The sequence below is a fragment of the Acinetobacter sp. NBRC 110496 genome (assembly GCF_000876115.1).
Lineage (GTDB): Bacteria > Pseudomonadota > Gammaproteobacteria > Pseudomonadales > Moraxellaceae > Acinetobacter.
Window position 1 is genome coordinate 1 of the sequence record NZ_BBTF01000032.1, and the last position, 43,752, is coordinate 43,752.

Annotated in this window: 39 protein-coding genes and 2 pseudogenes; 23 read left to right on the forward strand and 18 right to left on the reverse strand. The window is 41.6% G+C overall.

The features are described from left to right. Positions 1-207: 207 nt before the first annotated feature. Both Aba26S_RS14360 and cysK read left to right on the forward strand, forming a co-directional pair. Positions 208-750: a GNAT family N-acetyltransferase gene (locus Aba26S_RS14360; RefSeq protein WP_005240353.1), complete on the forward strand. Its 543-nt coding sequence runs from the start codon at positions 208-210 to the stop codon at positions 748-750. A gap of 246 nt (positions 751-996) precedes the next feature. Continuing rightward, complete coding sequence (gene cysK, locus Aba26S_RS14365) at positions 997-1,998, forward strand: cysteine synthase A (RefSeq protein ID WP_005240351.1); 1,002 nt, start codon at positions 997-999, stop codon at positions 1,996-1,998. 63 nt (positions 1,999-2,061) lie between these two features. Here the strand turns inward: cysK and Aba26S_RS14370 are convergent, their stop codons facing one another. From Aba26S_RS14370 to Aba26S_RS14380, 3 genes are all read right to left on the reverse strand, one after another. After that, entirely contained in the window at positions 2,062-2,580 is a 519-nt protein-coding gene (locus Aba26S_RS14370) for a lytic transglycosylase domain-containing protein (protein ID WP_026040139.1), read from the reverse strand. Positions 2,581-2,942: 362 nt separating this feature from the next. Further along, positions 2,943-3,506 (reverse strand): lytic transglycosylase domain-containing protein, encoded by a 564-nt coding sequence (locus Aba26S_RS14375; protein WP_005240347.1) that lies wholly within the window; start codon positions 3,504-3,506, stop codon positions 2,943-2,945. Between the two features lie 199 nt (positions 3,507-3,705). Further along, the gene (locus Aba26S_RS14380) at positions 3,706-4,197 is read right to left on the reverse strand and encodes a DUF2938 domain-containing protein (protein WP_005240345.1); all 492 of its coding nucleotides are present in this window, start codon (positions 4,195-4,197) and stop codon (positions 3,706-3,708) included. Between the two features lie 81 nt (positions 4,198-4,278). Here Aba26S_RS14380 and Aba26S_RS14385 point away from each other — a divergent pair, with 81 nt between their 5' ends. From Aba26S_RS14385 to Aba26S_RS14405, 5 genes are all read left to right on the forward strand, one after another. Beyond that, a complete protein-coding gene (locus Aba26S_RS14385) occupies positions 4,279-4,683 on the forward strand; it encodes a helix-turn-helix domain-containing protein (RefSeq protein ID WP_005240343.1) in 405 nt (134 codons plus the stop codon). A gap of 148 nt (positions 4,684-4,831) precedes the next feature. Beyond that, positions 4,832-6,088, forward strand: coding sequence for an esterase-like activity of phytase family protein (locus Aba26S_RS14390; RefSeq protein WP_005240339.1), 1,257 nt, complete (start codon positions 4,832-4,834; stop codon positions 6,086-6,088). A gap of 78 nt (positions 6,089-6,166) precedes the next feature. Further along, the gene (locus tag Aba26S_RS14395) at positions 6,167-7,375 is read left to right on the forward strand and encodes an MFS transporter (protein WP_005240332.1); all 1,209 of its coding nucleotides are present in this window, start codon (positions 6,167-6,169) and stop codon (positions 7,373-7,375) included. Between the two features lie 157 nt (positions 7,376-7,532). Next, complete coding sequence (locus Aba26S_RS14400) at positions 7,533-9,914, forward strand: YgiQ family radical SAM protein (RefSeq protein WP_005240331.1); 2,382 nt, start codon at positions 7,533-7,535, stop codon at positions 9,912-9,914. A gap of 304 nt (positions 9,915-10,218) precedes the next feature. Then, on the forward strand, positions 10,219-10,761 hold the full coding sequence (locus Aba26S_RS14405) for a DUF2726 domain-containing protein (protein ID WP_005240330.1): 543 nt from the start codon (positions 10,219-10,221) through the stop codon (positions 10,759-10,761). Here Aba26S_RS14405 and Aba26S_RS14410 read toward each other — a convergent pair. The 9 genes and pseudogenes from Aba26S_RS14410 to mdtD form a co-directional block, all read right to left on the reverse strand. After that, the gene (locus tag Aba26S_RS14410; protein WP_005240329.1) at positions 10,758-11,114 is read right to left on the reverse strand and encodes a RidA family protein; all 357 of its coding nucleotides are present in this window, start codon (positions 11,112-11,114) and stop codon (positions 10,758-10,760) included. The two genes, Aba26S_RS14405 and Aba26S_RS14410, sit on opposite strands and share 4 nt — an antisense overlap. 76 nt (positions 11,115-11,190) lie before the next feature. Further along, the gene (locus Aba26S_RS21440) at positions 11,191-11,394 is read right to left on the reverse strand and encodes a hypothetical protein (RefSeq protein WP_005240328.1); all 204 of its coding nucleotides are present in this window, start codon (positions 11,392-11,394) and stop codon (positions 11,191-11,193) included. Positions 11,395-11,619: 225 nt separating this feature from the next. Then, positions 11,620-11,912: pseudogene (locus Aba26S_RS21445) on the reverse strand (hypothetical protein); the annotation flags it as partial. A gap of 69 nt (positions 11,913-11,981) precedes the next feature. Continuing rightward, entirely contained in the window at positions 11,982-13,448 is a 1,467-nt protein-coding gene (gene creC / locus Aba26S_RS14420; protein WP_005240327.1) for a two-component system sensor histidine kinase CreC, read from the reverse strand. Positions 13,449-13,451: 3 nt separating this feature from the next. Beyond that, a complete protein-coding gene (gene creB, locus Aba26S_RS14425; RefSeq protein ID WP_005240326.1) occupies positions 13,452-14,171 on the reverse strand; it encodes a two-component system response regulator CreB in 720 nt (239 codons plus the stop codon). 305 nt (positions 14,172-14,476) lie between these two features. Then, the gene (dinB, locus tag Aba26S_RS14430) at positions 14,477-15,544 is read right to left on the reverse strand and encodes a DNA polymerase IV (protein ID WP_043972928.1); all 1,068 of its coding nucleotides are present in this window, start codon (positions 15,542-15,544) and stop codon (positions 14,477-14,479) included. Then, positions 15,534-16,295, reverse strand: coding sequence for a GH25 family lysozyme (locus tag Aba26S_RS14435; RefSeq protein WP_005240322.1), 762 nt, complete (start codon positions 16,293-16,295; stop codon positions 15,534-15,536). Before Aba26S_RS14435 ends, dinB begins: the two co-directional genes overlap by 11 nt. 11 nt (positions 16,296-16,306) lie before the next feature. Beyond that, the gene (locus Aba26S_RS14440; RefSeq protein ID WP_005240321.1) at positions 16,307-17,275 is read right to left on the reverse strand and encodes a hypothetical protein; all 969 of its coding nucleotides are present in this window, start codon (positions 17,273-17,275) and stop codon (positions 16,307-16,309) included. Positions 17,276-17,322: 47 nt separating this feature from the next. Beyond that, positions 17,323-18,708: a multidrug transporter subunit MdtD gene (mdtD, locus tag Aba26S_RS14445; RefSeq protein WP_005240318.1), complete on the reverse strand. Its 1,386-nt coding sequence runs from the start codon at positions 18,706-18,708 to the stop codon at positions 17,323-17,325. A 164-nt stretch (positions 18,709-18,872) separates the two neighbouring features. Between mdtD and Aba26S_RS14450 the strand changes: the two genes are divergently transcribed. After that, a complete protein-coding gene (locus tag Aba26S_RS14450) occupies positions 18,873-20,654 on the forward strand; it encodes a choice-of-anchor I family protein (RefSeq protein ID WP_005240316.1) in 1,782 nt (593 codons plus the stop codon). A 60-nt stretch (positions 20,655-20,714) separates the two neighbouring features. Here Aba26S_RS14450 and Aba26S_RS14455 read toward each other — a convergent pair whose 3' ends face one another. Beyond that, positions 20,715-21,338 (reverse strand): TIGR00730 family Rossman fold protein, encoded by a 624-nt coding sequence (locus tag Aba26S_RS14455; RefSeq protein ID WP_005240314.1) that lies wholly within the window; start codon positions 21,336-21,338, stop codon positions 20,715-20,717. Between the two features lie 325 nt (positions 21,339-21,663). Here Aba26S_RS14455 and Aba26S_RS14460 point away from each other — a divergent pair, with 325 nt between their 5' ends. From Aba26S_RS14460 to Aba26S_RS14480, 5 genes are all read left to right on the forward strand, one after another. Continuing rightward, positions 21,664-23,247 (forward strand): TerC family protein, encoded by a 1,584-nt coding sequence (locus Aba26S_RS14460; protein ID WP_005240311.1) that lies wholly within the window; start codon positions 21,664-21,666, stop codon positions 23,245-23,247. Positions 23,248-23,329: 82 nt separating this feature from the next. Then, positions 23,330-23,800, forward strand: coding sequence for a YchJ family protein (locus Aba26S_RS14465; protein WP_005240309.1), 471 nt, complete (start codon positions 23,330-23,332; stop codon positions 23,798-23,800). 52 nt (positions 23,801-23,852) lie between these two features. Next, entirely contained in the window at positions 23,853-24,497 is a 645-nt protein-coding gene (locus tag Aba26S_RS14470) for a trimeric intracellular cation channel family protein (protein ID WP_004656399.1), read from the forward strand. A gap of 248 nt (positions 24,498-24,745) precedes the next feature. Beyond that, the gene (parC, locus tag Aba26S_RS14475) at positions 24,746-26,965 is read left to right on the forward strand and encodes a DNA topoisomerase IV subunit A (RefSeq protein ID WP_005240306.1); all 2,220 of its coding nucleotides are present in this window, start codon (positions 24,746-24,748) and stop codon (positions 26,963-26,965) included. Between the two features lie 156 nt (positions 26,966-27,121). Continuing rightward, positions 27,122-28,801: a long-chain-fatty-acid--CoA ligase gene (locus Aba26S_RS14480; RefSeq protein WP_005240304.1), complete on the forward strand. Its 1,680-nt coding sequence runs from the start codon at positions 27,122-27,124 to the stop codon at positions 28,799-28,801. Positions 28,802-28,849: 48 nt separating this feature from the next. On the opposite strand, the gene Aba26S_RS14485 is transcribed toward Aba26S_RS14480, so the two are convergent. Beyond that, positions 28,850-29,242 (reverse strand): hypothetical protein, encoded by a 393-nt coding sequence (locus Aba26S_RS14485; protein ID WP_005240303.1) that lies wholly within the window; start codon positions 29,240-29,242, stop codon positions 28,850-28,852. Between the two features lie 150 nt (positions 29,243-29,392). On the opposite strand from Aba26S_RS14485, the gene Aba26S_RS14490 reads away from it, so the two are divergent. Then, positions 29,393-29,791, forward strand: coding sequence for an MAPEG family protein (locus tag Aba26S_RS14490; RefSeq protein WP_005240301.1), 399 nt, complete (start codon positions 29,393-29,395; stop codon positions 29,789-29,791). Positions 29,792-29,906: 115 nt separating this feature from the next. After that, a complete protein-coding gene (gene ppa, locus Aba26S_RS14495; protein WP_004656389.1) occupies positions 29,907-30,434 on the forward strand; it encodes an inorganic diphosphatase in 528 nt (175 codons plus the stop codon). Positions 30,435-30,532: 98 nt separating this feature from the next. On the opposite strand, the gene Aba26S_RS14500 is transcribed toward ppa, so the two are convergent. Next, on the reverse strand, positions 30,533-31,807 hold the full coding sequence (locus tag Aba26S_RS14500; RefSeq protein WP_005240298.1) for an OprD family outer membrane porin: 1,275 nt from the start codon (positions 31,805-31,807) through the stop codon (positions 30,533-30,535). Between the two features lie 740 nt (positions 31,808-32,547). On the opposite strand from Aba26S_RS14500, the gene Aba26S_RS14505 reads away from it, so the two are divergent. Then, entirely contained in the window at positions 32,548-33,360 is an 813-nt protein-coding gene (locus Aba26S_RS14505; RefSeq protein WP_005240296.1) for a TorF family putative porin, read from the forward strand. A gap of 108 nt (positions 33,361-33,468) precedes the next feature. Here Aba26S_RS14505 and Aba26S_RS14510 read toward each other — a convergent pair whose 3' ends face one another. Further along, complete coding sequence (locus Aba26S_RS14510; RefSeq protein WP_005240293.1) at positions 33,469-34,233, reverse strand: TSUP family transporter; 765 nt, start codon at positions 34,231-34,233, stop codon at positions 33,469-33,471. Between the two features lie 382 nt (positions 34,234-34,615). On the opposite strand from Aba26S_RS14510, the gene Aba26S_RS14515 reads away from it, so the two are divergent. Next, positions 34,616-35,404 (forward strand): TorF family putative porin, encoded by a 789-nt coding sequence (locus Aba26S_RS14515; protein ID WP_005240292.1) that lies wholly within the window; start codon positions 34,616-34,618, stop codon positions 35,402-35,404. Between the two features lie 41 nt (positions 35,405-35,445). Here Aba26S_RS14515 and Aba26S_RS14520 read toward each other — a convergent pair. Beyond that, positions 35,446-36,096: pseudogene (locus tag Aba26S_RS14520) on the reverse strand (ATP-binding protein); the annotation flags it as partial. Between the two features lie 114 nt (positions 36,097-36,210). On the opposite strand from Aba26S_RS14520, the gene Aba26S_RS14525 reads away from it, so the two are divergent. From Aba26S_RS14525 to Aba26S_RS14550, 6 genes are all read left to right on the forward strand, one after another. Continuing rightward, positions 36,211-36,909: a heteromeric transposase endonuclease subunit TnsA gene (locus Aba26S_RS14525; RefSeq protein ID WP_023188010.1), complete on the forward strand. Its 699-nt coding sequence runs from the start codon at positions 36,211-36,213 to the stop codon at positions 36,907-36,909. After that, positions 36,902-38,791 (forward strand): Mu transposase C-terminal domain-containing protein, encoded by a 1,890-nt coding sequence (locus tag Aba26S_RS14530; protein WP_000999878.1) that lies wholly within the window; start codon positions 36,902-36,904, stop codon positions 38,789-38,791. The genes Aba26S_RS14525 and Aba26S_RS14530 overlap by 8 nt, the downstream gene beginning before the upstream one ends. After that, positions 38,788-39,639, forward strand: coding sequence for a TniB family NTP-binding protein (locus Aba26S_RS14535; protein ID WP_023188009.1), 852 nt, complete (start codon positions 38,788-38,790; stop codon positions 39,637-39,639). The genes Aba26S_RS14530 and Aba26S_RS14535 overlap by 4 nt, the downstream gene beginning before the upstream one ends. A gap of 19 nt (positions 39,640-39,658) precedes the next feature. Next, positions 39,659-40,750 (forward strand): TniQ family protein, encoded by a 1,092-nt coding sequence (locus Aba26S_RS14540; protein WP_023188008.1) that lies wholly within the window; start codon positions 39,659-39,661, stop codon positions 40,748-40,750. 18 nt (positions 40,751-40,768) lie between these two features. Continuing rightward, positions 40,769-42,184, forward strand: coding sequence for a hypothetical protein (locus tag Aba26S_RS14545; protein ID WP_023270956.1), 1,416 nt, complete (start codon positions 40,769-40,771; stop codon positions 42,182-42,184). A 68-nt stretch (positions 42,185-42,252) separates the two neighbouring features. Continuing rightward, positions 42,253-42,891, forward strand: coding sequence for a hypothetical protein (locus tag Aba26S_RS14550; protein WP_043972936.1), 639 nt, complete (start codon positions 42,253-42,255; stop codon positions 42,889-42,891). Here the strand turns inward: Aba26S_RS14550 and Aba26S_RS14555 are convergent. Continuing rightward, on the reverse strand, positions 42,880-43,752 hold an 873-nt coding region (locus tag Aba26S_RS14555), incomplete at its 5' end, for a hypothetical protein (protein WP_052500228.1). The genes Aba26S_RS14550 and Aba26S_RS14555 overlap by 12 nt on opposite strands.

Below are 43,752 nucleotides of genomic sequence, written 5' to 3' on the forward strand. Positions count from 1 at the left end.
AAAATATAATTTAATATCTAAAAAGACGTAAATAAGAAATGCTATTAGGCCTGATATGATTTTCCATACACTTTTATTTGCTATCGGAAGCGCCTATTTAGGGTTTTTAATGATATATCCATTTGTTTTAATTAGATTTGACTAAAAATACTTCATTTTATCCTAATCCTTGCCTAAAATACATTCAATTTGAATTGAGCCTTTGCTATGCAGTTTAAAATTATCGCAGCCCGAGACCTAGAGCCACAACAGCGACAACAGATTGCCAAGTTGTGTTTTGCTGCTTTTGATGAGGATCCTTGGAGCCAATATGCTTTCATGCAAACAGCTACTCATCTCGTCGGTATCTTGGACGAAAAAATTGTATCGCATGCCCTATGGACAGATAGAGTTTTCACTATTCATGGTAATCATCAGGTAAAAACTGCTTATGTTGAATACGTGACGACTGATGAAATGATGCGGGGTAAAGGATTAGCATCACAATTATTAAGATATTTGGTCGATGCCTTAACTCGCTTGGGTTATGAACTTGCCGCATTACAGCCTGAAAATGATGCATTCTATAAAAAATTAGGCTGGACTTCTTGGTTGGGGGATTTATATATTCAGCAAGATAGGTCTACTTATCTGACCGATGAGAATGAAATCATGCTGTATCCATTGAGTATTCAACTGAAAGAGTTGCCGTCACGTAGTACAGCTGATGATACGATTTGCGCTGATTGGCGAGAAGGTGAGCTCTGGTAATCCCTAGCTTAATCCACAACCCTGACTGAAATTATGCTAATAAGAGGCATATATAAAGATAGAATTAGATATAGTTTGATTTAAAAATAAAAAAAATTTGTTAGCAGAATGAGATTAATTGCTCATTTAATCTTTTATATCATTGAAGATTATAACTTTTCATAAATCTTAACGTTTTCTGCTTTTCTCCTTGGCTGACAAGCCTATAATGATTGAGAATCATTCCAAATCTAATAAGGAAATAACATGTCGACCGATCAACAATTTCCAGTACCTGCCAACCTAGGTATCGCAGTTTATTCCAATAATGCCGAAGCGATTGGTAATACACCTTTAGTTCGTATTAATCGTCTGATCAAAACAGGCGCAACTGTACTGGCAAAAGTTGAAAGCCGTAACCCCGCATTTTCAGTGAAATGCCGTATTGGCGCAGCGTTGATCGCAGATGCGGAGAAACGTGGTGTACTTAAAGCAGGTATGCATATTGTGGAGCCAACCAGTGGTAATACAGGGATTGCATTGGCGTTTGTTGCGGCAGCCAAAGGTTATCCGATTACCTTAACAATGCCAGCCAGTATGAGCTTAGAGCGTAGAAAGGTGTTAAAGGCATTAGGTGCACATCTGGTGTTGACTGATCCTGCCAAAGGCATGAAAGGTGCAGTAGATGAGGCAGTTCGTCTAGCAACGGAAAATCCAGAACAATATTTCTTGCCACAGCAATTTGAAAATCCAGCCAATCCACAGATTCATGTTGATACCACCGGTCCTGAAATCTGGCAGGCTACCAATGGTCAAGTTGATATCTTGGTTGCGGGTGTAGGAACGGGTGGTACCATTACTGGGATTTCACGTTATTTTGAGCAAGTTCAGAATAAGCCGCTCTATTCAGTTGCTGTTGAACCCGCCGAATCACCCATTATCACTCAAACCAAACGTGGCGAAAGCATCACCCCTGCACCCCATAAAATCCAAGGCATTGGCGCGAACTTTATTCCTAAAAACTTAGACCTTGATTTGGTTGATGAAGTATTACCTGTGAATAGCGCAGATGCGATTGAGTGGGCAAGAAAGTGTGCAACACAAGAAGGCATCTTGGTCGGTATCTCGAGTGGCGCAGCATTAGCGGCGGCAGCGCAAATTGCTGAACGTCCTGAAAATGCAGGCAAAACCATTGTGGTGATCTTGCCTGATAGTGGCGAGCGTTATTTATCTTCAGTGTTATTTGAAGGTTTATTTGACGACGCTTAATTTCATTCTTCAGCTCATAAAAAAACCATGCCTAAGCGCATGGTTTTTTAGTCTTAATTGATTTTAAAGTGCTTTCTTTAGGGTTTTTTCGTGGCGTTTGACGGAGCGTGCATATTTTTTGGCTTTATGGCGGGTCCAGAAACTGCGTTCATAGCCGGTTGGTCCGACATTGTAATAGGCCACAGCTTTAGACCAGCTACCTGCTGATCTGTAGTAAGTCGAGAGTACATGTGCACCACAGTTAATATTGACATTCTCATCATAGAGATTGCCTGGGCAGGACTGACGCCAATGACTGGAAATGATTTGGGTTAAGCCTATTGCACCTGTGGGTGAACGGGCCGCACTATTGTAGTTGGATTCTTGGCGGATCAGAGCTGCGAGCAGTGTAGGTGAGACTTCATAACGTTCAGCACTTTGAATGATTATCGGCGATAAGCGATTGGCGGTCGTCGGGGAAACCGAATAGGCATTTTGTAAGCCTGATGAAAGCTGATTTGAGCGATTGGCAAAGGAGCCACTTAAACTACTACAGGCAGATAGACTGATTGCAAGCACAACAAGGCTGATCTTTAAAATGATGAAGGCGAACGGTTTAAAGGCCGTGTGTTGATCAGATGAAGTTGATGTGATGTGCAAAACCAAGACCCGATACCAAACAAAATTATAAGGATGGTATGCACTCGGTTTAGGGGAGTCAATAGCAGTTATTTTACCGTAATGATTGGACTCGACCTGAACATAAAAAAGCCCCGACATCCTGTCGAGGCTTTCTCATATTTGGTTTCTTGCCGCCAACTCCTGTCAACGACCACATCCAGTGTTTCTTGTTGTTCTGAATGAGACATCCTATCTCTGTATGATGAACAGATTAGGGCAATTGTGCCATCTTAGATATTCGCGAATCACCACAGTTTATGTAGGTTTTGACTGACAACAATACATTATAGCGCTGCTTTTAAGCTTTGTTCATGCCGTTTAACCGAGTTGGCATAGCGTTCAGCTTGCTGGCGCATATAGGGACTTCTTCGATAACCTGTAGGTCCAACATTGTAGTAGCCAAGTGCTTTTGACCAATCGCCTGTGGATTGATAATAGTTCGCTAAAATGTAGGCACCACAATTGATGTTGACGTGTTCATCATATAAATCACCAGGACAGAACTGTTGCCAGAATTTTGGTCGGACTTGGGTTAATCCGACCGCATCAGCTGAAGAACGTGCACGAGTTCTATAGCTGGATTCTTGACGAATCACGGCTGCAAGCAAATGGGGTGAAATATTATGGCGCTCGGCCGTTTGCAGAATGATCGGTGCAACGCGATTTGCCGTTGTTGGTGAAACTGAAAAAGCACTTTGAATGCCTGAAGCAAGCTTTTGAGAGTGATTAACTGTAGCAACTTTGGTGCTGGTACAAGCCACAGTGAGATAAGTACTAAAAACAATGAGAGTTAATTTGGCAAAAGAGATTTGAAAACAAGAAAAAGAAAATTTGTTGTAAATTATCATCGTGAAACAATTTGACCATCAAATATAAAAAACATGCGGATGGTAGGGAGCAAGTTGATGTGAGTCAATGTAATCTGTTTGGGTAAATCGTTTAATTTTAGCTATTCAGCTGAAGAAAAAAGCCCCGATCTCCTGTTGAGGCTTTCTCCGATAGGGTTGGTTGCCGTTCATTCCTATCAACGAGCAGGTTTTGTGTGTCTTAGTTGAACCGTTGCAATAGCTGAGCCATGAGGTATAAACCGCAACCGAAAATAGCGTGATTGAGCAGACTTCGAAGGCTGTTTTGCAAGGGGTGTGGGGTTTTGGATGAAGCAATCCCCGCACCCATGGCGGGTTGCATGATTAGAAAAGGCATGAGCACCGTGATCAGACCAAAACAAAAAGCGGAATAAAATTGGGGCTGTAACAGCCATTGTTTGCCTATCATTAAAATAAAGCCAAATGCAAACAGGATGCCGACACTGTAATGCGCCAGCCAACCCAATGCATATTCATGTCGAATGGCGGGGCTTTGGGCAATCGATTGATGCCGAAATTTGCCGCGAAGCATCCAGCCGACCCAACGACCCAGCAGGGTAAAATTTAAGATGGGCTGATTGAGTTTTTTTAAAACTAGAAGCCATAAATCCATGAGGATGGTCGTACCAATCCCGAGACAAAATATTTGAAAAAACAGTTCGACAGTTTGCATTTTTACACCTTGATTTTTTCTATACAAAAAGAGATAAAGACAGTGTGCAAGTTCAAGTCAACTTGAAGTCAAGGTGGATGTATGGATATTGGTGAAGTTGCAAAAAAAGCGAATGTTGCAACATCGACACTACGTTTTTATGAAGAAAAAGGTTTGATTAAATCGATTGGTCGTCATGGCTTACGCCGACAATATGGCAAACAAGTTTTGGATCAATTGGCATTGATTGCTTTGGGGCGGACAGCAGGTTTTTCCTTAACTGAAATTGCACAGATGTTTGATCAAGATGGTCAGCCTCAATTAGATCGAAACATGTTGAATAAAAAAGCGGAACAACTTGAACAGATGATGCGGCGGTTGCATTTTATCAGTGAAGGACTTCGACATGCAGCCATTTGTCCCGCAGCACATCATCTGCAATGTCCAACCTTTCAAAAGTTGCTTAAAGCTGCAATTGCCGGGGAATATCAGCCGACCAAACTTTAGAATAGGATATGGTGACAATTGGTTGCGCTTAGAGAGAAAAACCAAGCGTGATTGTCATCTTTTCGCCATAAAGACTTCATTTTATTGCAGTAAAAGCGTCATAAAAACTTGTTTAAATTTGTCTAATTTTTACCAAACGTATAAAACAATGAACAAGAAAACTTTATTGGCCTTATTTTGCTGCACAGCTTTGGGTTTAACCGGCTGTAATGATGACAATAATAATCAAGACCAGAATACCTCGACAGACCCAGTCACTGAACCGACATTGGTCGCTTTTGCTAAACTTCCTGTGGCTACTTATGCCGCTGGACCCGATTCAGGTCTAGCCGTCAGTGGCGCCAATGGCATTTATCCACCTTTCAAAGGGCAGCCTGTCCAAGGCTTTTCAGCCGCGTTGAAAAATGCTGATGGTAGTTATATGGCCATGGCCGATAACGGTTTTGGTACACAGGAGAATTCAGCCGATTTCTTATTAAGAATTTATAAACTCAAAGCTGACTTTAAAACCAAGAGCAAAGGGACAGGACAGGTACAAGTACAAAGTTTTATCCAATTACGAGACCCAAATAAATTGGTTCCTTTTGAGATTGTAAATGGCAATACGCCAGAGCGATTATTGACTGGGGCGGATTTCGACCCTGAATCCATGCAGCGTGCGCCTGATGGTAGTTATTGGATCGGTGAGGAATTTGGTCCTTATTTACTACACTTCTCTGCAGATGGAGTGTTACTTGATGCACCGATTGGATTGCCAAATCCAATGAATCCAGCGCAAGAATTACGTTCGCCGCAAAATCAATTGAATAAAGCCAAGATCAATTATGTTGAACCCTTGGTTGGACGCAGTAGTGGTTTTGAAGGCATGGCGATTTCACCAGATGGCAAGTATCTGTATCCATTGCTAGAAAAGCCTCTCGTCAATGACTCGACAGGCAGATTACTGATCTCCCAATTTGATCTACAGAAAAAGACCTATACAGGTGTTTATTATTGGTTTGTACTGGATAGTAAAGCCACCAATATTGGAGATTTCCAATTATTCAATGACAAAGAAGGTATCATTATTGAACGTGATGTCAGCCAGAATAATCTGGGCGGCTATAAAAAGCTGATCCGAATTAAATTCAATGAGCCGAAGCAAGCCGTCGCACGTGAAGATCTGGTGGATTTAATGAAAATTGCCAATCCAAATGGCTTGTATGGCACTGCACGGACTGGTGATATCGGAACAGGTAAGGTGTTTGCTTTCCCATTTGAAACCATTGAGGATGTGATCATTGAAAATGCTACGACTTTGACGGTACTGAATGACAATAACTTCCCTGGTTCTTCTGGACGGAATGCTAAACTCGCGGATGATAATGAAATCATTCAGATTCGCTTGCCCAAAGCATTATTTTAAACATTAGGTAAAAATAGCCGAAATGATCATTCCGCATTTTGGCTGAGGGCGTATACTGATCGGGCATAAGGAGTTCTCATGTCTGAATCAGTGTTGCGCCCAACCCATATTGAGTATGGTTCAAAATCGTTTACTGCGATTTTATGGTCATTGTTCTTTGCCGGTTTTGCATCATTTTCCTCTTTGTACTGTGTACAGCCGATGATGCCGATTTTCGCAAAATTCTTTCATGTCACCCCGACCCACAGTAGTTTTCCCTTATCCTTTTCGACCATTGCACTGGCGATTGGTTTGCTGTTTACCGGTTTTATTTCTGATCGCTTTGGGCGTAAACCGATCATGGTATTTGCTTTGGTTCTGGTCTCGATTTTATTGCTGATCAGTGCTTCTTTTCCTGTTTGGGAAATTTTCCTGACCACTCGTGTTTTGATTGGTTTGGCCGTGAGTGGTGTTGCCGCAGTGGCAATGACCTATATCGGAGAGGAGATTGCACAGCAGGATATCGGTTTTGCCATGGGCTTATATATTTCTGGTACAGCGATTGGGGGAATGGGGGGACGTCTGATCGCTGGTGTGTTGGTCGATTTTATTTCTTGGCAATCAGCGACTTATATTATTGGCTTTCTGAATCTGCTGATTGCCTGTTTATTCTATTTATTATTACCTAAATCACAGCATTTCAAGCCGTTCCCGTTTCGATTTTCACGTTTTAAAGCAGCGTTTGAGCAAAATTTAAAAGATCCCAAACTACGGATTTTATTTGCGCAAGGCTTTATTCTGATGGGCTGCCTGGTCACAGTATTTAACTATATCAGTTACCACTTATTAGAAGCGCCATTTCATTTATCGCAAACATGGATTGGTCTGATTTCAATTGCCTACTTGGCTGGAATTTATAGTTCACCTAAAGCTGCACAATGGGGCTTTAAATATGGGCGTGATAAAGTTCTGCCGGTTTTGTTAGTCATAATGATCATTGGTTTATTAATTACCTTGATTCCATCGCTTTGGACGATTTTATTGGGCCTTACCATTTTTACCTTTTCATTTTTTGCAGCGCATTCCACGGCCAGTAGCTGGGTGTCGGTGCAGGCAGTGCAATATCGTGCCGTGGCGTCTTCGCTGTATTTATTCTGCTATTACATCGGCTCGAGTTTACTGGGCAGTAGTGGTGGTTTAGTTTGGGAAAACTTTGGCTGGGGTGGAATTAATTTCATGGTTGCTGTGGTTTTAATGTTTGGGCTTTACTTGGCGGTGAAGTTAGCTCAATTTCCCCAAAATGGCTAAGCGATCTTGGCCTTGCTTAATCTTTGTACAAATAATTTGTTATCTCCTTGTTCCTGAATGTTTTATAAACAGGGAAAATGAATGAAATTCATGTTAAAATGATCGGCTTTCATCTTTAGATGTCTCTCCTCCATCTGCTAGCCGAGATTCGCAAGCCATGTCTACTGCCTACACCATGCAGACTGCGCCAAAAGCGCTGTTTGATTACGACAAATATTGGGCGTCGTGTTTTGAACCTGCACCATTTTTGCCGATGTCTCGAGAAGAAATGGATCTACTCGGCTGGGATGCATGTGACTTTATTCTGGTGTGTGGCGATGCCTATATTGACCATCCCTCTTTTGTATCGGGTGTGATTGGGCGTGTGCTTGAAGCTCAAGGCTTCCGTGTCGGGATTATTGCACAGCCAGACTGGACCAATGTGGAGAGTTTTCGTGTGCTCGGTAAGCCAACCATTGCATGGGGGGTGACTGCGGGCAACATGGATTCGATGATCAACCGTTATACGGCAGATCGTAAAATCCGTTCGGATGATGCCTATTCACCAAACAATGAGCCGAATAAACGTCCAGACCGTGCAGCAACAGTTTACTGTCAGCGTTGTCGTGAGGCTTTCCCAGATGTGCCAGTCTTGCTGGGTGGGATTGAAGGCAGCTTGCGTCGTATTGCACATTATGACTATTGGTCAGATAAAGTTCGCCGCTCTATTTTGATGGATTCTAAAGCTGATCTATTGATGTATGGCAATGGTGAACGTGCGATTATTGATGTCATGCATCGCTTAGCCAAGGGCGAGAAAATCCACGAGATTACCGATGTTCGTGGTACCGCATTTATTATTAATAAACACAATAAAGCCTCGAAAGCCAAATTCGTTGAAATCGCCAGCAATGATGTGGATACCATTGGACGTGTCGATCCAATTATCAATCCTTATGTCATGACTGAAGATATTGATGGCTGTGAAGTTGAAAAAGAAAAAGGCAACTCACTGGCACAATATCAAAACTTCCAAAAAGAAATTGTTGCCAATCCGATTGTTCGTGAAGGCGATCAGCTTGATCCAGATACCCAGATTGTGCAGTTAAAGCCTGCACCATCCAAAGCGATTAAACATAAATTGCCTCCACGTGAGTTGGCGGTGATTCGTTTACCTTCTTTTGAAGAGGTAGCTGATGATCATGTGCTATATGCACATGCCAACCGTATTTTGCATTTGGAAACCAATCCTGGTAATGCGCGTGCCTTGGTACAGCGTCATGGCGAACGTGATGTCTGGATCAATCCACCTCCAATTCCTCTGACGACGGAGGAAATGGATTATGTGTTTGACTTGCCTTACGCACGTCTCCCTCATCCGACCTATGAGAATGCGCGTTTCCCTGCTTTTGATATGATCAAATTCTCGGTCAATATCATGCGTGGTTGTTTTGGTGGTTGTACTTTCTGTTCGATCACTGAACATGAAGGCCGGATTATTCAAAACCGTTCGGAAGATTCAATTTTACGTGAAATTGAAAAGATCCGTGATACGGCACCCAACTTCACGGGCATTATCTCGGACTTAGGTGGTCCAACCGCCAACATGTACCGTTTACACTGTAACGATCCTGAGATCGAAAAGAATTGTCGTAAACCGTCTTGTGTCTATCCAGGAGTGTGTCAAAACCTACATACCGACCATGCACCTTTGGTTCAGCTGTATCGTAAAGCTCGTGAAATCAAAGGCGTGAAGAAGATTCTGATTGGTTCAGGGCTGCGTTATGACCTTGCAGTATTGAATCCTGAATATGTTAAAGAATTGGTGCAGCATCATGTCGGTGGTTATCTGAAAATTGCGCCTGAGCATACTGAAACTGGCCCGTTATCGAAGATGATGAAACCGGGGATTGGAACGTATGATCGTTTTAAACAAATGTTTGAGCGTTTCAGTAAGGAAGCTGGTAAGGAACAATATTTAATTCCATACTTCATTGCTGCGCATCCGGGTACCACGGATTATGACATGATGAATCTGGCAATTTGGTTGAAGAAGAATGGTTTCCGCGCCGATCAGGTTCAAACCTTCTATCCATCGCCAATGGCCACTGCGACCACCATGTATTATTCAGGTAAGAACCCGCTGTCTAAAGTGGCGCGCTATACTGAAAATGTCGATATCGTCAAAGGTGAAAAGCGTCGCCGTCTGCACAAGGCATTTTTACGTTATCATGATCCAAATAACTGGCCTTTATTGCGCGAAGCCTTGAAAGACATGGGGCGTGCCGATCTGATCGGTAACTCAAAACAGCATTTGATTCCAACCTATCAGCCGCAAGGTACAGCTGAGGGTGAATATAAATCAGCGCGCAAGAAGAACTCCTCTGTGGCGGGAGATTCGGCCAAACGTGGTCAGAGCCAATCTCGCCCACAATCAGGACAAAAGCGCCCACAGAAAGGACAGGTGTTAACTCAGCATAATGGCTTACCACCACGTGAAACAGGTGAGAAAAGACCATTCTCTGGTAAAACCAAGCCGAAAACCAAAGCAGCTCGTTAATTCGATATTACAGCAGGCATGATCCAGATCATGCCTGCTTTTTTTCGGCTCGGCATAAGCGCTCACAATTTGATCATAAAACTGTCGCCTAAGGAAACATAAACTGACAATAACGACTTGAATATTGAATAGCGAATGATTATAAATAAAGGGCAGAGGGCTTTTACGACTTAGGTCGTCTAGCAAAACACGATTAAAAAACTTAAGTTTGCACTGCAAAATGATTTTGCTATCGCTGTTCTTGATTAAAAAAATTGGCTTAAAGCCAAAATGATTATAAAAAATCTAAAGGGATTGGTTAGAAATGTATTATTTTATAACAATAGTTGGGCTGCTGTTAATCGCAGCGCTTGCGTTGCGCCGCCTACAACAAAACAGGCGTCAGGATAGTCCACTCAAACGTCGTGGTATTCTCAATATCGCTGAACAAATTACACTGATGCGTTTACAAGCGGTTTTGCCACGTCATACAGTCTTGGCACATGTTTCTTTTGATGCCTTACTTACCACTAAATTTGCCCACACACGGCGTAAATATCAAGGTTTGGTGGCCGACTTTGTGGTCTTAGACCAACAACACCAAGTGCTTGCAATTATTGAAATTGCCGACGAATCTTATGTCAATCGTCTACATCAAAAACATTATCAGGACAGCCTGTTGGAGTTAGCAGGCTATCGTGTGTTGCGCTATAGCAGTATTCCAACGGAACAAGAACTCAGACAAGATTTAGTGCCAGATCTGTTTGAACCTGCTTCAGTTGTAACTATCTCCACTTCTACTTCAATGTCGATGGCTAAAGCGGATCGAATGATGAAATATAATGAATTTGCGATGAAATCTTATTAATCTGGACGTACTGCAGTGACAGTCATCTCAACCAGTACATCTGGTGCGTAGAGTTTAGACTCGACGCAGGTACGTGCTGGCGGATGACCTGCTGCAATCCATGCATCCCAGACGCTATTCATGGCGGCATAATCTTTTTCGATGTCTTTTAAAAAGATAATCACTGATAAAATATGGGTCTTATCAGTTCCTGCTTCAGCAAGTAAGCGGTCAATATTGTCTAAGGTTTGCTGGGTCTGTGCAGTTACATCGACGCTGGTGTCATCTGCCAATTGACCTGCTAAATGAACTAGATTTCCTGAAATTGCGACTTCGCAATAACGTGAAGTGACATGAAGTCGTTGCACAGACATTGTTATTCCTGAATCAAAAAATATAGAGACTGGATTGTACTTGATGCGATTCAGGCACAGTGTAATTTTGTATAAATCAGGCTGAAAAAGTTTCTATTTCCATTAAATGGCGTTTTTTAAAAAATAAAATGCAGCTTTGTTGTGGGCAGATAACAATATTCCCCAGATTTAAAAACTGAATTTGAGCTTGTCGTAGCTGATTCAAGCAACTTGCAATAGAACTGTGTGCAGGACAAAGTTGTTTGAGTTGGCTTAATGCTGAATAAGTGGCTTGATACATCTTTTTATTCCTATGAAATTTTATCAAAAATGGGCGAAAGCATGGTTTCGCCCGACCCGAATAGTGTTAATACCTTGCTTGTTCAGATTGATACCAATTGACATGGACGAGTAAGAAACATGACAGAGGCAATCAAGCAAGGACAGGATTGAACGTAACAGCACAAACAACACAGCTTGTGACTATTGTAACCAGTGCAATATTTGTCCAGTCAGCTTGACGCTGCACCAGATCAACCCCCGTTGTTCTTGGCTTTGTTCTAAAAAAATCAAACGTATAGGTTTTTCCATCAATATTGAAGATTGGCTTGGCATTGAGCCCTCGCGCAGCTTAGAGCGAAAAAATAATTTCAGCTTGTTTCCAGAGATCATCACGTTGGGGTTCATGGGCAAGGTCATGAATCAGCTGTTGTTGATGGCTTTGATGTTTAGAGACCAAACTTGAAATAAAAAATAAACCGATATAAAAATCAGCAATAAAATCGCTCCGATTTTAAAACTAATGAAATTGTGGCGCATGTCACGGTTCATGGTAATATGACCAGTATCTCGATCGGAGATGCACTTCGGATGAGCTTAGTCTGAAGCTTAAGTGAAGTTTGTGTGAAGTGTGATCGTCAGAAGTACGCCTGCATGATGCGTGTGCAAGAAGTCGAGTGTATTGGCCTGAATATTCCGAATATTAATCTGACCTTGATGCTGTTGAATTATCTGCTTGACGATACTGAGGCCAATCCCAGTACTACGCTGCTGATTATGTGGGCGCGGCAGGGAAAAATAAGTTTCAAACACACGAGTCAAGGCGTATTCAGGAATGGACTCAGCTTCATTAAAAAACAATAGGGTAATACGGTCATGTACAGGATCTTGTTGAAGCTGAACAGCGATTTTTCCTTGTGCCGGACAAAAATCTCTGGCGTTGTCTAACAGATTATTCAATGCCTGTTTCAACCAAAATGGATCAGCATAGATTGAACAGTATTTAGGCAGGTCAAGCTGGATTTGGAGCTGTTTCCGTTGTAGCGCACTCAGTTGTTGCTGAACACACTGCTGAATCAGTTGATTCAGATCGACCGATTGAAACTCTAAGACATGCTGGTTTTTTTCGAGTCGTGTGAGTAGTAGCATCCGTTCAACCAAAGACTGCAAACGTTGGCTTTGCTCAACAATATGCAATGCAAATTGCTGTTGATCTGCCAAGGGTAAATCATCTTGAAGCAGTTCAGCGCTGGCTTGAATGGCAGTAAGCGGGCTTTTGAGTTCGTGGGTGAGTGTATTGACGTAGTTTTCCACATAGCCTCGATCTTCCAGCTTCTCTCGCATTTCACTCAGTGCCTGAGTCACTTGGTTGAGCTCTTTGGCGGAATAGAAGAATGGCGCCTGATTCACAGGTGCGAGTGCCTGCGCATAACGACGTACCCGATCAATACTATGTCTGAGCCAATAGGCCACCATACTGGCCAAGAGCAAACTGAGTGCTGCAATCCAGAGGGCCTGATAGATCAGTTGCTGTTCGGCACGCTCAATATAAGGCTGTACCGATTGATTGGGTTTGCCAATACTGACAACCCCCAATAATTGCTGATCATAAATAATAGGTGCTGCAATATGCATGACGCTGCTATTGTTGTCATAAGGATTGGTTGCAGTCGAACGTGCACCGTATTTGCCACGTAGGGTGAGGTAAACATCATTCCATTTAGAATAGTCTTGTCCGACGGCTTGCCCCTCTGAATCATAGGTTACAATACCTTTGGGATCAGTGATATACAGCTGTTGGTTAATTTGTTCTTTGCGATACTGCCAAATAGTGGCGTTTAGTTGACGGGATAACGCAGCCTGAATTTTTTGATCAAATGCTGGGGTGTCGACTTGGTGCTGATAGACATCTTCTGCAATTAACTGGGCAATGATATTGGCATTTTCAGCGAGAGTGTCTTCAACCACTTGCCGTACATTCGGTTTGACTTGTTGAGTCAGGGTATAGGCGATAAAGCCTAGACTTAGTACCACCACCAAGCTAAAGAAAAACCAGATACGGACAAAGATCGACATGCTTTAGCTCAACTTTGCCAAACTATAGCCAAAACCACGATGGGTACGAATTGGGTCATCCTGTGGGGTAATCTGTTTGAGTTTCTGCCTTAAACTTTTAATATGAGTATCAACCGTGCGCTCCAGACTATGCTCTGGATATTCCCAAATATGATCCATCAATTGTTGGCGACTAAATACTTGCTCTGGATGTTGAATCAGTAGCAATAACAAGCGATATTCATAACGCGTAAGCTGTAGCACTTGCCCATGATAATGAATTTGTAAAGTGTGTGGATTACATGACCATGTTGAAGATTGTACAATAATTTCAGTTTCCGTCATTGCTACAGACGCTATAACAGGCTCAGTTTGAATTTCCATTCTGCGCCAAACGGCCTTAATCCGCGCAACAATCTCACGTGCGCTAAAGGGTTTCGTGCAATAATCGTCGGCACCGATTTCGAGGCCGACGACCCGATCAATTTCATCATCACGCGCTGTTAAGAACAGTAAAGGGGTGTGGTCTTTCTGGCGCAGTTGTTTACAGACTTCAAAGCCATTTAGATCTGGTAGGCCTATATCTAGAATAATAAAATCAAAGGATTGCTGTGCCAGAAGTTGTAGTGCTTGTGTACCAGTATGAACCCAACTGACGGACCAGCCTTCGCGCTCAAGTGCATAACGCAGGGGCAGGACGATTGCAGCTTCATCTTCAACACAGAGAATTTGTTTTTGCTTCATAAGGCAGTTGTCATACAGAATTTTCTAGTTTTCTCTGCTGAGTTTAACTGAAGTCACGAAGTGCGTAATGGGAAATATTGATTTTTTTCTAGGAAAAAAGAGGGCAGAGAAAGAAGACCTGAAGCGCCCTGTAATCTTCGGATTTGATCGTCACGCCAACCACAGGAGCAGATGCTAAAAGTGAGGTTTTCTTTAGCAAAGCGAATAACAAGGATAATGTTATTGCGTTACTTAGAGTACTGAAAACTGGATAAAAAGCAAACATAATTTTCAGCATAGATGATATTTTTGTGTAAAAAACAGCACTACCATAAAGAAAGTTGTGATTCTTCTTGTACCGCTTGCAACTGATATACGCCGACGCCAACCAGACGAAATTGGGATTCTGGGTCAATATGCATTTCATCCAATAGTTGCAGTATCACTTGTCCCAAGTCCTGTTGCGATTGTAGTGCCTGTTTAAAACTTTTACTGTGTTGCAGCACCTGGAAATTTTTAAGTTTCAGTTTGATGGTTACGCCGCGAGCAGTCAGCTGTTTCTTATTCAAGCTGCGCCAGACTTGTTCGGTCAAAGGCTGCCACGCATGGCTGCATTGAGCAAGGGTATAATCTTCATCAAAGGTAATTTCTTTGGAAATCTGCTGACGCTCCCGTTCTGCTTTGACGGGACGATGATCAATACCCTGCGCATATAAATACAGTTGTTTGCCATATTTACCAAAATGATGAATCAGCACATTTTCTTCAATTTTTTGCAGATCACCCAAGGTATGTAAATTCAGTTGTTGCAGTCGTTCCTGAGTGACTTTACCCACTCCCGGAATTTTATTCAGTGCCAAATCCTGAATAAAACTGAGCACTTGATGGGGCTTAATCACAAATAAGCCATTAGGTTTGTTCCAGTCCGAGGCAATCTTGGCCAAGAACTTATTCGGTGCGACGCCTGCCGAAGCGGTAAGTCCAGTGACTGCAAAAATATCTGCACGAATTTGTGCCGCTACTTCGGTGGCACTGGGGATATTCTTCAGGTTTTCAGTGACATCCAGATAGGCTTCGTCTAAAGACAGGGGCTCGATTAACGTCGTATATTGCTGAAAAATCTGATGGATTTGTGCTGAAACTTCACGATATTTTTCAAAATTGGGCTCAATCACCACCACCTGTGGACACAGTTTTCTGGCTTGACCCATCGACATGGCAGAACGTAACCCAAAAACACGGGCTGGATAAGACGCTGCAGCAATGACCGCACGAGGATGATGGGACGACACCACCACAGGCAAATCTTTTAGCTCAGGGCGATTTTTGAGCTCAACCGAGGCATAGAAGGCATCCATATCGATATGGATAATTTTACGTAGCTCATTTGGCATCTTCGATGCCCTGTGCTTTTAGAAACATGCGCCATTGTTTCGGTGATTCTGCATAAACATTTAAATCGACGGCTTTGGGCACGCCTGAGATTTTGCCTTGGCTACTATGTTGCCAAAACAGCCATTGCCGGCCATCTTTAAGCTCAGGTTTACCCTCATAGTCTCTAACCCATAACGGGGTGTTGTTAAAATTTCCCATTAAGACAATATGATAAAAACTTTTGGAAATATAAAAAATCGGTTGTTTGCCATAATGCCGATGGAGTTGATCATGCATGACCTGAATTTCTTTTAACAGCTGCTCTTTGGTATAGGTATTGATGCAGTTACTGTCATATTCCAAATCGATCACCGGTGGCAAAGCATCTGCTTTGTTTGGAACGGTGGCAATAAAGTTTTCGGCCTGAATGGCGCCGTCACGGCATAGGCGGTAGAAATGATAAGCACCGACATGTAAGCCCTGTTCGCGTGCTTTAAGCCAGTTTTGCTGGAAGTTCTGATCTTTAAAATCACCGCCTTCGGTGGCTTTAAGATAGACAAAGTGATATTGCCTTGGAGAGATTTTTTTCCAGTTAATCTCACCTTGATGGTGGGAAACATCAAAACCACGGATGGAATAATCTTGGGCAACAGCCTTTTGCTGATAGAACAATCCAAAGTAGCTGACCGCTCCAAGCATCACGGCTAACCCGATACTGGCATAGGTCGGATAATGTTGTGCAAACTGAGATTTCGCGGATTTTTTTACCATATCGTTCAGGATTATGCGATATCTAAAGAGGAGTTAGATTTACAGTATTGATCATGTAGGGATTGTACTCGTTTTGCCTTGAGATTGATGGCCTGACTGCCCAATTGTGCCACAAATCGGCAAGAAGCATAATGTTCAGCCTGCCGTTGATAATCTTGAACCCACTTCGCCCGAATGGCTTGTCTTTCCGCACTGACTGGCCATACTCCTAAGCGTAAACGGTTGATACCGATCCGCCATGGCTTTGGGCTGATTCTGGCACGGAAACAGTTCTGATTTTTGCACATACGGACATAATTGGGATCGGCTTGGATCGCATCAAAAAGGAGCTGGGCCATCTCGCCATTCGGTTGGAAGATCTGGTGCATCACTAAGATTCGATAACCTTTGGGAGTGCGATAGACGCGTAAATGCCAGCTTGGGTGTTGTGTCGAGAACTGTTGAATACGTTTTAAAGTCCGCTGTTCTGGACGACCTGCAAATTGAGTTTGGATACGGGCCAGTCCTTTGGTGAGAAGCTCTGTAAATAGAAGGGTGATGACAGCACCTATACCGAAGATCAACCATGACATCAAGTAGGTTGCAGCTGCGATTGAGCTCAGCAACAGGATTAAAAATGCAATCAAACGAAGTTTAAAAGACGGTGTATCAATAAAATCAATATCTGCAAATAATACATCTGGAGTGTTTAAACATAAGGCACCATAGGCATTGCGTGTGATAATCACATCATCATGCTGAGCAATGATTTCTTCTCGAATGGGTAAGCCTTCTGCACCGTTATAAGCAACTTTATGATCAATACGATGAATATTTTCTCCGGCTTTGATCTTTGCAATTGCTTCGGCAAGGCGTTGCTCAGCATGTGCTTGGGCTGCATCAGGGTCTTGATTTGACCAGCCAAAACGTTTGAGTGAGTATTGGCGACCTGCAATCTTGGTTTTGATTTTGGCTTCAGCCCAATGCTGAGGAATAATCATGTCATTTTCCTTATTCTTTTCATTTGTTTGAGGCGTGATCTCTTGACTTATTCGGTCGTTTCTTTGGGAATCTGCCAAAACACCATTGCTGTAATAATATTGATACAGCCCAGTGTAATCAGCGTGGCATGAAACGCAGTACTAATCGATGCTGTTGTAAAGTATTGACCAAATACATTGATCAGTGTTCCTGCCAGCGCCACGCCAATACTCATCGAGAGCATCATAATCATAGACAAGAAGCTATTACCACTGCTGGCATCCTGTTGCGGCAAATCTTTTAGGGTGAGTGTATTCATGCCGACAAATTGCAAGGAATTGAGTGTGCCAAAAATAAACAGGTGCAGTACCTTCAACCCAAGCGGGGTTGCTGCGGTCATGAGTGAAAAGCTGGCAATACATAAGCCGACCAGAACCGTATTGGTCAGCAGAAAACGGCGATAACCCACATGCTGAATGAGTGGCCTTACGATCGGTTTGGAAAATAATGAGCCTAAAACCATTGGAATCATCATCAAACCCGTGATGAAAGGTTCAAAGCCAAAGGCAACCTGCAGCATCAAAGGCAAAATAAAGGGAATGGCATTACTGCCCAAACGGGCAAAGAAATTGCCCAGCACCCCGATAGAGAAAATCTTGTAGCGGAATAAGCGGCCATGAAAGAGCGCATTTTGATGGCTGTGGGCATGATAAGCATAGCCCACGGTCGCAATTAGCCCGCCTGCCAGTAATACCAGACTGACCAGACGTGAATATTGTGAAGCCGCAATATTTTCAATGCCTAAAGATAGGCCCACCATTGCCACCATTAATAAAATAAAGCCACTGAAGTCAAACGCTTTTACCGTAGGTTCTTTTTGATTTGGCATGACTTTTAGGGTCATGATCATGCCCAGCACGCCCATTGGAATATTGATGAGGAAAATCCAGTGCCATGTTGTGACTTCAACCAGCCATCCGCCTAAGGTTGGCCCCAGCAAGGGACCGACCAGACCTGCAAGGCTCATTAAGCTCATGGCAGACAGGAATTGTGTGCGTGGGATCAGCTTTAACAGGGCTAAACGCCCGACAGGCATGAGTAAGGCGCCGCCAAGGCCTTGTATCACGCGAAAGAATAACAGTTGTTCCAGATTTTGGGAGAGACCACAGCCGAGAGAGGCCAGACTAAAAATCACCATGGAACTGAGATAGGTATTCCGGATACCGAAGCGATCCGCCAGCCAGCCACTCAGTGGAATACAGGCTGCAACCGACAGCACATAGGCCACAATGACACTATGCATTTGCAATGGGTTTTCATTGAGCTGTACGGCCATCGCTGGAATTGCCGTATTGACGATGGTGGTATCCAAGGCTTGCATAAAAAAGCCAATCGAGACTAAGAGCACCAATAGACGAAATTCAGGCTGTACTGCTTGATGTGTTGTTGTCATGAGCCATGATGAATAAAAAGCCAGTTTTAGTTTAATGCAACTGTGTGTGAAATAAAGACAAAAATTGTCAAGGAGTGGTCATGGAAATGACATTAGAGTGTCATCGAACTTGAAACTCAATGGACTAGATTAGCCTTACAAAATGAATTGTATGGAATTTGATCATGAAATTTAGGATTTCAGTTTTACTGACCGCAATACTGTCTGTGGGGTTGGTGGCGTGTAATGATGACAATGACAACAAGAGCAACCCGGCTGAGGTGGTTGAGCCGACGCCAAATACCATCAAACTGAGTTTGCTAGGACGTTACGAGACTAACGTTTTTGCCAAAAGCGCAGCAGAAATTCCAGCCTATGATGCTGCGACAAAACGTCTGTTTGTGGTCAACGCACAGAAAGGTTTAGTGGATGTTTTAGATGCATCTAAACCTGAAAAGCCCATCCATATTGCAGAACTTTCTGCACGAACCTATTTAGCCAATTCAGACGTCAATAGTGTTGCGGTGAAAAATGGCATTGTTGCACTCGCCGTTCAAGCTGAAAACAAAACCGATGCAGGGATGGTGGTCTTTTTCAATGCCAAAGATTTAAGTTTTATCAGTCAGGTTACCGTGGGTTCTTTGCCTGATATGTTGACCTTTAGCCCTGATGGCAAAACCGTCTTGGTGGCCAATGAAGGCGAGCCGAATGATGATTATTCAGTTGATCCTGAAGGATCAGTCAGCATTATTGATGTCAGTAATATTCAGCAACCAAAAGTAAATACGGCAGATTTTAAGGCGTGGAATACGCAGAAAGCAGATTTGCTTGCCAAAGGTGTACGTATTTTTGGGCCCAATGCAAGCGTGGCTCAAGACTTGGAGCCGGAATATATTACTGTTGCCGCAGACAGTAAAACGGCTTGGGTGACCTTACAAGAAAATAATGCCATTGCGCGGATTGATATTGCGCAAAAGAAAGTCACGGATATTTATCCTTTGGGTTATAAAGATCACGGTCAAGTCGGTAATGAGCTCGATGTCAGTGATAAAGACAAGAAGATTGATATCAAGACCTGGGCGGGGCTGGTCGGGATGTACCAACCTGACTCGATTGCCAGTTATCAAGCCAATGGTCAAACCTATTTGGTCACGGCCAATGAAGGGGATAGCCGTGAGTGGTTAAAAGATTCCAAAGCCTATTATGCAGGCGATGCCAGTAAAGGCTTTGTTGAAAATATCCGAATGAAGCATCTGTTTAACAGCAAAGGCTTTAATACGGGTGGCGATTACCCAGCACATTTACAACAACTTGCGGTCGGGGTGAAGGGTGCCAAACTCAATCCAGTGACTTTTGCATATTGTGGCGCAACGGCGACAGCCGCAGGTGCTTGCCGTGAGGATGCGCAATTAGGCCGTCTTAACATCGCATGGAATATGGGCTATCAGACCAATGCGGATGGTTCTCCGAAACTGGATGCCAATGGTTTGCTCACATATGACAAGCTCTATGCTTATGGTGCACGTTCATTCAGTATCTGGAATACCCAAGGTCAGTTGGTCTGGGATTCAGGCAGTGAGTTTGAAAAGAAAACGGCTGAACTGTTCCCTGAATATTTTAACAGTGATCATGAAGCGGTTGCCTTTGATGACCGTAGTGATAATAAAGGCCCTGAACCAGAAGGGGTTACAATTGGCACAATTGGTCAAAAAACCTTTGCTTTTATCGGCTTGGAACGGATGAGTGGTATTATGGTGTATGACATCAGCACACCGAATAAACCAAAATTTATTGAATATTTTACCTCGCGTCATTTTGCTGAGACGGATATTGCCAAACAGGGAGATTTAGGGCCTGAAGGCCTGATCTTTATTGCAGCTAAAGACTCACCAAACGGCAAGCCTTTATTGGTCGTCGGCAATGAAGTGAGTGGTTCAACCGCGGTGTACCAAGTAAATGTGCAATAAATCAATGTGAGAGATAAAAAAAAAAGCGGATCGATGTGATCCGCTTTTTATTGGTCGGTTTCAGACTTCGATATGGCTGGGCGTGTTTAAGTTTTTAATCACACTTGAAATCTGTTCCAGTGTTTCGCAAATAATCACTTTGGCACGATGCTGCGGCGGTAAGAAGCCTTCTTCAACCGCATGATCCAGCTGGGCAATCAGCGCATCATAAAAACGATTGACGTTATAGATAATCATCGGTTTCTGATGCTGATTGAGTTGTCCCCAAGTCGCAATTTCCAGAATTTCTTCAAAAGTGCCTAAACCACCCGGTAAGGCAATAAAGGCACTGGCACGTTCAGCCATCAGTGCCTTACGTTCATGCATACTGTTAACGATATGTAGTTCGGTCAGTTTATGGTGAGCGATTTCATAGTCCAGCATAAACTCTGGAATCACGCCGACCACTTCACCCGCATGTTCCAGTACGGTATCAGCCACTTGGCCCATCAAGCCAATGCTGGCACCGCCATAGACAATCCCAAAGCCCTGATTGGCAATATGCTGGGCAAGTTCAATGGCTTTGTCTCGATAAATCGGTTTGTTGCCTGTACGCGAACCGCAATAGAGGGCAATCAGAGATTGAGTGGTTATGGGAGTCGGGTTAATGCTTTTTTTCTCTGTCATTCTTAATACACTATTCATTCGTTTATTTTCACCTTATCATTTTCACTGTGCTTGTCTAGGCTAAATCAGGTTTGTGACAGTTTTATGCACATTTTACATACAATGGACTTTTGGCGTGCCTCGAAAGAATTTGACAAAATCATCCACATAAAAAAGATGAATTTCACTGCAATCTTGCCTATACTGAAAATCCTTTTATTAATTTATGTACCTCTATGAGTAGTGGTTGTTGTCGCTCCGCATTGTTCTTATTTCCTAAAAAAAATGTTTTGGCTCCTAGTGCCAGCCTTTTAAAATCTCAACTTCATAACAATATTGCTGATTTTGCAGAGGAGTCACCTCAATGATTCTGGAATGGATGTCAGATCCTGCTGCTTGGGTTGGCTTAGCTACATTGGTGGTGCTTGAAATTGTATTGGGTATTGATAACCTTGTTTTTATTGCAATTTTAGCCGAAAAATTACCACCCGAACAACGGAATGCTGCGCGTAAGATTGGTTTGCTGCTGGCCCTGATAATGCGTTTGATCTTGCTGGCCTCGATCGCATGGGTCGTGACATTAACCACACCGCTGTTCCATATTTTTGATCATCCCTTTTCTGGACGTGACTTGATTCTACTGTTTGGTGGTGTGTTCTTGTTATTTAAAGGCACCATGGAACTGCATGAACGAATCGAAGGAAAGCAAGCACATAAAGAAGAAAATCCGGTGCATGCCGTGTTCTGGATGGTGGTGGTGCAGATCGTGGTGCTGGATGCGGTTTTCTCACTCGACAGCGTCATCACTGCCGTGGGGATGGTGAAAGAGCTTTCGGTGATGATGATCGCGGTCACGATTGCAATCGGCATCATGTTGTTGGCTTCACGCCCGTTAATGGACTTTGTTAATAAGCATCCGACCGTGGTGATTCTGTGTCTTGGCTTCCTGATGATGATTGGTTTCTCATTGGTGGTCGAAGGCTTTGGTTTCCATATCCCGAAAGGTTATTTGTATGCTGCGATCGGTTTCTCTGTGCTGGTGGAAATGGTGAACCAAACCATGCGCCGTAACCAAGAGAAATTGGTCACCACGACAGATTTACGTTATCGCACTGCTTCTGCGGTACTGCGTATGCTCGGCAGTAAGGGCAGTGGTAACGAAGGTCAGCATAAAGAAACTGAAGATGTTTTAGCAACACAGGCTTATGCCAAAGAAGTCTTTGATGAAGACAATGGGGTCTATCATAGTGTCTTGGTACAAGGTGTGCTGGGTTTATCCGAGCGTCCAGTCAAGTCAGTGATGACGCCACGCCCAGAGTTGGAATGGCTGGATTTAGATGATGATCCTGCCGAGCTAAAAGAACGTTTAATGGCGATGACCCATTCACGTTTGATCATTGCACGTGGTGAGTTGGACAATATTGAAGGTGTTGTTTTAACGCATAAAGTGTTGAATGAATACATTGAAACCGGGGCGATTGATTTTACTAAGCACTTACGTGAACCTGTGATTGTGCATGAGAATGCGCAAGTGTTGATGGTGATGGAACAGTTACGTCAAGCACCGTTGCAAATGGCGATTGTCTTGAATGAATATGGTTCAATTGAAGGTATTGCCACACCAATTGATATGCTGGAAGCGATCGCAGGTGAATTTCCTGACGAAGATGAATTAGAAGCAACAGCGGAAAGTCTGGATGACGGTTCGATGTTACTGGAAGGTTCAACTGATATTCGCCATGTGTCTTTGCTATTGGGCAAAGACTTGGTTGATGAAAGTGAAGAATATTCTACGTTGTCTGGCTATATCCTGTTCCACTTGGGTCGTTTACCTGAAAATGGTGACATGATCGAAGTCGATGGCTATCGTTTTGAAGTGGTCACAATGGATGGGCACAAAATCGAAAAAGTGCGCATTATTGCCAAAGAAAAACCTGTAGAGAAATAATGTAGTCGTTCCCGAATAGCCCTGAGTTTGACCTTTGTTTCGCAATGGTCTGGTTCAGGGCTATTTTATTTGAGAGTTGAAAATGACGTTGTCACAACACTGTCCTTGCGGGCAGGGGCAATATGCTGAGTGCTGCCAGCCCTTACATTTAAAACAGCAGGTCGCGCAAACTGCAGAGCAATTGATGCGCTCGCGTTATAGTGCCTTTGCCTTGCAGCAGATCGACTATATTCTGCAAACCACCGCTTTGGGCCAACAAACCGCTTTAGATCGAGCTGCGATTGCAGACTGGAGTCAATCGAATCAATGGCTCAAACTGGATGTCGTGCAACATCAGCCCAAGCTGGATAAAACCCATGCGCTGGTTGAGTTCAAGGCACATTATCATGATGGCAAGCAAGCGCATATTCATCATGAGATTTCACATTTTGTATTACACCAACAGCAGTGGTATTTCCTTGATCCGACGCTGGATCTGCAAATCACCATGAAACAACCCTGCGTTTGTGGCTCGGGGAAAAAATTTAAACAATGTTGTGCACAATTCATCTAAGTTTGTCTTAGAATAGCGCACACTTTTACGCCTGATTTAGGGATGTAGGCAGATGTTACTCACCGTAATTTATATTATTGCCATTACTGCGGAAGCAATGACGGGCGCACTGTCAGCGGGGCGACGCAGTATGGACTGGTTTGGTGTGGTACTGATTGCCTGTGTCACGGCATTGGGCGGTGGCTCGGTACGTGATGTGCTATTAGGGCATTATCCGTTGACTTGGGTGAAACATCCTGAATATTTGGTGCTGACCTGTATTGCCGCTTTTGTCACCATTATTATTGCCAAATGGATGCGCCATCTGCGCAATATCTTCTTGGTTCTAGATGCCTTGGGCTTAATTGGCTTTACTATTATTGGCTGTCAGATTGCTTTGTCGATGGGACATGGTTTTGTGGTGTCTGCGGTTGCAGGGGTACTCACTGGGGTGTCGGGCGGTATTTTGCGTGATATCTTGTGTAATGATGTACCGTTGGTGTTCCGCCGTGAGTTGTATGCCAGTATTTCCTTTGTCGCCGTGATTTGTTATTGGGTGTGTTTGGAAGTTGGTTTACCACATGATCTGACTGTAATTTTGACTTTGGTCTTTGGTTTTACGCTACGTTTGATTGCGATTTATTTTGGGCTGGAAATGCCGAAATTTATCTATAAGGAAGATGATGCAGAATCTGCTTCCTCAACAGATGAGCATTGATCTATTTAAGTCAAAAGAAAAATCTTTGAAAAGAAGTGAATGTATATAGCAAAAATATAGCCTTGAATAGCGGCGTCATGCCGCTTGTCAGCTTATAAATCTTGAAGAATGTTTAAGTTTTGAGGGCTTGAAATCCTTCTAAGACACCATTTGACGTTTAAACAACAACAAGGGCTTGTCACAACGCCTTCATCCACATAGCATACAAAGCATTGACGATAATAAATGATTTTGGATGACTCGCTGAAATGACCAGCCTTGCACATCATGCAACAGAAAACCGTTCCGTAGCCGAATTCACTGAGCAGGCTTACTTGAACTATGCCATGTACGTGATTATGGATCGTGCATTGCCCCATATCAGTGATGGTTTAAAACCTGTACAGCGCCGTATTGTTTATGCGATGAGCGAGCTGGGCTTAAAGTCGACCGGTAAACCGAAAAAATCGGCGCGTACCGTGGGAGACGTACTTGGTAAATACCATCCACATGGTGACTCCGCTTGTTATGAAGCGATGGTGTTGATGGCACAGCCATTTAGCTATCGCTATCCATTGGTTGAAGGTCAGGGCAACTGGGGTTCACCCGATGATCCAAAATCATTTGCGGCTATGCGTTATACCGAAGCTAAACTGTCCGCATATAGTGAGTTATTACTGAGCGAGCTCGGGCAAGGTACCAGTGAATGGCAGGATAACTTTGATGGTTCAATGAAAGAGCCGATTACTTTACCTGCACGTGTGCCGAATATCTTGCTGAATGGTACCACGGGGATTGCGGTGGGAATGGCGACGGATATCCCGCCACATAACTTACGTGAAGTGGTAAAAGGGACGATCGCACTGATTCGTAATCCTGAAACCACTGATGAAAAATTAGCAGAATATATTCCTGCACCAGATTTACCGACCAAAGCAGAGATTATTACTCCGCCTGAAGAACTGCTTAAAATTCAAACCACAGGTCGTGGTAGCTATCGTATGCGTGCCGTGTACACGGTCGATAAGAATGAAATCGTGATTACTGAATTACCTTATCAGGTTTCTGGTTCAAAGGTAATTACTCAAATCGCCGATCAGATGATTGCCAAGAAATTGCCTTTGGTCAGTGATGTTCGTGATGAATCCGACCATGCCAATCCTACTCGTTTGGTGATTGTGCTACGTTCTAATCGTGTTGATGCAGAAACGGTGATGAGTCATTTGTTTGCAACCACGGATTTAGAGTCCAGCTATCGTGTTAACTTGAACATGATTGGGGCCGATGGCCGCCCGCAAGTGAAATCGATTCGCCGTATCTTGTTAGAGTGGATTGAGATCCGTAAGCAAACGGTAACGCGTCGTTTGCAGTATCATTTAAATAAAATCGAAAAACGCCTGCATATCTTGGCAGGTCTTTTAATTGCTTATCTCGATATTGATACCGTGATTCGGATTATCCGTGAAGAAGATCAACCGAAACCTGTATTGATGCAGCATTTTGGGATTGATGATATTCAAGCCGAAGCGATTCTAGAGCTGAAACTGCGCCATTTGGCCAAGCTTGAAGAGATGGAAATTCGCCGTGAGCAAGAAGAACTGGAAGCAAAAGCGGCGATTATTCGCGAGCAATTGGCCAATCCAGAATCATTAAAAAATCTGATTATCAATGAATTGAAAGAAGATGCGAAAAAGTTCGGTGATGATCGCCGTTCACCAATGGTCGTCCGTGCAGACGCCGTCCAGATTAAAGAACAGGATTTGATGCCAGCAGAAGCCGTGACCGTGGTCTTGTCCGAAGCAGGTTGGGTCCGTGCAGCCAAAGGTGCTGAAGTGGATGCGGCTAATCTCAACTTCCGAGCGGGTGACCAGTATTTAAGTCATGCGGTTGGTAAAACCAATCAACGGGTGTACTTTTTAGATGAAACGGGGCGCAGTTATGCCTTGCCAATTAGCAGCCTCCCTTCAGCGCGTGGCTTTGGTGAACCTTTGAGTTCCAAACTGTCACCAGCAAGCGGTGTTTCATTTATTCAAGTCTTGGTGGACGATGACCAGAATGAATTACTGGTTGCCAGTTCCAAAGGTTATGGTTTTAAAACCCAAGTTGCACAACTGGATACCAATGCCAAAGCAGGCAAGACTTTCTTGACAGTTGCAGATAAGGCAACAGCTCTGCCATTACTCCCAATCCAGCAAGCAACCCACGTTGCCATACTGAGTTCATCAGGACGATTGCTGATTATTGATTTAGCAGAACTTCCTGTACTGAATAAAGGTAAAGGTAACAAGTTGATACAACTTGATGAAAAAGAGCAAATTTTATCCATGACAACCCTAACGTTAGATGAAATAATCCAAGTCGCTGCAGGACAACAGCACCTCAAACTGAAAGGGGATGATCTCCAAAAATATCTAGGAAAAAGAGCAACAAAGGGGCAACTTTTACCACGCGGATATCAAAAAGCAAATAGACTCTTCATTCAGAGATAAGGCTAGTATTCTGTGATACAAATACGTTATATATGACAATGTATTCATATTGTTTGGATAGGTTGACAGGGCAATTCAAAAAGTTAAAAAAAATGTTTTGTCATGGACGTAACGTTGTTACATTTTTAAGGATTACCACTCGGAGATAATGGCATTATGGAAAAGATTTGGTTTGCTGAATACCAAAAGACAGGAATTCCAGAAACAGTTGAACTGCCTGCTGAAAACACCTCACTTGTTGATATTTTTGAACGCAATTTCCAAAAATTTGGTTCACGTGATGCCTTTATCTTCATGGATAAAGTTTTAACGTTTAATGAATTAGAAGTCGCTAGTCGTCAATTTGCAACCTATTTACAAACGCTGGGTTTAGCCAAAGGCGCTCGTGTTGCGGTGATGATGCCGAACGTTTTTCAATATCCAGTGGTTGCTTTAGGGGTATTCCGTGCAGGTTTAGTCCTTGTTAACGTGAACCCATTGTATACAGCGCGTGAGCTTGAGCATCAATTGAATGACTCTGGTGCAGAAGCCTTGGTCATTATTGAAAACTTTGCCAGTGTTTATCAAAGCATTCTTGGTAAGACCCCTGTGAAGCATGTCGTGGTGGCTTCAGTGGGTGATATGCTGGGCGCATTGAAAGGCACATTGGTCAACTTTGTGTTGCGTAAAGTACGTAAACAGATTCCAGCATGGAATATCCCAGGCCATACCAAATTCAATGCCGCATTAAATAAAGCCAATCCAAGTAACTACAAACGTCCAAGCCTCACTTTAAGCGATACAGCAGTATTGCAATACACAGGTGGTACCACTGGTGTGTCGAAAGGGGCTGAATTGACCCATCGAAACCTTGTGGCGAACTTGCTTCAGTGCGAAGCGATCTTCTCAAGTAAGTTTGGTAGTTCTGATAGCGCGAAGGGTGACCGTATCGTTTGTGCATTGCCGCTCTATCATATCTTTGCATTTATGGTGTGCGCGCTTTACGGTATGTACAAAGGTCAAGCCAATATCTTGATTCCAAATCCACGTGATCTACCAGCAGTGGTTGGTGAATTACGTAAATATCAACCTTCATTCTTCCCAGCAGTAAATACTTTATTCAATGCTTTGGTGAATAACGAAGAATTCAAACAGCTTGATCATAGCAATCTGAAGATGGCGATGGGCGGTGGTATGGCAGTATTGCCATCAACTGCAGCAGCTTGGAAAAAGATCACAGGCACAACCATTATCGAAGGTTATGGCTTGTCTGAAACGTCTCCTGTTGCAACGGCAAACCCACCTGCAAGCACTGAATTTAGTGGCACGATCGGTATTCCATTGCCATTGACTGAAGTGGCGATTTTAGATGACGACGGTAACGAAGTTGCACTCGGCGAACAAGGTGAAATTTCGATTCGTGGTCCACAAGTCATGAAAGGCTATTGGAACCGTCCAGACGAAACCGCGAAAGTGATGACCGCTGATAACTTCTTCCGTACGGGTGATATCGGTGTGATGGATTCGCGTGGTTATGTGAAGATTGTTGACCGTAAGAAAGACATGATCTTGGTGTCTGGTTTTAACGTTTATCCAAGTGAAATTGAAGAAGTCATTGCCAAACATCCAAAAGTATTGGAAGTGGCTGCGATTGGCGTGCCTGATGAAAAATCAGGTGAAGTGCCGAAACTCTTCATTGTGAAGAAAGATCCATCATTAACGACTGAAGAAATCATTGCTTATGCAAAACAAAACTTAACGGGTTATAAGTGCCCACGTTATGTTGAGTTTATGGAAGAGTTACCGAAATCAAACGTCGGTAAAATCTTACGTAAAGATTTACGTAAACCAGCTTAAGTACATCGCTGAAAAAACGCCGCAATCGCGGCGTTTTTTTATTTGGATTTATTTAGTACCATTTGACTTCATGAGCCAGCGATCGATATAAGGACGTCCGATCCCGACAATGCCGACAAATACCATCATTGTGGCCAATTGAAAACGTAATCGGGTGGCATCAATACCATTAAAACTAAAATAATTATCAGCAACCGCATACAGCGCAATGACTGCGAGCCAATGCCACAGTGTTAAGCGATAAATACCAACTGCATAAAAGGCAATGCTTAGGATCACAAAGGTCCCCAAAGTTGACTGCCAATTGAGATTGGCACAAATCACACTGAGCAGAAATGCCATGATTGGAAGCACGACTTTCAAGACACGATCAACTAAAAGCTGATGTTGTCGTTGTTGTGCGAGCACATCAAACATTTCTTTTTGATCGGGTTGTCGCATAGCTTGACCTTAAAACTGTATGAAAAAACACAACTTTTACACAAACATCCTGTGTAAAAGAAACGCTTGTTGAACAAGCACAAATGAAAGTTCAATAAATTATAGATTATGATAGCATGATCAGAAGAACTTCAAATGATGGATCTCAGCATGCAAGGTATTAGCGGCATTATATTGATGATTATAGTCGCATGTTTGTTGCCGTATGTATTTACCTTGATTGCGAAATCAAAAGGTGGTTTTCAGGCAAAAGATAATCAAAATCCGCGTGAATTTTTAGCCAAAACAACGGGATTATCTGCACGGGCAAATGCGGTGCAGCAAAATAGCTTTGAAAGTCTACCGTTATTTATTGCTGCCATTTTGATGGCTGAGTACATGGTGGTACCAGAGCGATTTATTTTTACCTTAGGCTGGGCCTATATCGTATTTCGCGTGATTTATGGGATTTGTTATTTAGCTAATCTTGCAACTTTACGCTCCATCATCTGGTTTTTCTCTCTACTTTGTCCAATTTTACTGTTTGTGATCACAATCAAAATGACTTAGTCGTGGCTGGCGATAAAATTCGCCAGCTCGGCGTATATCTAGCATCATTTTCATTGTATTCACGTTATAATCTGTCCGATTTAAATCTGACTTCACAATATAAACGAGTGTTGATATGAGCTATAGCAATATTCCTGCGGGTAAAGACGCACCAAACGACATCTATGTCATCATTGAAATTCCTGCAAATGCAGCGCCAATCAAATATGAAATTGATAAAGATTCAGATGCATTATTTGTAGACCGTTTCATGGGTACAGCAATGTTCTACCCAGCAAACTACGGTTATGTGCCAAATACATTGTCAGAAGATGGTGACCCATTAGACGTACTTGTTGTAACCCCACATCCTGTTGCTGCGGGTTCTGTGATTCGTTGCCGCCCAGTGGGTAAATTGAAAATGGAAGATGATGGTGGTATTGATGCGAAATTGATCGCGGTTCCACACGAAAAATTATCTCCACTTTATAAAGACGTTCAAGAATATACGGATCTTCCACCGTTATTGATCAGCCAAGTGGAGCATTTCTTTGCTCACTATAAAGATTTAGAGCCTGGTAAGTGGGTAAAAATCAGTGGCTGGGAAGGTGCTGATGTGGCGAAAGCTGAAGTGCTTAAAGCGATTGAAGCGGCTAAAAAGTAATTTTGGTCGGCGTGATCAGCTGCTTTTTGTTTAGTTGCTGGTCATAAAAAACCTCCATTCATTTGAATGGAGGTTTTTTTAACTTGATGAACTGTGAATTAGAATAATTTCACAGGAATATCAAGCCAGATACGCCATTCATTGGTATCTCCAATGTAGGCATTTGTTTGGTAGTCATCGCTTGCACGATAATATGAATGACGTAAACGCAAACTTGCATCTTTGGCAAAACCAGATTGCACAGTATATTTCACTTGGTTAAAGAATTCGCGTTCATGTGCATTATCAGTCAAATTCTTAACTTTGATATCCCAACCATAGACATAAGCTGTAGTCCAGCTTAAGCCTGGAACACCATAGCCACCAAAGTCGATGTTGTATTGCAATTGCGCCGATTTTTCACTGTTACCAATGAAGTCAGACAGATAAGAGTTTGGCAAGTAGATACTTTGAGCGCCATCGGCATTCTCACCATAGTCATAACCAGTATTGCCATTGTTTTGTTGGTAAGCCAACATTACGCTGTGAGGCCCAGTGTTATACGTGGTAGACAGAGCCCAAATGGTATTTTTACGATTAGATAAGTCATCAGTCGTGCTTGAATACGTGCTTGCTTCTTTATCCCACTTGGTATGGTAAGCACTTAAGTCATAAGTAAGCGCGCTATCTTTATCTAAAGGTTGTTTGTAGTTGGCATTGACATAATGACGTTTGAGTTTGTCTTTGCTATCCATACCAAAATAAGACGTACTTAAATTGTCATCGAATTTATATTTTGCGCCCCAAACTACAGCGCTATCAAGATGTCGGCCATCGCGATTGATTTGATCAGAGTACTGGTCTTTGGTGAATTTACCAGCAGTTAATTCTAAGCCATCAATTTCACGGCTGGTTGCCAAAACACCTTCAAAGTATTCAGGAACCAAGCGTGTAGTATTACTTGCTAGAACTGGAAGGTCTAACACTTGGGTACCGTAGGTTACGGTTGTATTTGAGATACGCGCTTTAACAAAACCGCCACCACGTGCCCAGTGATCATAGGCTGAACCATCTGGACGTTTCGGGATCATACCGTTACCAGAATTGTTGTTTGAGCCCAGTTTAAATGAGCCATCGCCGATCACACCCGCGCCAAAGCCAACTAGACCTTGGGTAAAGCCTGTTTCTAGTTTTACCATTGCTGTTTGAGCATATGAACTCGTGTCTTTGACACCATTCTTTTTGTCGCGGCTTAAATAACCAGTACGGAATAAAATATCCCCTTTGGCATCTTCAACAAGTCCTTTTGCTTCGCTTTGTTCGCTTGCATATGTTGAGGTAATTAACGCGGCATTAATCAAAACCGCTAAAGTAAGTTTCTTTGCCTTTGGCATAGCTCGCCTCATTAAATAAAATAAATTTGGGGTAAGACCGAAATTTTGACCAATTGTATAAGTTATGCATAAAAAAGATAGATTTTTATTAAAATAATTTAATTATTATTAAATAAAATACTTATACAATTTTATGATTTGTTCTGTGTTTAAAAAACAATCATAATTAATTTAATATTTTGATTTTAAATAATAAATTGATTTATTTTGGATGTGAAATATACAAATTATTTTTAAATTTATTCTGGTTGAAATATGTGATTTATTGTTATATTTTTTCTTTTTATTGAAAGAGTTATTTTTTATTTGTTTAAAAAATATTCAGATGAATTTGCAAAAAATGACATCCCGACGAATGACAGTGACTGACCAATCTAAAGTTTACTTTGTTCATACCTGTTTAAGCTTTTTGTAGACGCACTGTTGTGGAACACAGTTAAATTTCCCAGTGAGGTGCTGTTGTTTTAAGCATGATTAGCGTTTCTGAACATTCACTTGATGCATTGTTTTTGTGCATAAAATAGCCTTGTTTTTTTATATGCTTTTAAATAGTTCAAAAAAATATGATTTTTTTATGAAAGACCAGTTTTGAGGCAAATAAAGCAAAAAATCAGTACTTTTGCCAAACTGAAATAAGATTTAACGCAGATTTTCCTAAGTTGGCACAGCAATTGCTAATTACTCTTCGATGCAATTTAAAACATGAATTCAGTCGAATATCCATCATGGGGGAGATCAATATGATGAAATTTGCATGTAAAGCGATCGCGTTGAGTGTTTGTGCTGTGACTTCGACTTTTGCTATGGCGGAAGATAAACCTTCATTTTATGGGGTAACAGCCTCAGGGAATGTTGCTGCTACAACGGACTATCGTTTCCGTGGTGTGACGCAATCTTCAAATAACCCGGCCATTCAAGGTGGTTTTACATTTTCACATACTTCAGGCGCTTATTTAGCTCTTTGGGGTTCCAGTGTTGACTTCGGTATCTCTGGTGTTTCCACTGAAACTGATGCGACCTTGGGATTCACCAATAGCTTTGCTTTGACAGATAAAATTAAGCCAGTGTATGACGTTGGTGTGACTCATTATGGTTATATTGGATCTAAGTCAAATTATACAAATAGTTATAATGGTAAAAAGGGTTTGGCCTTTACTGAAGTGTTCGGAAAATTAACCTTCCCAGAAACTATTTTTGCTGGTGATGCACTGAGTGTAGGAGTGAACTATTCACCGGATTACTGGGGCCGAAGTGATGATTTCTGGTATTTTAATTTAGGATATTCAGCTCCGATTGCTGATACAGGCTTAACGGGTCTTGCATCGGTGGGTTACAATAAATTGAAGAATACCGATGCTTTAAGTGTTGTTGCTGGTGGGCCTGGCAAGGATGATAATTATGTCGATTATAAATTGGGCGTAAATTATAATTTCCTTGGGATTTTGGCTGAGGTCGATGTGGTTGGAACTAATATCAGTAAGTCAGGCATGACCGACGGGCAGAAAAAACCTTATGACACAGGTGTTTTATTTAGCTTAAGCAAAAGCTTCTGATTACATTAAGATAAAAGCCAGCAAACCTGCTGGCTTTTATGATTTGAGATCAGGTTTTTTCAGAAGCAGAAAGACTATGATATGGCAGTATAAACGTTTGAGGTAGGGTTAAAATATTGAACATCCCATGCGAGCAATCAGAAAAATGAGCAGAATCAGAAAAAACAAGCGAATAAATTGACTGCCATATCGGAGTGCTAGGAATACACCAACTAAAGAACCAATCACATTACATAAGGCGATGATTAAGCCGATTTCCCATAGCACATGACCTGTTGGAATAAAAAATAAAAGTGCTGAGCTAAAGGTACCAAGGTTAACAACCTTTGCTGATGCAGATGCGTTGAGAAAATCAAAACCAAAAACTTTGACAAAGAGAAAAAGAAGGAAGCTGCCACTACCTGGGCCAAAAATACCATCATAGAATCCAATCAACCCTCCAAAAACAACGCCAAGCGCGATGTCTTTGTAACCACATTTCACATAAGTACTTTGTGCGCCTAAATCTTTTTTTAAAAAAGTATAAATGGCCATCATGATCAGTAAGCAGAAAACAACATAGCTCATCAATTGTTTTGGAATATAGGCAGTCGTCATTGCACCGACAAAGGCAAATATAAATGCAGCAAGCATCGTTGGAATCAGAAGCTTCCAGACAAATTTAATTTTATTCACATATCTAAAAATGGAAGATGCGGTTCCGGCCCAAACCGCCAGCTTATTTGTGCCCAATACGGTTGCAATGCTGTGTTGAGGTAAGGCATGCAATAGCGCAGGAATTTGGACTAAACCGCCACCTCCTACTGCGGCGTCAATCAGACCACCACAGAAGGCAAAGAATCCTAAAGTCAGCAGGACGGTTTCATCGATCATTATCATTAACCCATCTGTGAGGTGCTAAGTGATTTGTAAAGGGCTTCACCTATGAATCTAACTCGATAATGAAACATTATTTTTTCTTATTCTGTTGATTTTTTATGCAAACCTAAAGTGATTATTTATATTGATAAGATTTTTCATCTGACTAAAACGGTGCTTTTTATGCGCTATCAGGCGTATGGCGCGCCCAGTTCTATTGCAAGATTGAAACTGGGTTGAGCTGAAGGCGGGTTTGATTGTTTGAGTTTATATTAACCATTTGTTTTATATTGAATTATTTTTATTTTTGAGTTTGGCATAGCAATTGCTAAGTAGACTCTGCTGCAATTTAAAGCTTAAAAATCAATTGAGTATCTAAATATAGGGGGAGATCAATATGATGAAATTTGCAAGCAAGGCTACGTTATTGGGTGTGATGACTGCAACCTCAGCATGGAGTTGGGCGGAGGAGAATAAACTCCCATTTCCAGGGACCGTTACGGGTAATGTGAATGTGGTCTCAAGTTACAATTTACGCGGCATGACCAACTCGCCAGAAAGTGATACGCCAGCGGTCCAAGGGGGACTGGACTATACGCATGACAGTGGGTTTTATTTGGGCTATTGGTTTTCGACTTTAACCGCTGCCTATGCTGATTTTAATACCTCACCAACCGATGTGAAGGAAGAGAAAAAATCTTTCGAAAATGATTTCTATGCAGGTTATAAAGGCAAAATTACCGAAGATCTGGGTTATCAAATTGGCGGAACGATTTATTACTATTACCCCGGTTGGGAGTCGACAGGTTATGAAACTATTTTGGGGTTGAGTTATAAGGACTTTAGCGTAACGGCACAGACTTTATTGAATAATGTGAGTTTCGGAAATAAAGGTGATACCTATTTCCTCGCGACTTATACACCAAAACTCGCCGGTGGCTTTACCGGTAAAGTACAAGTTGCTGCTTATTATTATGGCGATGATGATGAATATCTGGCTTATCAAGCCAAAGCAGGGGATGTGACCAAAACGGATTTTGCCTTCCGCCACGCAACCCTAGGTTTGTCTCACCCATTGGGCAATACAGGCGCCACATGGGGGCTGGATTATATTTTTGGAGGCTACACCCGTGATGAAACCAAACAAAAGAACAAAGTGGTTTTAGCACTCGGTTATGCCTTCTGACTTTAGCTGACCTAAAAAAAAGCGGCCTTAAGGCCACTTTTTTAGCTTTGATGTCCACGATAAGACAGTGCTTCGCTAATGTGGCTGCTATTGATCACTTCATTTTCAGCTAGATCCGCAATGGTTCGCGCAACTCTTAATATCCGGTGGTAAGCACGTGCAGACAGATTCAAACGTTGCTGAGCCATTTCAAGAATCTTACTCGAACTGTCATCCAATAGAGCATGTTGTTCTAATCGCTTCGGTGAAAGTGCCTGATTTAAACATTGCTGGCGTTGCAGCTGTTTTTCATAGGCGTTAATCACACGCTGCCGTACTGTGGCTGAGTTTTCAGTTGGCGCGCGATTCTGTAATTCTTGTGCCTGTAAAGGCGGTACATCAATATGTAAATCAATACGATCCAATAAAGGACCTGAAATTCGGTTTTGATAACGTTGAATACTGTCTGGCGAACATTGGCAGCGACTATCCTGATTAAAGGCATAGCCACAAGGGCAAGGATTCATTGCAGCAATAAATTGAAAGTTTGCAGGAAAAGTCGTTTGTCGTGCTGCCCGTGAAATCACGATCTCTTTGGATTCGAGCGGCTGGCGTAGCACTTCCAGAACTTTACGGTCAAACTCGGGTAATTCATCCAAGAATAGAACACCCAAATGCGCCAAGGTGATTTCACCTGGTTTGGGTTGTGAGCCTCTGTCATTTACAAAGAACTATGCGACAATATAAGCTAGGGTCAAAGACTTAGACCACCTTTTATAAAGAACTATGCGACAAATTTTATAAAGAACTATGCAACGGAACCCAGAATGAACAATCAATCATGCGACACCGTTAACATCGTACCAGCTCGAAGAAAAATTGGTAATACACGTATCAGTGTATCTGGTTTATATCCTTTTAAAAAAGATTCCGCAGTTGCCTTTGAATCAACTCTTGAACGGGATTTCCTTATTCGATTAGAGGTTGATCCCAATGTTCTTGCTGTTGAGTCTCAACCATTTACCATTGAGTATTTTGATAATGGACAGAAACGAGTTTACACCCCTGACTACCTGGTAACTTATAAGCATGATGATTTTCTTCCATTTATTGCACCTAAACTGGTTGAAGTAAAACCTACAGATGAATTGCAACTTAATTTGCATCTATGGAAAGCTAGATATCGTGCTGCAATGAGGGTATGCAAAGAAGAGGGTTGGAAATTTCATATTGCACATGAGGGGCGTATTCGGGACCAGTTATGGTCGAATGCCATGTTTTTACAAAAGTACCGAAAGATGGAATTTCCCCCTGCTGATTCAAAGCACTTATTGGATTATGTGAGAGATCGAGGAGCAGTAACTTTTGAGACTCTATTAGCCAGACATTTTCTTGGAAAATGGGACAGAGCCAATGGAATTAGTCAAATCTGGTATTTAGTTGCTCATGGTTATCTGGTTTGCGATTTAAGTATGCCTTTACAGCCATCTACTGAACTTTGGGTAAATGGGAGTTGTCATGAATGATAGACGTGTGAATATCAAAATAGCTGCTGGGGAACCGGTTCAGATAAAAGGGATTCCCCATACGATTATTGAAGTCATTGACCTAAAATCGGTTTTTGTTGAAAACAATAATACTGGCAGGAAAAGTATCGCGGCTATCAGTGAATTAAGGCCATCAATAGCTGTGGAACAGTATGAAGATCTAGAACTCATCGCTGATAAAGACTGGATTGAGGCTGAAAGACGTTTCAACATCATCCGACCTTTCATTGAGGGAGGCGTGAGTGGTCGTAAGGAAGTAGAGTTACGAGCCCAAGAACATGATATTAATCCAGCCACTATCTATAGATGGTTAAAAATCTATAAGGCATATGGAACTATTGATGGATTGCGGCCCAGAAAAGAGGGATTGCCACAAGGCAAGAAGATAATTAATAAACATGCTGAAGCAATCATTGAAAAAGCCATCAAGGATTTATACCTAACTAATCAAAGAATAAGTGTTCAAAAAGTTGTACTTGAAGTGAAACGCTTATGTCATGAATACCATATCCTAGAGGTGCCTCATGCCAATACAGTAAGAAATCGTATTGCAGCGATTAGCCAGAGAGACTCTCTTCGTAAGAGGGGACATAAGGAAAAGGCCGATAACAAATTTACACCTGCCGCAGGGAAATTCCCTCATGCTGATTATCCACTTGCCGTCGTACAGATTGACCATACGCCTGTTGATCTTATTCTGGTTGATGATTTTAGCAGGTGTCCTATAGGACGACCTTTTCTTACGTTGGCAATTGATGTGCGTTCAAGGGTAGTTGTGGGATATTACTTATCATTAGATGCTCCCTCTGTTATGTCTATTGCAATGAGCGTTTCTCAAGCTGTACTGCCCAAAGAGAAATGGCTAGCTTCTCGCAAGATTCAAGCTGAATGGCCTGTCTGGGGAATTATGAACACCATTCATGTCGATAATGGACCTGAGTTTCACTCAGAAACTTTCAGAAATGCTTGTATGGCACATGATATTCGTCTGGAATACCGACCAGTTAAAAAACCACGTTTTGGCGGGCACATTGAACGTTTGATGGGAACATTTGCAACCGATATTCACGCAGTTCCAGGAACAACTTTTTCAAATATTTTTGAAAGAAAAGGTTATAACTCAGATGCGGAAGCAGTTTTCACATTCTCCGAATTTGAGGACTGGCTGATTGATTTTATCTGTAATGTTTACCACAAAAGGAAACACTCTGCTTTAGGTACTTCTCCACTACATGCTTTTGAGTTAGGTATCTTTGGTGATAAAAACACGTTAGGTTCTGGAGCTGCTAGATTGCCTGCAAATGATCATAATTTCTTTCTTGATTTTCTACCAAGTTTTGAAAGGACGATTCAAACAACAGGTGTAACAATTGATGGTCTTGCTTATTATGCTGATGTACTAAGAGGTTGGATTAATGCTGTAGACCCTGATAATCAAAAGGAAAAACGTAAATTTATCTTTAGGCGTGATCCAAGAAATATTAGTGAGATATGGTTCTTTGATCCCGAAATCAAAAATTATTTTAAGGTTCCTTTAGCGGATCAAAGTATTCCACCATTTAGTATTTGGGAACACAAAAAGATTCAGGAACTGAAAAAGGAAACTGGCGAATATCTAAAAGATCATGAACTTGGACAGGCTCTAGCTAAACTTCGGGAGCGTGTTCAGGAGGCAAGTACTAAAACTCGACGGGCTCGCAGATCACATCAGCGCAGTACCCAACATCAACAGAGTGTTAACCCTGCTTCAATTCAGGGCAAAAAACCTCAACAAGAGAGTACGATTTTGGAGCAACAGCTTGAAAACGTATATGGTTTATTGCCTCTCGATGAGCTGGAAAATGATGAGGATATTTCATGAGTAACTATTCACATGTTTTTCAAGAGTTTCGCCCTATTGTGGAACAGTCTAATGAGGACAGACTCTACTTCCTGGAAGAGGACCGATGGATTGGGTATCCAGCAGCCAATGACTTGTTAGACCAATTGAAAGGATTCCTGACACTTCCTAAGCGGAGCCGTATGCCCAACTTACTGGTATTGAGTAAGCCAAATAATGGTAAAACCTCAATTATTAACCAGTTCTTTAAGCTGTATGGGGAGGGTTATGTCAATGCAGAAAATAATGCAGTAAAACCTGTAATCATTGTACAGGCACCTGTTTCCCCTGATGAAAAAGCTCTGTATATGGCTATTCTTGATAAGTTCTGGGTTCCTTTTCGAGAAAGAGATCCCGTTGCGAAGCTACGTTACCAAGTGGTCCATTGCCTTAAACTTTATGAGGTAAAGCTCCTCATTATCGACGAAATGAATTCTCTATTATGTGGCAGTCCGATTAAGCAAAGAACAGTAATGAATGCGATTAAGTATTTGTGTAATGAAACACAGATACCCATTGTTGGGTTTGGTACAGAAGAAGCAATTAGTGTTCTGCGTACTGATCCACAGCATGTCAGCCGTTTTCGTGTGGTTAATTTGCCCTTATGGAAACTAGATAAAGACTTTCAAGCTATGGTAAATAAATTTGAGAAAGTTCTTCCCCTCAAACAGGCTTCAAAACTGGCTGAACCAGCAACAGTAAAATATCTGCATGATATTACAGATGGAAACTTAGGTAATCTGCGAACGATTTTACGGGAAGCCGCAAAGAAAGCTGTTGTTTCTGGTCAGGAGTTTATCGACCGTAGCTTGCTAGAAAGTGTGAAATAAGCAATGTGGAGGACTAGGTATGATAAGTGCAACAGAAATCCATTCATGGTTTATTCCCACGGACTTAAAGCAAGATGAGGCATTATCTTCTTGGTTGATACGTGCCGCACTTGACAGTGGTTGTGACCCATTAAGTTTAACTGGAGTACTTTGGCCCAAATGGCGAATCTGGTCTGTAGATGTAGATCGTGGTTTAAGTGCAGAGCAAGTACAGGTATTGATCAATAAGACAAAAATTGATGAAAGCCAATTTAATTCTGCTACGCTTCGCAATTTTTTAATTAAATATAATCTGGATAATCAAACTTTTGATGCATGGTACTTGGTATTAGGTACAAGAAATCGTAAGCATCGAGGTGGCTGGCAATATTGTCCTGAGTGTCTATCTGAGGATAATGTTGCCTATTTCCGTCTGCCTTGGCGTTTTGCCTGGCATACAGGTTGTATAAAACATGATCAGCGTTTACATGATCAATGTCCTCATTGCCATAATGCTATTCAGCCTAGACGTCTTGAAGCCCCTGATCAGGTTATGACTTGCTGTTCAATATGTAAAAAAAGTCTATTGGAAGTTAATAAAAGCCTTGTGGATTGTCATGCCTTGGCATTCCAAAAAATCTTTGATCAATTCTTGAAACAAGGCTGTGCAACCTATCAAGACAAGTTGATTTCAGTAACTGATTGGTTAACGGTGATTAAGTTATTTTCACAATTTATTAGAAAAGCTTTAGCTGGCTCAGTAAATGGAAAAGGATGGGCATTTCTTGAACAACTCAGAATTCAGGTGCCCCATCCTGAGCTTATATCGAATGGATTGGCTGTTAACCAACTTCCAGTTACCGAGAGAGAACGACTATTTTCCTGTATTTATCAATTACTCATTATTCCTCAGGAAAAGTTTATTGAAACAGCAAAATCTTTAAATATGAACAGGTCTTCATTTTGGGATAAGAGAAACCAGTTGCCAGCCATATTAAGGCCTGTTGAAGAACAATTAGGCTCGATTTATCGGAACTACCCTCCAAATAGAGCATTGGTAGATACCCTTAAACCTAAAAGTAAGGAGACTGTAATACGAAAGTTTTTAAGATTAAAAAGAAAACTAGGGTAACTTTTGGGGGACAACACCATGCCTCAGTGTGATGAATGTGGTGATGCGGTTGAAAAGATACACCGACTTTATAAACAGCGTAACTATTGCCATAAGTGCTATGTACGAGTTTTTAAAAAACAGGATTGTCCATCGTGTGGTAAAAGTTCCAGATTATATAAAGCTGATAACTTGGCCGTTTGCCAACAATGTGAAACCAATAGACCTTGCATTAGATGTCAGCGTATTGATTACCCTATAGGAAAAATAACGGAGCAAGGCCCTGTTTGTAATAGTTGTTCAGTTTATTTTAGAGAGTTTCAAGCTTGTGAACGGTGTGGTGTGACATCACAACGCTTATCTCGTATCAGCCGTTTTGGAGATAATTTAAGAGTTTGCCCAAAGTGTGCAACCCGTGATTACCAGACATGCCAAAGTTGTAGAAGATATAGGTTGATTGAACAGGATGTTGTGTCAGGCAAAATGCTTTGTAAGAAATGTTTGACCTGTCCACCACTTCAATGTCTAACTTGCCAGCAACAGATTCCTGCTGGATATGGGAAATACTGTGAATTATGTACATGGCGAAGAATATTGGGGAATAGGATTAAGGAACTGGTTAATACATTAATAAACCCAAGCCTCAAAGGTTACTTTAAAGATTATATGAGTTGGCTTGATCATGAGGTTGGACCGCATAAGGCTGCATTACTAATTCGTAAACATATTCATTTTTTTGAAAAGACCAGTGATCTTTGGAGAGATCAGATCCCAGACAATGACTCTTTATTACATAGACTAAGAACAAGTGGTTTACGCAAATATGAGCTGCCCATCCGGTGGTTGGTTGCAGTACATCACCTGCATATAGATACCCAATCTAAAGGCCACTGTTCTGAATTTGACCAACTGAGAAAACTGGCGAACTCATGTCCTGGTTCATCGCTTTCAGCCCAAATTCTTCAGAACTACTATCAGGTTTTAATAAATAAAATAGATTTAGGGAAAACGAGTATACGTTCTGCCCGTTTAGCCATGAAACCAGCATCAGCTTTAATGCTGTTGGTAAGTCAATCACGATTAGATTTACCAACAATGTGGCATGTAAAATATTACTTATTTAAGTCTCCTGGGCAAGCTTCCGCTATTGTTGGCTTTCTTAATTTTTTAAACAAGAATTATGATACGAACCTTGATACGTCATGGGTACTAGATGAAAAAATAACAGAAAAAAGTAATATGAAGAAACTGGAAAAACAATTGTTGGCCATCATGAAAGCCCCAGAGGAAAATTTTAATGAACTAGAGTGGATAAAGTTAGGATTGATGTATTTTCATAATTTAGATAAATCTTTTTTTAATCAAATGGATAGTATTAATTATAGGGGGCTGAATGATGGTTTTGAAGTGAGGTTTGGTGATCAGCAATATTGGATACCTAAATTGCTTGTGTAACTGGACCATATAACGCTAATGTAGCTACATAAAGTTAAAACTGAATTTTGGGCTTCCAGAGGGTATTTATGGGGCAGTTAGGTCATGAATATTGTGTTCATAATGGATTCAATAGGTCTCATGCAGGGAAATATGTTTATTCACTTGCTACGTTTATATCTTGGATATTGATTTACTTTTTACTGAAGTTCTTGGGTGGATTGTCTCCTTATTGGAATGTCATCATTTCTAGTGCTATCACTGCTTTATTATTTCTTACTTTTTATTTTCTATTTGATAAATGGATATGGAAAACAGGTTTATTTTTCAAGATTCTGAAATATCCTGATATTTCGGGAGAATGGTTATGTAAAGGTATCTCTGATTACCAAGAAGAAAATTCTGAAATGATTAAGCACAATAGAGAGTGGATTGGAAAAGTAACAATTTTACAAAGTTGGGATAAAGTAAGAATCAGATTAGAAACAGAATTTTCCACATCTGACAGTATTTCTGCTGCAATTATTTATGACGAAATTGAAGAATACAAAGTTCTTTATAGTTATGAAAATAAACCAAAAGATTTAGATCATGAAGAGTTACGTATCCATCGAGGATTTGTAGAGCTGACACTTCATAAAGACAATAAAAGTGCCAGTGCTAAATATTATAATGTTACTGGTCGAAGAACGATGGGTACAATGCTATGGGAAAAATTAGATAACTAATGGATAAGAGCCAATGGTTTCGTCATATAGGTAACCCAAATCTTTACGTATTTCCGTAACGAGTTTATCTAAGGCAATGCTCATTGTTGTGAGAGAGGTTTCTTTCTGATAACTATCAAATATTTTTCTGGTCATATCAGGTGTATATAAGCTATTTCTATAGTTTGGATTATGATACAGATAATCAAAAAATCTTTTTGTTTCAAGAACTATTGCTAAAGCATTTGTTCTACCTTTCTTTAAATTTTCTAGATTGGAATGATACATAATAGAGGCTAGATCAAAACTACTTAAGTAAATTACTTTGCCCTCTTCAACTAAATCGGCTTTTATTGTTTTACAAAGGCGGATAGATTTTTTCAATCCTCCATCAGCATAGTATTTACATTTGTAATCTATATAAAAAATATGCTTGAAAGGTAAGTTCATCAATGTAGTAGGAGTTTTATTATCTAGAATATTGACTCCTCTTAAATAAAGGTGCTTTTGTTGTTGGTACTCATATGTTTCTACCCAATGAGAGGGTACAACATCTACATCCCGAGGAAGTGATCCACCTGTTAAAGTTATAGATTTAGCACCAGTAGTATCAATTGTTACGGCAGGATATGCTTGTCTTAATTCATAAGTGCACGCGTTCCTGAGTTCTCTTAATATTTTTATATCATCATGGCGTAAAGTACCTAAATAACCCTCTGTACGATAATGTGATTTGTTAAGTACAAGTAAATCAACATCACTTACACCTTTGATATGAATATTTAGGGGAACTGACCCTTGTAATCTGTATTCTGTGACAATGTTATGATTATTTAGCAGCCTAGGCTCTAATTGTTTTTCAATTCTTTTAGCAGTTTCAAT

What these genes read in the sequence shown, in the direction of transcription:
- Aba26S_RS14450 (WP_005240316.1), top strand. Translation starts at nt 18,873, where the DNA reads ATGAAATTTAGGATTTCAGTTTTACTGACCGCAATACTGTCTGTGGGG.
- Aba26S_RS14515 (WP_005240292.1), top strand. Translation starts at nt 34,616, where the DNA reads ATGATGAAATTTGCAAGCAAGGCTACGTTATTGGGTGTGATGACTGCA.
- creB (WP_005240326.1), bottom strand. Translation starts at nt 14,171, where the DNA reads ATGAAGCAAAAACAAATTCTCTGTGTTGAAGATGAAGCTGCAATCGTC.
- Aba26S_RS14460 (WP_005240311.1), top strand. Translation starts at nt 21,664, where the DNA reads ATGATTCTGGAATGGATGTCAGATCCTGCTGCTTGGGTTGGCTTAGCT.
- Aba26S_RS14500 (WP_005240298.1), bottom strand. Translation starts at nt 31,807, where the DNA reads ATGCCAAAGGCAAAGAAACTTACTTTAGCGGTTTTGATTAATGCCGCG.
- Aba26S_RS14485 (WP_005240303.1), bottom strand. Translation starts at nt 29,242, where the DNA reads ATGCGACAACCCGATCAAAAAGAAATGTTTGATGTGCTCGCACAACAA.
- Aba26S_RS14540 (WP_023188008.1), top strand. Translation starts at nt 39,659, where the DNA reads ATGATAAGTGCAACAGAAATCCATTCATGGTTTATTCCCACGGACTTA.
- Aba26S_RS14385 (WP_005240343.1), top strand. Translation starts at nt 4,279, where the DNA reads ATGGATATTGGTGAAGTTGCAAAAAAAGCGAATGTTGCAACATCGACA.
- mdtD (WP_005240318.1), bottom strand. Translation starts at nt 18,708, where the DNA reads ATGACAACAACACATCAAGCAGTACAGCCTGAATTTCGTCTATTGGTG.
- Aba26S_RS14545 (WP_023270956.1), top strand. Translation starts at nt 40,769, where the DNA reads ATGCCTCAGTGTGATGAATGTGGTGATGCGGTTGAAAAGATACACCGA.
- Aba26S_RS14400 (WP_005240331.1), top strand. Translation starts at nt 7,533, where the DNA reads ATGTCTACTGCCTACACCATGCAGACTGCGCCAAAAGCGCTGTTTGAT.
- dinB (WP_043972928.1), bottom strand. Translation starts at nt 15,544, where the DNA reads ATGCCAAATGAGCTACGTAAAATTATCCATATCGATATGGATGCCTTC.
- Aba26S_RS14375 (WP_005240347.1), bottom strand. Translation starts at nt 3,506, where the DNA reads ATGATAATTTACAACAAATTTTCTTTTTCTTGTTTTCAAATCTCTTTT.
- Aba26S_RS14535 (WP_023188009.1), top strand. Translation starts at nt 38,788, where the DNA reads ATGAGTAACTATTCACATGTTTTTCAAGAGTTTCGCCCTATTGTGGAA.
- Aba26S_RS14510 (WP_005240293.1), bottom strand. Translation starts at nt 34,233, where the DNA reads ATGATCGATGAAACCGTCCTGCTGACTTTAGGATTCTTTGCCTTCTGT.
- Aba26S_RS14380 (WP_005240345.1), bottom strand. Translation starts at nt 4,197, where the DNA reads ATGCAAACTGTCGAACTGTTTTTTCAAATATTTTGTCTCGGGATTGGT.
- Aba26S_RS14395 (WP_005240332.1), top strand. Translation starts at nt 6,167, where the DNA reads ATGTCTGAATCAGTGTTGCGCCCAACCCATATTGAGTATGGTTCAAAA.
- Aba26S_RS14435 (WP_005240322.1), bottom strand. Translation starts at nt 16,295, where the DNA reads ATGGTAAAAAAATCCGCGAAATCTCAGTTTGCACAACATTATCCGACC.
- Aba26S_RS14525 (WP_023188010.1), top strand. Translation starts at nt 36,211, where the DNA reads ATGAACAATCAATCATGCGACACCGTTAACATCGTACCAGCTCGAAGA.
- Aba26S_RS14550 (WP_043972936.1), top strand. Translation starts at nt 42,253, where the DNA reads ATGGGGCAGTTAGGTCATGAATATTGTGTTCATAATGGATTCAATAGG.
- Aba26S_RS14390 (WP_005240339.1), top strand. Translation starts at nt 4,832, where the DNA reads ATGAACAAGAAAACTTTATTGGCCTTATTTTGCTGCACAGCTTTGGGT.
- Aba26S_RS14465 (WP_005240309.1), top strand. Translation starts at nt 23,330, where the DNA reads ATGACGTTGTCACAACACTGTCCTTGCGGGCAGGGGCAATATGCTGAG.
- parC (WP_005240306.1), top strand. Translation starts at nt 24,746, where the DNA reads ATGACCAGCCTTGCACATCATGCAACAGAAAACCGTTCCGTAGCCGAA.
- Aba26S_RS14505 (WP_005240296.1), top strand. Translation starts at nt 32,548, where the DNA reads ATGATGAAATTTGCATGTAAAGCGATCGCGTTGAGTGTTTGTGCTGTG.
- Aba26S_RS14490 (WP_005240301.1), top strand. Translation starts at nt 29,393, where the DNA reads ATGCAAGGTATTAGCGGCATTATATTGATGATTATAGTCGCATGTTTG.
- Aba26S_RS21440 (WP_005240328.1), bottom strand. Translation starts at nt 11,394, where the DNA reads ATGTATCAAGCCACTTATTCAGCATTAAGCCAACTCAAACAACTTTGT.
- Aba26S_RS14360 (WP_005240353.1), top strand. Translation starts at nt 208, where the DNA reads ATGCAGTTTAAAATTATCGCAGCCCGAGACCTAGAGCCACAACAGCGA.
- cysK (WP_005240351.1), top strand. Translation starts at nt 997, where the DNA reads ATGTCGACCGATCAACAATTTCCAGTACCTGCCAACCTAGGTATCGCA.
- Aba26S_RS14530 (WP_000999878.1), top strand. Translation starts at nt 36,902, where the DNA reads ATGAATGATAGACGTGTGAATATCAAAATAGCTGCTGGGGAACCGGTT.
- Aba26S_RS14405 (WP_005240330.1), top strand. Translation starts at nt 10,219, where the DNA reads ATGTATTATTTTATAACAATAGTTGGGCTGCTGTTAATCGCAGCGCTT.
- Aba26S_RS14455 (WP_005240314.1), bottom strand. Translation starts at nt 21,338, where the DNA reads ATGAATAGTGTATTAAGAATGACAGAGAAAAAAAGCATTAACCCGACT.
- ppa (WP_004656389.1), top strand. Translation starts at nt 29,907, where the DNA reads ATGAGCTATAGCAATATTCCTGCGGGTAAAGACGCACCAAACGACATC.
- creC (WP_005240327.1), bottom strand. Translation starts at nt 13,448, where the DNA reads ATGTCGATCTTTGTCCGTATCTGGTTTTTCTTTAGCTTGGTGGTGGTA.
- Aba26S_RS14440 (WP_005240321.1), bottom strand. Translation starts at nt 17,275, where the DNA reads ATGATTATTCCTCAGCATTGGGCTGAAGCCAAAATCAAAACCAAGATT.
- Aba26S_RS14470 (WP_004656399.1), top strand. Translation starts at nt 23,853, where the DNA reads ATGTTACTCACCGTAATTTATATTATTGCCATTACTGCGGAAGCAATG.
- Aba26S_RS14410 (WP_005240329.1), bottom strand. Translation starts at nt 11,114, where the DNA reads ATGTCTGTGCAACGACTTCATGTCACTTCACGTTATTGCGAAGTCGCA.
- Aba26S_RS14480 (WP_005240304.1), top strand. Translation starts at nt 27,122, where the DNA reads ATGGAAAAGATTTGGTTTGCTGAATACCAAAAGACAGGAATTCCAGAA.